The sequence below is a fragment of the Nitratireductor sp. B36 genome, from assembly GCF_020833685.1.
Lineage (GTDB): Bacteria > Pseudomonadota > Alphaproteobacteria > Rhizobiales > Rhizobiaceae > Nitratireductor.
Map to the genome: position 1 here is coordinate 508,578 of NZ_JACKZY010000001.1, position 56,302 is coordinate 564,879.

The following is a 56,302-nucleotide window of genomic DNA, read 5'->3' on the forward strand; positions in this document are numbered from 1 at the left end:
AGCGAGTAGCGAGTAGCGAGTAGCGAGTAGCGAGTAGCGAGTAGCGAGTAGCGAGTAGCGAGTAGCGAGTAGCGAGTAGCGAGTATGGATTGCCTCACGCGACGCAGGTGTCCAGCCCTTTTTCCCTATTCGCTATTCCCTATTCGCTACTCGCTCTGTTCCCTCACCGCATCACCTGCGCCAAGAACCGCTCGATCGTCAATGTCGCGGGATCGCCCGGTTCGCCCAGCTTGCGCGCGATCGAGCCATGGGTGTAGCGACCGCCGTCGAAAACCGCCGAACGCGCGCCCCGCGCCCTCAGGAGATTGGAATAGCCGTTGGTCAGTGCCTTGCGCCGCGCGCCATTGGAGCCCGAATGCAGGAAAAGATGCGGCGGGAAACCGGAACCGCGCCGGGCATAAGTGACGGGCGACCAGCGCACCCAGTCATTGGGGTCAGAGCCAAACGCATTGATATAGGGATAGCCGAGCGAGCCGCGCATGCCGGCATAGGCGACCATGTCATAGGCCTGCACATCGTTGGGTATGACCCCGCGCACGGAGCCCGCAACATTGCGCGCTGCCGCCATCGCCACCAGGTGCGCGCCGGCGGAATGCCCCATCAGCACGATGCGCGAGGGATCCCCGCCATAGCGCGAAATGTTGGAGCGCACCCAGGATATCGCCGCCGAAAGATCATTGACCTGGCCGTCGATCGTCGTCTGCGGAACCTTGCGGTAGTCGATGGCAACGAGAATGTAACCGAGAGACGTAAGCCACTCGGGAAGCGAATAGACCTTCTTGCGCGAGCCCTTCACCCAGCCGCCGCCGTGGGCGTAGATCACCACCGGTGCCTTGCGACCACCGAAAGAGAAGAGATTCATGCGCACCACGCCGGCCTGGGCGGTGCGGCCGGGGCGGTCTGGCGCGTGAATATCGAGCTTCAGTCCCTGACGGTAGGTGATGCCTTCGTGCAGCTCTACAGCCTGCGCGGCCAGCGAAAACAACATCGTCAGGAGAAATCCTGCCCACAGTTGCCCCAATGCCCTCATTCTCAGCCTCTCCCGCAGATTCCTTGGTGGTGCTTAAACCATGCGAACGCCCGCAAAATTGACACAGGAATGACCTCAGGTCATCCTCAGATCGCATTTTCAGCCGACGAACACGTTGGATGACCGTTACCTTACGCAATTTCAAGGAAATTCCCATGCTCAGCCACATGACCAAGCTGAAGTCTCTTTCGCTCGCTGCCCTTCTTTCGGCGACGGCGCTGCAGTCCGCCTGGGCCTGGGAGGCAGAGGAGGTCGCAGCCCGCTACAAAACCCTGCTCGGCGATCAAGGCGTGATGGCTGAATGGACCGGCGTGCGCCAGGATGGCGATTCGATCGTTCTCGAGAATGCCTCATTCGGTCTTTTGGACGTCGAGGCCAAAGTTCAGCTCGGCGATTTTCTCCTGCAAGACGTTACCGAGACCGGCGAGGTCTATGAGATCGGCCGAATTGCTGTCGACAGTTTCGAACAGTCGGAAGAAGGTTTCGACATTGCGTTGAACGGCCTTTCAATCGAAGGGCTCATCCTGCCCAAAGAGGGCGAAAACGCGCCCTATGGCGGCCTGATGCAGTACCGTCGTTTTGCTCTCGACAGCGCGCGTGTGGGAAAAGACGGGGCGCCGCTCTTTACGCTTGAATCGCTGCAGGCGAACACCACGCTGGGGGGTGGCACTGAGAGCATGAGCTTCGTCGGAGCCGTCGAGAATTTCTGGCTCGATGTTGCGACGCTTGCCGACAACAGCGATGCACGCAGCAAATTGAGCGAATACGGCTACGAAGAGTTGTCCGGCAGCGTTGATATGGCCGGCAGCTGGGCTCTGGCCGACGGTCGCATGAAGATCACGCGCTACGACGTCAAGGTCGAGAACGCCGGGACACTGGCGATCACGGCGGATATCAGCGGCTACACGCCCGAATTCATCCGCACCCTGCAGGATATGCAGAACAAGATGGACAGCGGAACCGAACAGCAGAAGCAGGCGCAGGGCCTTGCCATGCTCGGCCTCATGCAACAGCTCAGCCTCCATGGTGCCTCGATCCGCTTTTCCGATGCTTCACTGACCGGGAAGGTGCTTGCCTATGCGGCGGACCAGCAGGGGGTCAAGCCGGAAGACGTGGCCAATCAGGCCAAGGCCATCGTGCCCCTCATGGCCGGTCAGTATCTCGGCCCGGATCTGACACAGAGCCTCTCCAAGGCCGTGACCAGCTATCTGGACAATCCACGCAACCTCACGATCAGCGTTGCGCCAAAAGAAGGGATACCGCTCGCCGTTCTGATAGGCACTGCCATGGGCTCGCCGGAGGCGCTGGCAAAGCAGGTCGGGCTTTCGATCACGGCGAATGAGTGAGTGGCGAATAGTGAGTAGTGAATAGTGAAAAAGGGGTTGCAAGCTGTACAAGGCCTGCAACCCCTTTGAATTTGCGACCAGCTATTCGCTATTCGCTCATTCAATCCTTCTTGACCGGCGCAAGACGCAGGTTCAACTCACGAAGCTGTGCGGGGCTCGCCTCCGAGGGGGCGCCCATCAGGAGGTCCTGTGCCTGCTGGTTCATCGGGAACATGGTGATCTCGCGCAGGTTTTTCGCGCCAAGAAGCAGCATGACAATGCGATCAATGCCGGCCGCCATGCCGCCATGGGGCGGCGCGCCATACTGGAATGCGCGGTAAAGGCCGCCGAAACGCTCTTCAACGTCCTTTTGTGTGAAGCCGACCTTCTCGAACGCCTTGACCATCACCTCGGGCAGATGGTTGCGGATGCCGCCGGAAGCGATCTCGAAACCGTTGCAGACGAGGTCATACTGGTAGGCCTTCAGCTCCAGCGGGTCGCCGCTTTCCAGCCCTTCCAGACCGCCCTGCGGCATGGTGAAGGGGTTGTGGCCGAAGTCGATCTTCTTCTCGTCCTCGTTCCACTCGTAGAAGGGGAAATCGACGATCCAGGCGAGCTTGAACTGATCGCGGTCGACCAGATCGAGCTCCTCACCCGCCCGCGTGCGGGCAGCGCCGGCAAAGGCGGCGAACTTTTTCGGATCGCCTGCGGCGAAGAAGCAGGCGTCGCCGTCTTCAAGGCCAAGCTGGGTGCGGATCGCCTCAGTGCGCTCCGGGCCGATATTCTTGGCAATCGGGCCAGCGCCCTCTAGGCCCTCACCTTCCTTGCGCCAGAAGATATAGCCAAGGCCCGGCTGCCCCTCACCCTGCGCCCAGGAATTCATGCGGTCGCAGAAGGCTCTGGAGCCACCAGTCTTTGCCGGAATGGCCCAGACTTCGGCCTTCTCGTCATTGGCGAGAATGTTGGCGAAAACCTTGAAGCCCGAGCCACGGAAGTGCTCGGAGACATCTTCCATTTCGATCGGGTTTCTGAGATCCGGCTTGTCGGAACCGTATTTGCGCATCGCCTCGTCGTAGGGAATGCGCGGGAAGACGTCCGTCACCGGCTTGCCATTGGCAAACTTCTCAAAGATGCCGCGCATGACCGGTTCCATGGTCTGGAACACGTCTTCCTGCTCGACGAAACTCATTTCGAGGTCAAGCTGGTAGAATTCGCCGGGCAGACGGTCGGCGCGTGGATCCTCATCCCGGAAGCAGGGTGCGATCTGGAAATACCGGTCGAAGCCCGACACCATGATCAACTGCTTGTAGATCTGCGGCGCCTGCGGCAGCGCGTAGAACTTTCCTTCATGCAGACGCGACGGAACCAGAAAGTCGCGCGCGCCTTCTGGCGAGGAAGCCGTCAGGATGGGTGTCGAATATTCGGTGAAGCCCGCCTCGCCCATGGCCCGGCGCATCTCGGCGATGATCTTCGTGCGCTGAACGATGTTCTTGTGCAGCGTGTCACGACGCAGATCAAGGAACCGGTATTTGAGGCGAATATCCTCCGGATAGTCCGGCTCGCCGAACACCGGCAGCGGAAGCTCCTTCGCCTCGGAAAGCACTTCGATCTCGCGCGCGAAAATCTCCACCTCGCCCGTCGGCAGGTTCTTGTTGATGGTCTCGTCGGTGCGCGCCTTTACCTCACCATCGACACGGATCACCCATTCGCCACGCACGCTTTCGGCGGTCTTGAACGAAGGAGAATCAGGATCGGCCACGATCTGCGTCACGCCGTGATGATCGCGCAGATCGATGAACAGGAGGCCACCATGGTCGCGCACACGATGCACCCAGCCGGACAGGCGCACGTTCGCGCCCACATCGGATTTTCTGAGTTCGGCGCAGGAATGGCTGCGATAGCGATGCATGGTCATATCATCCGTGTCTTGGAATTCATACGCGGGACAGGTCGAAACCCTCCCGGAAGGTCGGCGCGAAAAGCGCATGAGAGGTACGATTTGTCAAGGTGTCGGGCCGGATGCCGCTTTATCGGTCTCCGGTCGAACAGCTGGAATCATCGCCCCGGCCTGCTGGCCCAAGAGAATTGGTACAGGGCGGCCTATAGCTCATTGTCGAACGGTGCGACCTGCCGCGCCTCCCAGCACGGGCCTCACACCATGTCCAGCCTTCGCCCGCTGATCCCGCTTCTCATTGCCGCTGGCATCCTTTTGGCCGGTAACGGGCTTCAGGGCACGCTGATCGCGCTGCGCGGTGCGGCGGAAGGGTTTTCCGAAACCACGATCGGCCTCATGGGCAGTGCGTATTTCGCAGGCTTCCTCATCGGCTGTCTTTACGTGCCGCGTCTTCTGCGCGCGGTCGGGCATATCCGTGCTTTTGCGGCACTTGCGGCGCTGGGTGCCGCCGGGGCGCTGCTCCTCGTCCTGTTCGTCGATCCGCTTTCCTGGATCGCGGTGCGTTTTCTCTCCGGCATCTGCTTTTCAAGTCTCTTCACCACCATCGAGAGCTGGCTCAACTCGGCTGCGCAGAACACCAACCGCGCCCGTGTTCTGGCCGTCTACCGCATCATCGACATCGCCGCGGTCACCGGGTCGCAATACATGCTGCCAGCACTCGGCATCGAAGGATTTGTCACCTTTGCCGTCATGGCGATGATGATCACCCTGTCATTGGTGCCGGTTTCCATGGCCGACCGTTCCAACCCACGCCCGCCGGCTGAACTGCGTCTCGACCTCGCCGCCGTCTGGCGCATCTCGCCGCTGGCGGCCTTCGGCTGTTTGGCGGTCGGCCTCACCAACAGCGCCTTCCGCATAGTCGGGCCGATCTACGGCCAATCCATCGGCCTCAGCGTATCCGAGATCGCCACCTTTATGAGCGCGGGCATTATCGGCGGAGCCGTGATGCAATATCCCCTGGGAGCCTTGTCTGACCGCCATGATCGCCGCGTCGTGCTTCTTGGCACCACGATTGGTGCGCTCGTCTCTGCGCTGATCATCGTCTGGTTTGCCGGCGAAAGCCCGAGAGCCAACATGCTGCTGGTGTTTCTGTTCGGTGCATTTGCCATGTCGCTTTATTCATTGTCGGTCGCCCACGCCAACGACCACGCCCAGAAGGATCAGTTCGTGCAGCTCGCCGCCGGCCTGCTGTTCTTCTATTCGCTCGGCGCCATGGTCGGCCCCCTGTTGGCTTCGCTCCTCATGCAGCGTTTTGGCCCGCATGCGCTCTTCTCCTACACCTCCCTTGTCTATGCGGTGCTCATCGGCGTGACATTCTACCGGATGAGTGTGCGCCCATCCGTTCCTGCAGCAAGGCGGCGGCGCTTTGCGGCGCTGTTGCGGACCTCGCCGGTTTTCGTTCGGATGGCACGGCGCAGCCGCAATCATCGATCCGTCGATGACCTCTAATCAAGGCAAGCGGTTTCTTTCCTTTTTCGCCAGCATGACCTAAAGAAGCAGAATGGATCTGATCACGAAGCAAAAAGACCTCGAAGCGGCGATTAACGCCTTCGAAAAATCCGATTTCGTCACTGTCGACACCGAGTTCATTCGAGAATCGACCTTCTGGCCGGAGCTCTGTCTCATCCAGATGGCGGCACCGGGTGTCACCGCGCTTATCGATCCGCTTGCCGATGGGATCGACCTCAAACCGTTCTTCGCGCTCATGGCCAATCAAAACATTGTAAAAGTGTTCCATGCGGCGCGTCAGGACGTTGAAATCGTCTACAATCTCGGAAAACTGATCCCCAGCCCTCTTTTCGACACGCAGGTGGCGGCATCCGTCTGCGGTTTCGGCGATAGTGTCTCCTATGACCAGCTTGTCGCAAAGATCACTGGCGCCCGCATCGACAAGTCATCGCGCTTCACCGACTGGCGGCGCCGTCCTCTCTCAGACAAGCAGCTCAGCTATGCGCTTGCAGACGTCACGCATCTCATTGATGTGTATCTGCATCTCAAGACTGAGTTGGAGCGCGAAGGACGTGCGCACTGGCTCAACGAGGAAATGGCTGTGCTGACAGCGCGCGAAACCTATGATCCGCATCCAGACGATGCCTGGAAGCGCCTCAAGCTTCGCGTAAAGAAACCCATCGATCTCGCTATCCTGCAGCACGTTGCAGCCTGGCGCGAGCGTGAGGCGCGCGAGCGCAATGTGCCGCGTGGGCGTGTCATAAAGGACGATGCGATCTACGAAGTGGCACAGCAGCATCCGCGCGACAGCGAGGCACTGGGGCGGCTTCGAACCATTCCCAAAGGCTGGGAGCGGTCCAGTGCGGCCACCGGGCTGCTTGGTGCCGTCGCCAAGGCCATGGCCCTGCCAAAAGAGGACCTGCCACGCTTGCCCAGACCGCCCCACGCTCCCGAGGGCGCCGCAGCGGCGGCCGAACTGCTGAAGGTGCTCTTGAAGCTGGTTGCCGACAAGCAGGGCGTTGCGCCGAAAATGCTTGCCTCCAGCGACGACATCGACCGCATCGCAGCCGACGGCGCGGAGGCGGACGTTCCTGCCATGTCAGGCTGGCGGCGAGAGGTTTTTGGCAAGGAAGCGGTGAAGCTGGTGCAGGGTGAGCTTGCGCTGCGTTTCAACAACCGGAAGATCGAGATTTTCGAACCGGCAGATACACGCAGCGAAGCTGCCGAATAAAAGGCGCGATCGACCGTCGAATTGCTCGCGATCGATCATCGCCACTGCAGCCTATTCTTTCGCCACTTCCAAGGCCAGATTGAGCCCGGTGACTTTGGCCAGATGTGCCATGCGGCCCACAGGGCGCTCTCCCATCAGGGCTTCATGTGATTTGGGAATGAGAAGCACCGTGGTGCCGTCGTCCCGCTTTTCCCATTTGAGCTTGGGAATGATGCCCGGCATTGAGGCCGTCAGCAGATAGACGACGCGCAGAAGCCCGCCCAGGATCCGCGCCCGTTCGACATACCGAGGCGTGGCGAGCTGGCGCATGCGCGGCGAGAGCGCATCGTTGAACAGGCCCTCATGCCGGAAAAGGTTCGCAAGCGCGATAAAGGCCCTGCCCGGATGGTCGATGCCGATGAAGGAGCCATGGGCGATGATGTTCAGCGATTGTGTGCCACGATATTCCGGGTGCGCGCGCCAGCCGATGTCGGCCAGAAGACAGGCCGCCTCGCGATAGCGCGCTTCTTCCTCCGTCTCTTCAATGCCGAGCGCTTGCAGCGCCGGCCCGCTCCATTCGGCCAATTCGCGCGCATGGGTCACCGAGCGTGACCGCAACACGGCGAGTTCCTGGGCAGCCGAAAGCAACGGGTCCCGCCGGCGGTCCTCTTCTTCCAGCAGTGAATAGAGATAGCCCTCACGCACACCGAGCGCCGAGAAGATGATCCTGGAGGGGTTCGACGCCTTGATGATCTCCTGCAGCACTGTCGCACCATAGGGCAGAAGCGTGCGGCGATTCTTGGAAATATGACTGATGCCAGCGAAACGATCGACGCCGCCCGCCACGCGTTTCAGGAAATCCACCGACTGCTCGATGTCCATTTCGTAGTGGTGCATCACCTCGAGCGGATAGCCGGTTTCAAGCATGTGCAGGCGGGCGAGGTTTCGCCATGTGCCGCCCACACAGTAGAAGGGGCGCCCGGCCCCGTCCTTCAGCCACGGGGCGCGGGCCAGCTCATCGCGGGCGATGCGCCCGGCCCTGGTGACAGAGTTTTTCGCCATCTCCTTAAGCCGCAAGCCGCCGAGCGGCAGGGTGATGCCGTCGCCCATCTCGTAGCCTTCAACCTCAACGAGTTCGAGACTACCGCCGCCAAGGTCTCCGACAATGCCATTCGGCTTGTGGAAGCCGGACATGATGCCAAAGGCGGAGTATTTCGCCTCCTCGCGTCCGGAGAGCACGCGAATGTTCGTGCCGAGAATGTCTTCTGCCCGATGAATGAAGTCCGGGCCGTTCTTCGCCTCGCGTGCTGCCGCCGTCGCAAGCACGTGCAGGGATTGCGCGCCGGCCTGCTCGGACAGCGCGCGGAACCGGCGGAACTCTTCGACCGCCCGCGTCACGCCTTCGGGATCGAGTTCGCCCGTCGTGACGATGCTCTTGCCGAGACCCGCCAGCATCTTTTCGTTGAACAACACGCTCGGAGAACGCGCGACCCCCTCGTAGATCACGAGGCGAATCGAGTTTGACCCGATATCGATGACCGAAACGGGACGCCGGTCCTGAAGCCGGCCTTGAGATTCAGCTATGCCCAAAAGATATGCCCGTTAGTCCGTTGATGAAACGGCTTCGACATCTACCTTCTTGCGCTTCTTGAAAGCGGCGATCCGCTTCGGCGCATGAGATTTCAAGGCATTGCCGCGACCGGAAAGGCTCGGATTCGTCATAAAGTATTCCTGAGCGTTGAACGGTTCTTCTCCCTCGTCGGGCATAATGCGCCGAGAGGTGCCGTCGGGCAATACTTCAAAGCTTTGCTGGTTGTCCATGATGTTTCCGAGCATAATCTGCCCGAGAACCTGTTCATGCACCGTGGGGTTGGTGATCGGCACCATGGTTTCCACGCGCCTGTCGAGATTGCGCGGCATGATGTCGGCGGATGAGATGTAGACCACCGCTTCGTCGGACGGCAGGCCGTGGCCGTTGCCGAAACAGTAGATCCGGCTGTGCTCCAGGAAACGGCCAACAATGGATTTCACCCGTATGCGCTCGGAAAGCCCAGGCACTTGCGGACGCAGACAACAGATGCCGCGCACCACCAGATCGATCTCGACGCCCGCCTGCCCTGCCTCATAAAGCGCGTCGATCACCAACGGATCGACCAGCGAATTCATCTTCATCCAGATCTGGCCCGGACGTCCCGCCTTTACATGCTCGATCTCCGCGCGGATATGGTCGAGCAGCCGGTTGCGCAGCGAGAATGGAGATACGGCAATGCGCATCTCACCGTCTGGCTCAGCATAGCCGGTGATGAAATTGAACACCTGAGCCACATCGCGCGCGATCTCCGGATCATCCGTGAAGTAGGACAGATCGGTGTAGATCCGTGCCGTGATCGGATGGTAGTTGCCCGTTCCCAGGTGGCAATAATTGCGCAGCTTGCCTTCCTCGCGGCGTACCACGAGCGACATTTTCGCATGCGTCTTCAATTCGATGAAGCCAAACACGACCTGAACGCCCGCCCGTTCCAGATCGCGCGCCCAGCGGATATTCGCTTCCTCGTCGAAGCGCGCTTTCAGCTCCACGAGGGCTGTTACCGACTTGCCCGCCTCGGACGCCTCGATCAGCGCCCGCACGATCGGGCTGTCGTTGGAGGTGCGATACAGCGTCTGCTTGATCGCCACCACTTCCGGGTCCTGCGAGGCCTGGCGCAAGAACTGTACCACCACATCGAAGGATTCATAAGGATGATGGACAATGATGTCTTTCTCGCGGATCGCCGCGAAACAGTCGCCATTGTGTTCGCGGATGCGTTCTGGAAAGCGCGGATTGTAGGGCTGGAACAGAAGGTCCTCGCGCGGCACCTTCACGATCTCGGAAATCTGGTTGATGGCCAGCGGTCGCTCCAGAACGGTGATGCGGTTTTCCGCCACCCCCAGCTCACTCGCGACGAAGTCCCTAAGGCCTTCGGGCATCTCATTGTCGAACTCGATGCGGATCACGGAGCCGCGACGGCGGCGCTTCAGGGCCGATTCGAACAGGCGCACCAGGTCCTCGGCCTCTTCCTCAACCTCGATATCGCTATCCCGGATGATGCGGAACGTGCCCGAGCCGATCACCTGATAGCGCGGAAAGAGCTTGCTGATGAACAGGCTGACGACATCTTCGAGCGTGATGAAACGGACCGTGCCGCTGCGGTCGGGCAACTGGATGAACCGCTTGAGCGCAACGGGCAGGCGCAGAAGCGCCGTCATGGGCTCCAGTTCCCCTTCGTGCTGCAGTTCAAGCGCGATGGAGAAACCGAGGTTCGGGATGAAGGGAAACGGATGCGCCGGGTCGATGGACAGTGGAGTCAGAACCGGAAAAATCGCTTCCATGAAATGATCTTCCAGCCATTTCATGTCAGATTGATTCAAGGCGTCGGCACGAACGAGTTCGATGCCTTCCCTGCTCAGTAGCTCCAGAAGCGCATTCAAGCTGTCATGCTGGTCGATCTGCAGCCGCGCAACCTCGCGCAGAACATGCTCAAGCTGTTCCTCGGGTGTGCGTCCGTCGGCGCTGCGTGTTGCAATGTGCTCACGCACCTGACCGGCCAGCCCGGCAACACGCACCATGAAAAACTCGTCCAGATTGTCGGCCGAGATGGACAGAAACCGCAGACGCTCAAGAAGCGGATGGTTCTGGTTCTGCGCCTCGTCCAGAACACGCCGATTGAACTGAAGCCACGAAAATTCGCGGTTGACGAAACGATCTGGGCTGGCGCCGGCGATTTCCCCCGCGGGTCCCGTCTCCAAAGAGAACTCGTTTCTGACTGGCTTCAGTTCGTTCATAACCTGCTCACGCCTTTTCCCAACATGTGTCGCGGCTTTTCTGCCGCCAGACTATCTGGTGACATGGTTTTGCGACAGTTTCATATCATAGGGTTGCAAAGATGGAGTTTATGCTACAAACGCAGGCAAGTTCCAACGCATTCCAAGCCGGAGACGATGATGGCCGGATCAGCCATTCCCCATTTCCAGAACACCAGCGGACATGAAGCAATCGAAATCGGCGTGAAGGAATTCATGTGCGTCGGCGCCAATCCGCCCTTCGATCATCCGCATGTCTTCATCGACATGGGCGACGAGAATGAACGCGTTTGCCCTTATTGCTCGACGCTTTACCGCTACAATCCGGCGCTCAAAGCGGCGGAGACCAAACCCGAAGGTTGCCAGTTCGAGGAAGCGGCCTGAACAGCTGACAGACCGGTGAGCAACGCTCCCGCAGCCATTGTTGTTGGCGCTGGCATTGCCGGGCTGACGACTGCGCTCGCCATGGCGCAGCATGGATTGCCGGTGCGCATCTACGAGCGCGCACCGGAACTTACCGAGGTTGGCGCGGGCCTTCAGCTTTCTCCCAACGCGACACGCCTTCTGGCCCGCCTGGATGTGCTCGATGCTCTTGGAGAACACGCCGTGCGCCCGCAGGCGGTCGCGCTTATGCAGGCTCGCAGCCTGTCTCTGCTTGCTTCCATGCCGTTGGGAGATGTCGGTGAGGCACGCTGGAACGCGCCCTATCTGGTGACACACCGCGCAGATCTGCAAAGCGCACTTCTTGAACGCGCGCGCAGCGAAGCGTTGATTGAGGTTGTCACCGGAGCCTTTGTCGAAAAATCCGAGTTGTCAAAAGATGGCGGTGCCCGGCTGCATATCCGGCGGAACGAGACCATTGAGGACATCTGCACTCCGCTTCTGATTGCCGCTGACGGCGTGTGGTCGCATTCCCGACGGCTGATCCGCTCCTCCGTGCGCAGCCGTTTCACCGGATACATCGCCTGGCGCACAACGCTGCCAATGACCGCGGCAAAGACCGCATTGGGCGATGCTCTTGCGGCCGACAGAGTGACAGCCTTTCTGGATCCCGCGTTTCATCTCGTCGCCTACCCGATCAGCAATGGGCGTGCGATCAATCTGGTCGCCATCCTGCCGGGCGAAGTCCCGCTCGATGCCTGGGCGCAGGACGCCGATGACGCCCCCCTGAAAAAGGTCCTAACCCGGGCCAATCCTTCCCTCGGCCGGTTGGCAGGTGCAGAAGGGGCACGCTGGACGGTCTGGCCGGTTCATGCAGTCACCCCCGCAGACGCCTGGACCAGTCCGCAGGGATTGGCGCTCGTGGGCGATGCGGCCCATGCGGTTCCTCCGTTCGCCGCTCAGGGGGCCGCCATGGCCATCGAGGATGCGGTCGTGCTCGCCAGACTTTTGGCCCGCACTCCAGGCGCCCCCGCCCCCGCCCTTGCCGCCTATGAAGCGGCCCGCAAGCCCCGGGTGGTCCGCGTCGCCCGCCGCGGCGCCTTCAACCGCTTTACGTGGCATGCGCGGGGCCCGGTCGCTTTTGCGCGAAACCTGGTTCTGCGACGGCGTAGCGAAGAGGCCCTGATGGCAGATTTCGACTGGCTTTATGGTTTCGACGCAGACGCTCCCCAGAACCTCTGAACAGCCAGCACCACCGTTTATTTCAGAAATGAAAGACGCCGCGCCTCCACAGGGAGACGCGGCGTTGATGTTTCCATGCTTCCTGCGTGATCAGTGCAGGATCTGCGACAGGAAGAGCTTGGTGCGTTCGTGCTGCGGATTGTCGAAGAAGGCTTCCGGCGTGTTCTGCTCCACGATCTGGCCCTGATCCATAAAGATCACACGGTTGGCCACCTGCCGTGCGAAACCCATTTCGTGGGTCACACAGATCATGGTCATCCCCTCTTCAGCGAGATCCACCATGGTATCGAGCACTTCCTTGATCATTTCCGGGTCAAGCGCCGAGGTCGGTTCGTCAAACAGCATGATGCGCGGGTTCATGCACAGAGCGCGGGCAATCGCCACGCGCTGCTGCTGACCGCCCGAAAGCTGGCCGGGATACTTGTTCGCCTGCTCCGGGATCTTCACCCGCTCGAGGAAATGCATCGCGGTTGCCTCTGCTTCCTTCTTGGGCGTCTTGCGCACCCAGATCGGGGCCAGCGTGCAGTTCTCAAGAATGGTCAAATGCGGGAACAGGTTGAAGTGCTGGAACACCATGCCCACTTCGCGCCGCACCTCGTCGATCTTTTTCAGATCGTTGGTCAGTTCGATGCCGTCGACGACGATCTTGCCCTTCTGGTGCTCCTCCAGCCGGTTGATGCAGCGGATCATGGTGGATTTGCCCGAGCCAGAAGGCCCGCAGACGACGATGCGCTCACCGCGCATCACCCTGAGATTGATGTCTTTCAGCACATGGAAGTCACCATACCATTTGTGCATGCCAACGATGTCGATCGCGACATCGGTGTCGGAGACCTGCATCTTGCTGCGGTCGGCGTGGAGCTCTTCGGCCCGGACGGCGTTTTCCTTTGCCATTTTTGTTTCCCCTTGGCCTTCGGCCTAGCGTTTGTGGCCGGTATCAAGCCGGCGTTCCATGAATATTGAATAGCGCGACATGCCGAAGCAGAACAGCCAGAACACGAAGCCTGCAAACACAAGGCCGGTGATTGGTGTCTGAGGCGATGCCCAGTTCGCGTCCGCGAAGTTCTGCCGCACGGCTCCCAGAAGGTCGAACATGCCAATGATGTAGACGAGGCTCGTATCCTTGAAGAGGCCGATGAAGGTGTTGACGATGCCGGGGATGACCAGCTTGATCGCCTGCGGAAGAACAACAAGGTTCATCTTCTTCCAGAAGCTCAGACCCAGCGCATCCGCACCCTCATATTGCCCTTTCGGGATTGCCTGGAGCCCGCCGCGGATCACCTCCGCCATATAGGCCGAGGCAAAGAGCGCCACGCCGACCAGCGCCCGCAGAAGCTTGTCGAACGAGGTGCCGGGTGGCAGGAAAAGCGGCAGCATAACGCTCGCCATGAACAGGATGGTGATCAGCGGCACACCGCGAATCGTCTCGATGAAGACAACGCACACCAGCTTCACCACCGGCATTTGCGACCGGCGGCCAAGCGCCAGAAGTATGCCGAGCGGAAACGAAACCGCGATGCCCACATAGGCAAGCACCAGCGTCACCAACAGACCGCCCCAGAGCGGGGTCGGGACCGGACGAAGCCCGAACGCGCCTCCCGACAGCAGGAAGAACCCCACGATCGGGAAAACGACGAACAGAAGGATCGCGTTCAATCCCTTGCGCGGAACACTGGGTATCAGGAGCGGCGTGAGAAGCGCCACAAACAGAAAGCCAGTCAGATAAACGCGCCAGCGTTCATCCATCGGATAACGTCCGAACATGAACTGCTGGAATTTCGCGTCCACGAAAGCCCAGCATGCTCCAGACCAGCCTTCCGGCTGTGTGCCGCCCTGTACAACGGTGGCACAGACGGAACGGTCTGCCCCGGTCCATTGGGCATCAATGAACGCCCACTGGATTATCGGCGGCACGATCATCACAATGAGGGCGATGCCCAATATTGTGAAAATCGAGTCTGTCACATTGGCGAAGAGATTCTTGCGCAGCCATGAAACAGGCCCGTGGTCGGAAACAGGCGGCGGCTGATTGGCCACCATTTCGGCACGGACGAAAGAGAGATCGTGTTCTTGCATCCTACCGCTCCACCAGCGCCATGCGCGCATTGTACCAGTTCATCAACCCGGCCGTTCCGAGACTAAGGCCCAGATAGACGACCAGCCAGATTGCGACCACTTCAATGGCCTGTCCGGTCTGGTTGAGCGTCGTCCCGCCCGTGGCAACAAGGTCTGGATATCCGATGGCCACGGCCAGTGAAGAGTTTTTGGTCAGGTTCAGATACTGGCTGGTCAGCGGCGGGATAATGATCCGAAGTGCCTGCGGTATGATCACCAGCCGCATGGACTGGCCCGAGCGAAGACCCAGCGCCTGCGCAGCCTCGCTTTGCCCGTGGCTGACACCGAGCACACCGGCACGCACGATCTCGGCGATGAACGCAGCCGTGTAGAACGAGAGAGCGAGATAGAGCGCCAGAAATTCGGGCCGCACCTGAATGCCGCCGCGCAAATTGAAAGTCGACAACTCCGGAAACTCGAAACTCAGTGGCAGCCCCGTCAGAAGAAAGGCCAGAAGCGGCAAGCCGCCAATCAACGCCACACTCGTCCAGAAAACCGGAAACTGCTCGCCCGTCGCCATCTGCCTGCGATGCGCCCAGCGGCGGACGAAAAAGGTGAAGACGATGCCGAGCACAAGTCCGACGAGAACAAGCCAGGCCCCCTCGCCCCAAAGGAAGCGCGGGAAATAGAGCCCGCGGCTGTTGAGGTACGAGCCGAGCGGCAGATCAATGCTCTCGCGCGGCAGCGGCAGCACGGAAAGGACGCCGAAATACCAGAAGAAGATGACCAGCAACGGCGGAATGTTGCGGAACACCTCCACATAAACGAGGCAGATACGATTGATCAGCCAGTTCTTCGACAAGCGGCCGATACCAATGATGAAGCCGATGATCGTGGCCGTAATGATACCGACGATCGCGACACGCAGCGTGTTCAGAAAGCCGACGAAGAGCGCGCGCCCATAGGTGGAATCGGAAGAATATTCGACAAGACTGTCGCCAATGTCGAAACCGGCCCGTCCCTGAAGGAAATCGAAACCGGATGCGATGTTGGCACGTTGAAGATTGGCGGTCGTGTTGCCGATGATCCAGTAGATCAGGGCAACGAGGCCGGCAAACACCAGCACTTGATAGGCAATTCCTCGAACGCGCGGATCATAGAAGAGCGGCACACGAGGCGCCGCGCCCTCCACAGTTGATTGCGGGGTGGCCATGGCTATCCTCACCAGGAATGGTGAGAGGCAGCGCGAACCGCCTCTCACGCATTGTTTTCACGGGACCCGATCAGCGGATCGGCATACCGTACTGAAGGCCACCCTTCGTCCAAAGGGCGTTGATCCCGCGCGAGATCTTCAGCGGGCTGTCGGCACCCACATTGCGCTCAAAGATCTCACCGTAGTTGCCCACATGCTTGATAGCACGGACGGCAAAATCATTGGTCAGACCGAGATCGGTACCAAGCTTGGTGCCTTCCTCGGTGCCGAGAAGACGACGCACTTCGGGGTTGTCCGAATTCATCTTCTCTTCAAGGTTGGCCTGGCTGATGCCCAGCTCTTCAGCATTCACGAGCGCGTAATAAACCCATTTGACAATGTCGAACCACTGGTCATCGCCATGGCGCACTGCCGGCCCGAGGGGCTCCTTGGAGATGATTTCGGGCAGAACGATGTGGTCGTCCGGGTTGGTGAGATTTAAGCGCACGGCATAAAGGCCGGACTGGTCCGTCGTGTAGACATCGCAGCGCCCTGCATCATAGGCCGCATTCACCTCTTCGAACTTCTCGAAAACAACAGGGCTGTACTCCATGTTGTTCGCCTTGAAGTAGTCGGCGAGGTTCAGCTCCGTCGTCGTGCCGGCCTGCACGCAGACCGCGGCACCCGAAAGCTGAAGCGCGGAGTTGATGCCTTCGAGCTTCTTCGCATTGATCATGAAGCCCTGGCCGTCATAGTAGGTCACGCCGGCGAAGTTCAGGCCGAGTGCCGTGTCGCGGCTGATCGTCCAAGTGGTGTTGCGGGAAAGCACGTCCACTTCGCCTGACTGAAGCGCGGTGAAACGGTCTTTTGCCGAAAGTGGCGTGAATTCCACGGCTTCGGGATCGTCAAAAATTGCGGCAGCCACGGCGCGGCAGAAGTCCACGTCGAGGCCTTTCCAGTTGCCCTGGTCGTCCGGTGCGCTGAAGCCGATGAGGCCGGTGTTGACGCCGCATTGGACGTGGCCTTTCGCCTTCACATCGTCCAGCGTGGCGGCAGAAGCCGGCGCGGCCATCATCGCGATCGCGGCCGAGCCGAGCAACGCTTTGACAATATTTTTCATGATTACGAACCCTTTTTTCTGTGTTCGGGCTTATCCCCTGACATTTTCAGTGCGGAAGCAGGCGAATGTCCCGTACACCCCGCTCGGAGTGCCGGCCCGCAAAGGGGCGGACACGCACTTCCTCTCCCACGCACTGGTCCCATCGAATGCCATAAATCTCTTTGGGTCAAGAGCGAAAGACCCTTGCTCCAGAGGCAAGAGCGCGGCCCGTGCCCGGTTGACGGGTCGCCGACAATGGCGTTCCATCCGGCATCTTGAACGCCCGGTTTCGAGGGTTTTCCTTACGCTCACGCTCCAGGGCGCGCCCGCAGTCAATCAAGCGACAGGTTCCATGAACGAAAAGAATAAGACTAAAGTCGGAGACAACACGCGCCTTGCCCATATGGGCAACAATCCGCGCGACTTTCACGGTTTCGTCAATCCGCCGGTGGTTCACGCCTCAACCGTGCTGTTTCCCGATGCCGGGACCATGGCCTCACGCAACCAGAAGTATACATACGGCACCCGCGGCACACCCACAACCGACGCGCTGGCCGCGGCGATGAACGAGTTGGAAGGGGCTGCCGGCACCATAATCGTGCCTTCTGGGCTTGCCGCTGTCACCGTTCCGCTGCTCGCCTTCCTGTCTTCGGGCGACCACGTGCTGATCGTCGATTCGGTCTATCATCCGACACGCCATTTCGCCGATACCATGCTCACCCGGCTTGGTGTCGAAGTGACCTACTACGACCCGGCTGCCGACAAAGGCATCGCCACACTTATGCAACCCAATACCAAAGTGGTCCTTACCGAGGCCCCGGGTTCCGGAACGTTCGAGATGCAGGACATCCCCGCCATTGTCGACGTCGCCCACCGGGGTGGCGCCATCGTGATGATGGACAACACCTGGGCGACACCGCTCTTCTTCCGCCCGCTCGACCATGGGGTCGATATCTCCATTCAGGCGGCCACCAAATATCCCGGCGGCCATTCGGATGTCCTACTGGGAACCGTTTCAGCCAATGAAGCGTGTTTCGAGCGCCTGCTCGACACCCACGGGGCACTCGGCATCTGTGCTGCGCCGGACGATGTCTACCAGGTGCTGCGCGGCCTGCGCACCATGGGCGTACGGCTCGAGCGCCACCAGCAGAGCGCCCTCAGCCTCGCGCGCTGGCTGGAGGGGCAAAAGGGCGTCGCCCGCGTTCTCCACCCGGCTCTCGAATCCCATCCAGGCCACGCGATCTGGAAACGTGACTTCACCGGATCCAGCGGTCTCTTCTCTATCGTGCTCGATGGCGGCGGCCAGGCGCAGGCCCATGCGTTTCTGGATGCCCTTGAATATTTTGGTCTCGGCTATTCCTGGGGCGGCTATGAGAGCCTTGCCGTGCACGTGCAGCTTAACGATCGAACGATCGCGCAACCGCCGAAAGAAGGCCCGGTTATCCGGTTGCAAATCGGCCTGGAAGACGTTGAGGATCTGAAGGCTGATCTTTCTGCTGCTCTGGCCGCTGCAGCAAAGGCCTGAAGGCAGGATTCATCATTCTGCGGCGCGCGTTTGAGTTCCATCTTCTGAACAGGCTGCGCGCGCCAGAGATGAGGCTGGGTTCTATCTTCCGTCTCTCATGATCCTTTCGAGCGCCCGTCGGTCTCTGCGGGATCGGATCTGCTCGGCCGTGAAATGGCGCGGGATCAGCCGTTTTCCGATCGTATCCTGTTTCACATCGAAACTGCGTCGGGCAGCCACCAGAAGGTCCTGTGCGCGGTAGGTCGCCACCACGATGACCGTCAGTTCGCGCAACCTGTCCAGAGCCGGCATCCGATCGACGGGAAAGGCTCCCTCAGCCGTGCGGTCCTGCTCGAGCACCTTTCCGATCAATTGCTGAAAAGTGCCGATATCGAGCCATTCGCTGCTGTCGAGCGGTCCCTGGAACCATTGCGGGCTGCTATCGCTGCCATTGAGAATATCCAGATCGAGGTCGCTTAGTGAATACCGACTGCGCGCGACGGCCTTCTCGCCATCCGCGAGATAGCCCACGTCCAGCAACACAGCTTCGATATAAATCGGCTCTGCGCTCATGTTTGCGATAAGACAGTGTGCCTGAAGGCGATGCCCGGCGCCCCGATTGATCAGGATTTTGGGGCGCAGTGTACGCCGGTAGTTCATCAGCAGCATCTGGAAATAGAGCGTCCAGACCACCAGTGTGGCGAGACTGGCCAACGCACTGACAGCGCCATGGTTTTCCCGCAGCCAGCTCCATAATGGTTCAACGATTGTATCCTGCATTGGCGGCCAACGCCCACTCGCCGGCTTCGTTCCCTAAAAGCGGAGTGCCACCATGGAACGCATTCCTCCCCTCCTCCGTTCAGGCTGCAGGAGTTGAACAGAGCCTGAAAGGAGCATTCCCATGAACGACCGGCAGAAGAAGGACCGTGCCTCCGACATCCAGAGCAGCGATCTGGCCGCCGACCGGATGGGCAACAATCAGTTGCAGGGCGACGACCAGGCGAAAGTTCGCAATCAGCGCCATGCCGTCCCTGACGTCAAACAGGAAGCAGACGGGGTCATCGAGAGTTTTGAGAAACTGGACAAGGATGAGCGCGCGCGCCGGGATCTCGGCAAAGGTGCCCGCTCAGGAAAAAGCTGATCTTATCCCACTCAGCGGCCCCGGTAGGACATAGGCGGACATAGGAAAACCTCGCAGCGGCATGACCCTCCCGCGCCATCAGGCATCAAAACGTCAAGGCCCGGAAAACGCCAAGGCCTGGCGCTTTGGCCTGCATGCCCACGGGGTTCCTTCTCGAGCCTTGGATCCGAAAACGCAAAGCCAGGCAATTCATCGCATTTCATCGTTGATGCAGGCAAAGGCTTCGGCTATGAAAGCGACGCGCTGCTGCTTCGTCTCCAGCGCATATCGGCCAGCACCCGTAGCTCAGCTGGATAGAGCGCTGCCCTCCGAAGGCAGAGGTCACAGGTTCGAATCCTGTCGGGTGCGCCATTTCAGAACAGAACTATGAACGCCGAACGCCGCCGTTTCTACGCTTGAAGCGGCGACCAACGTTCGCAGCAGTTCCGACTTCGATCCCATGATGCGAACCTCGTCGTCGGCAACCTCGACACGCTGCGCCAGCGCGCGTAGATGGTCGCGGCGGTAGCCGCCATCGTTGAGCCTGATCCGTTCACGGGCTTTGCGAGCAAACCCCTTGAGCATATCGGGGGTGACGCCCTGATTGCCTGAACTATCGAGCGCGAGCTGCGTGCGCTCCGCGTCGGCGGCGGCTTGATCCCGCAATGCCTTGAGGCTCACCATGCGTTCCTTTGCCATGGCGTCGTCCTTGTCCACCATGCCGGCTTCGATGGCGTCAAAGAGACGGCCGAGCCGCTGGTCGGCTTCCGTGATTCGCCTTTGAAGCTCGGCAAGATGCTCGCGGCGGCGTTCGGTGCGTTCCTGTCGGCGGTCGATGACGCTGGCAAGGACGGTTTCCAACCGCTTGGGCAGGAGCAGGCGGTCCCCGATATAATCGGCGACCGTATGGTCCAGCTTGTCCATGGGGATTGTGCGACCCTTGCAGCCGGTCTTGCCCTGCCGGGCCTTGGTCGAGCAGGTATAGTAGCGGTATGTCGCGCCCGTGCTGCCTTGGCCGGTGCGAAGGGTCATCGCTCCCCCGCACTTGGCGCAGAAGCAAATGCCGGTCAGGAGCGTCGGGCCGCTGGAGACACGTGCAGGCGTCACCATGGGATTGCGGGACTTGAGGCGGGCTTGCACCGCGTCGAACGTCTCGCGCTCGATTAGGGGCGGCACCGCCATGATGGCGACCTCGCTCTCCGGCTTCTTCTCCCGGTCCTTATGCGAGCGGGTGTTGAACCTGTGCTCGCCGATATAGGTGGTGCGGGTCAGGATGGCGTGGATTTGCGCCAATCCCCAACGCCCTCCGTCGCGGGTGAAGAAGCGGCGCTCGTTGAGATAGGTGGCGATGGCCTTTACGCCCATCGCGCCGGACGTGCCGTCTCCTTCGAGGAACAGGCGATAGATCAGCCGCACGGTGTCGGCGTGCAGCGGGTCGATCTCCAGCTTCTTCTTGATCTTCGATCCCCGCTGCTCGGCTGCGACGATGCGATAGCCGATAGGCGGCCGTGCGCCGTTCCAGAAGCCTTGCCGGGCGTTCTCATTCATGGCGCGCAGGACGTGCTTGGCGTTCTCCTTCGACTGGTATTCGTCGAACAGCGCCATGATCTGCCGCATCATCTGGTGCATGGGATCGTCGCCCATCTCCTGCGTGATGGACACCAGCTTGACGCCGTTCTTCGCCAGCTTTCTAACGTAGAACTCCATCTCGAAGTGATCGCGGAAGAACCGGCTGAACGAGTGGACCACGACAATATCGAAGGGGGCGGGCTTTGACGTGCCCGCTTCGATCATTCGTTGAAACTCGGGGCGTTTGTCGTTGGTGGCGGTTGCGCCTGCTTCGATGAACGTCTCCACCAGTTGCAGGCCGCGTTGCTCGCAATAGGCTTCGCCCTGCCGCTTCTGGTCGGGAATGGAAATGTCATGCTCGGCCTGCCGGGCAGTCGAGACGCGCAGATAGAGGGCGGCACGGGAGGTAGTGGTTGGGCTGTGCTTGTTCATGCTTGGCCTCCCATAGCTTTCTTCGCCTTGGGGCGGTCGATCAGGGGCAACGCCAGCTCCACCCGGTCATGCACCACCTTGGGCGCGAGTTTGCGTCCATGCCCCGGTTCAAACCGCACAAGGCCATAGCTCTCCATGGTTTTCAGGGTGCGTGACAGGTTGGAGCCGGCCCGGCCGGTGATTTCCGCCAGTTCCTCCAGCGATGCCGGGGCTTTCTCGGCGATGATGCGCAGCAGTTCGCGGTTGCCGGCCGACAGCACCTTGGCAAAGGATTCGGTCGAGGTGAACCACACCTTCGGATCGCTGGGCGCAGGTTTTTCCTCGCCGCGCGCGATCCGCATGGTGCGGGCCTTCATTTCTTCATAGTCGGCAATCCCGACTTTCAATGTGGTCATAGGGCACCTCGTTCCTTCAATACCGCGTCCACGGCCTGCCAGAAGTCGGCCAGCAGCGTGGCCGCATCCTCGTAGGCGTAAGGCTTCACGGTCTGAAAGCGGTGCCGATGGTCCATCGGCTCGCCGCGCCTGCCCCGGCCGACCGGATGGGCATTGTCGAAGCCGACCAGTCGTTCGCCCGAAGGCCCGTGAAGCGTGAGCGAATAATCGAGGCCGTGCGGCTTTTCCGGCGAGGCCGGAACGCGGGTGACGACGAACTTCACCCAATGGCCGCCCTCGGGATCGACAAAGAGCATCTGTCCGTCGAGGTCCAAAAGCGTGTCGAGGCCCGGATCACGATGCCCGCTCACGTCTTTTTCCTATCAGTTTGTGATAGGAATTGCAAGCTGTCATCCGGCTTTCTCGGGTCCAAGAGTTCGTCGAACACATCGCCGAACCAGCGCTCGAACACGTCAATCTCGGCCTCGGTAACGGGAATGTCCTCCGGCCAATCGTCGATAACGCGCATCCTCTGGCCGTCCGGGCCGAGAAGTGGCGTGTTGCCGGCTCGCGTCCGGTCGTCCGGCGTAGGATCGTCGGCGTAGTCGAACAGATCGTCGGGAAGTGGTTCGGGGATCGACTGTCGCGGTCGCCCTTTGCGGGCGCGGCGGCGCTCTGCGCACATGGAATCCTCCTTGGTTCTGGCGGATTCCGGGGCGCTATTGGCCCCGGAATTAGGCGAACCATGGAGGGCAGTCGGCGGCCTGTAGCGTGCCGCATTTGCGCCTATGCGCTGGCGGCACCCCTGCCGGAATGGGGTTAGCTGGAGGCTCGCCGCGCCTTGGCGAAACCGCGATCCGTGGCGATGAAGTGTTGAAGCATCGGAACGATGAGCTTGGCGGGATCGGCAACGGGCTGGCCGCTCTCTCGGGCCAGCACCTCGGCATAGGCGATCAGATCGCGGTGAAGCGGCGCGGGCAGTTCCACCGTCACCTTGACAGGCTTGTCGTCGGGCAGCGGGCCGAGTTTCAGTTTCGTCATGGTCAACCTCCTGCCGGCTCGAACACAAGATCGCGGGTGACGATGATCCTGACCGGAAAGCCCGGCCGGATGGTGAGCGTCGGCGCAACCTGCAACTGGCGCTGGACGATCTGCTGGCCGGCCTGATTGACGGTATCCTGCGCCCCGTCGCGGATGGCGCGGATCAGCCGGTCCTCGTCGCTCGTGGCCAGCTCCGAGCCGACTGCAAGCAGCGTGGATAGCCCTGCGGCCTTCATTAGATCCCACCAATGGTAATCAACACCATCCTCAAGGCCGGCATAGCCGCTGGCGTCCGCGCCCGGCAGGCGCTCCAGAACGATGGAGCGGCCGCCCGGCAGGATCAGGCGGTTCCACACCAAGAGCACCCTGCGCTGGCCGAAGGTCACGCCGTCATCGTATTGGCCTATGATGCGGGTGCCCTGCGGGATCAGGAGCAGCGAGCCGGTCGGGCTGTCATAGACGTTCTCCGTCACCTGCGCGGTGATCTGGCCCGGAAGGTCGGAACGGATGCCGGTGATGAGCGCGGCCGGGATCACGGCCCCGGCCTGAAGGATATAGGGCGATGCTGGCGGCACAACGCGATCCGGGGCGACGGTCTGCCGGTCCACCGGCCCGTTGAGAAACGCCGCGTGGCGATCCTGTGTCGCGGGCTGCCCGCCGAGGCCAAGACCGGCAAGGCCGGGCATGGCCGTGCCGGCTGGCGCTACCGTGCGCGGGCCGGACTGGAAAAAGACGTTGCTCAAGCGCGCGGCTTCTTCCTCGGCCCTGCGGCGTTCTTCCTCGGGATCGACGGCGGGCGTCGTCATGACGGGCGGCGCGACTGGCTGGCCCCTGTTCTGCGCGTCAAGGATCGGGCGGCCAAGGTCGCCCGGCAGCGCGGGACCGAGCACCGGGCCGCTATAGTCGCTCGGCAGGCCCGCCAGCCCATCGGCGGTTTGCCGGTTGTTGGTCGAGTAAAGTTCGCCGCCGTCCGGCCCTCCGTCGCGGGTCTGGAGCGCGTAAATCAGCGCCCCGCCGATGCCGAGAAGCGCGACGGCTCCGACGCCTGCCAGCATTTTGCGGGACAGGCGGGTGACGCGGGGCGATTCAGCGCGCAGGCGCATGGGTGCGGCGGTATCGGTATCGCTCATGAGGACGATCCTCCCGTGGTCGCGCTGGCCGGCTGGGCTGCGGCCTGCGTCGGGTTGGTGCGGACGATCCTGACCGTCTGCTGGCGGTTGCCAGAACCAAGGCGCAGTTCGGCCGTGCCGAACAGGCGGTCAACGATCAGGACGTTCTGGTGGATACGGCTGTTGACGATCTGCGGCTCGCCGTTCGCGCCAAGCACGAAGATCGGCGGCATCTCGCCCTGCACGATCCCAGCCGGGAAGACGATATAAACGCGCCTGCCGTCATCGAAGACGGAAACCGGCCGCCATGGCGGGCTATCGCCCTGCACCTGCAACCCATAACGATAGTTCCGCGCTGCCTCGGCGGGAATGATGGGTGCGGCCGGAACGGTGTGGCGCTGGCCGGCAGGCGGTGCGGGATAGGCCCATGCCACGGCCGGCATGTAGAGCGATTCCCGCGCGCGCAGCTCGAGCATGTAAGTGCGCCGGTCGGTGGTGACGACAAGGTTGGTGGAAATGTCGGGGCGCGTCGGCTTCACGAGGATATGGACACGGCGGTTTGCACCGCTGCCGCTCTCTGTGTCGCCGATAATCCACCTTGTCGTATCGCCGGCCGCGATCGGCCCCGCGCCTGTCAGGCTCTCGCCTGGCTCCAGCGCAATGGTCGTGATCTGCCCGACTGCGGCATAGACCTGATAGAGCGCGCCTTCCGACCACGGATAAATCTGGATGGCGTTGTAGTAGCCTTCCCGGCGCGGCTCGACGCGGGCGGCGGCATTTGCGTTCTCGACGCGGCCGGTCGGTGTGCCTGCGGCGGTGCCGCCGCGCGCCACGGTCCATGCCGGGGGCACATGCAGCGGCCGGGGCGTGTTGTCGGTTGCCGCCGCCTGCACGGTCGGCAGCGGCGGAACGCTGGCATCGTAGCTGAATTGCGGTGTCCGGTTAGTCGCGCAGCCTGCCAAAGTAATTGCAAACGCCGTCGCAAAAATCGCATAGGTTAGCGACTTCAGGATCAGTAAGGAGGAATCGACAGAATGGATTCTGTGCCGACGATTGTTGCCCGGTATATCGACGCCTACAACAGGATGAATGTTCAGGCGATGCTCGACTGCCTGTCGGGCGACGTTCGGTTTATCAACAGATCGAACGGAGAGACGACGAACGAAACGCACGGGATCGAGGCATTCCGCGCGCTGGCGGAACAGGGCGTCCAGTTGTTTGCTGAAAGAGAACAGACGATCCTCGACTGTATCGCGATAGACGACCGTGCAGCCGTGCGCATCGGCTATCGCGCCAAGGTCAAGACCGACCTGCCCAATGGCTGGAAGGCCGGGCAGGAGATCGAGATGACGGGCACCTCGTTTTTCATGATCTCCGAGGGAAAGATCAGCGAGGTGATTGATGCAAGCTGAAGTTTTCATTGGCTCATCTCCCGCGACCACGAAATTGCATTGATATAGATTCCCAACGGGTTGGCGCGCAGGCGCTTGGCGTCGCGCGGTGGCTGGATGACGATGGTGAGGATGGCCGTCCATCGTTCGGTAGTCGAAAGCTGGCCGTTCTCGAAATGGCGTTCGGTCCACGCCACGCGGAAGCTGTTCGGGGATGCCCGGATGACGCTCGAGACTTCGACGGCGACCTGTTGACGGCCGACCTTGCTGAACGGGTCGTTTGCGCGGGCATAGTCGTTGAGCGCCGCCGCACCCCGGTCGGTCGTCCACTCATACGCCCGAAGCCAGTTCTGGCGGACAATGATCGCGTCGGCCGGGATCGCGCGCACCTGCTCGATGAAGCGGCCAAGATGGAAAGCGATCTGTGGGTCGGTCGGGCGATAATCGGCGGCGGCCGGCGCGACGGTCTGCGCTTGTCCGAGATTATCGACCTGCACCACCCACGGCACCACGGTCCCGCGCGCCGATTGCCACACGAGCGCGGATGCGAATCCGGCCGACAGGATCAGCGAACCGAACGCCATGAGCCGCCAGTTTTTCGCCTGCACGCGGGCCGAGCCGATACGCTCGTCCCATGCCTGCGCCGCCTTCTGATAGGGCGTCTCGGGTTCGGGCGATTTGCCGTAATGGGTGGCTGGTCGTTTGAAGATGCTCATGAGCGGTCACTTTCGGAAAGGTTGATGGAGGAACCAGAACCGTGGCCGTCGCCGGAACGCACCGCATGGGCGGTCATGGTGGTGCCGTGGTTGAGGGCCTGCGAGCGGCGCATCTGCTGCGCCCATGCGGGCGGGCTGCCGACCGGGCCGGACGCTGCTGCGGCGGGATTGGCGTTCGTGCCGCCGACCGTGCCCATGGTCGAGCTGCCGCCCGACGCGCCGAAACCGGCTTTCGCACCAGCGGAGTAGCTGGATTTGACGGATTCGCTGGCGCGCGCGGCGGCGCGTTTGAGGGGCGAGATGGCCGCCGATCCTGCGGCTCGCGCGACGCCGCCGAGGCCGGAGGCGACACCGGCCGCACCGGACTGGCCGAGCGCGCCGACGCTATAGGCTGCGGTTGCTGCGCCCGCGGCCGTCGCGCCGCCGCGGACGGCCGCGGTCCCACCGGAGAGGGCGGCAGCACCACCTTTGGCGGCGAGCATGGCCCCGCCGCCAGCGGCGACGCCTGCACCTGCGACCGCAAGGCCGGTTCCCACGGCTGCGCCCGCGCCGAGTTGCGGGCCGCCAGAGACGATGCCGTTGGCGATACCGGGACCGAAGATGCCGAGGCCGAGCAGCGACAGCGCGGCGAGCACAATCGCCATGGCGTCGTCGATGGTCGGGGTTGCCCCGCCGAAACCGGCCGTGAATTGCGAAAACAAGGTGCTGCCGATGCCGATGATGACAGCGAGCACCAGAACCTTGATGCCGGACGACACCACGTTGCCGAGCACCTTTTCGGCCATGAAGGCGGTCTTGCCGAACAAGCCGAAGGGGATCAGCACGAAGCCGGCGAGCGTGGTCAGCTTGAACTCGATCAGGGTCACGAAAAGCTGGATGGCGAGGATGAAGAAGGCCAGCACCACCAGCGCCCATGCGAACAGCAGGCACGCGATCTGGATGAAGTTCTCGAAGAACGCGATCCAGCCCATGAGGTCGGAAATGGAGTCGAGCAGCGGGCGGCCGGCGTCGAGGCCGGTCTGCGCCACGCGGCCCGGACGCATAAGATCGGCAACCGAAAAGCTGGTGCCGGACGCCATGAGGCCGAGGCCGGCGAAGCTCTCGAAGACGATGCGCGCGAGGTTGTTCCAGTTGGAAATGATGTAGGCGAACACCCCGACGAACAGCGTCTTTTTGACCAGCCGCGCGATGATGTCGTCATCCGCGCCCCATGCCCAAAACAGCGCCGCGAGCGTCACGTCAATGACGATCAAGGTGGTGGCGATGAAGGCGACCTCGCCGCCGAGCAGCCCGAACCCCGAGTCGATGTAGGAGGTGAATACGCTTAGAAACGAGTCGATGACGCCCGTGTTGCCCATGGTCAGCGCGCCTCGCTGCGGTCACGGCCGAGGAAGCGGTCGCGGGATTCTGCCCATGCGGCGAGGCAATCGGTGTCGCTCGCCGCCGCCTCGCCAAGCTGCTGGCAACGGCGCAGGGTTTCGCGCAACGGGTCGGCCGGGGGCTGGAGGACCGATGCGGGTCGTGGCGCGGAAGGCTCGTCCTTCCGCGCCATGTCGATTGCGGTCACTGTCAAGGCAATCGCAACGAACACCACCGTCCCGAGCCGGGCCAGCATCTTGCCGTCCATGGCGAGTCTCCCGGTTAGTTGTTGCCGTTGTTGAACATCTGCGCATTGCCCGGCTGGTAGCCGGTGCCGGGCGTCAGAAACCGCTCGCGCTGGATGCGGCCCTGTTCGGCGGCAGTCGCGCGCTCGGCCTCGGTCAGCGCGTCGGCGCGGCCGTTCGCCGAGATGACCGCGATCAGGTCGGAAAGCTGCTGCGACTGGAGCGCAAGAAGCTGGTTGCCGGCCTGCGTGGCTTGAAGCGCGCCGGTCGCGCCCTGACTCTGGCCGACCAGCGCGGCCATTTCGGCGCGGTTGCTGTCGATATTGCCGACCGCTCCCGCCTGCACGCGCATGGCGTCCTGCAAACCGCCGACCGTATTCTCCCATCGGCTGCGCGCATCGGCGACAAGCTGGGCGTCGGTCGCCGAAAGCGACACATTGCCATAATGCTTCTGGAAGGCTTGGTCGATCTGGCCGACCTCGAACGCGATGTTCTGTGCCTGCCCGAGAAGCTGCTGCGTGCGCTGGACGCTCTGCTGGAGCTGCTGGAGCGAGGAATATGGCAGGCTCGCAAGGTTGCGGGCCTGATTGATGAGCATCTGCGCTTCGTTCTGGAGGCTGGTGATCTGGTTATTGATCTGTTCGAGCGTGCGCGCTGCCGTGAGGACGTTCTGCGCGTAGTTGCTCGGGTCATAGACGATGCGGCCGAAGCCGAATTGCGCATGGGCCGGGCTTGCCAGCATGGGCGAAAGCGCGACAGGCACGGCGAGAACCGCCGCCGCGATCAGAGCGGCGCGAGGGGTCGGGAAGCGGATAGTCATTATGTGGACTCCTTTTCAGGCTGGGGGATGAGATTGGTGAGGTTCGGGATCAGCTCGGCCGCCCAATCGACGCCTCGCGCGCGCAGCCATGCGGCGAGGAAGCCGTCGCGGCCGGCCTCAGTGACGATCTGTGCAATGAGGGTCTGGTCGGATTTGGCGGATGCGGCGCAGAGCGCGAGGCCGACTTCGGACAGGTCCAGCTCGAACAGGCGATTGCCCCTGCGGCTTTGGCAGTAATAATCCCGCTTGGGCGTGGCCCGTGCGAGGATTTCGATCTGCCTGTCATTGAGGCCGAAGCGGCGATAGATGGCCGTGATCTGCGGTTCTATGGCCCGTTCGTTCGGCAGCAAGAGCCGCGTCGGACAGCTCTCGATGATCGCGGGCGCGATGTTGCTGCCGTCAATGTCGGACAGGCTTTGCGTGGCGAAGATGACGCTGGCGTTTTTCTTGCGCAGCGTTTTCAGCCATTCGCGGAGTTGGCCGGCGAAACCCTCGTCGTCGAGCGCAAGCCAACCCTCGTCGATGATGAGCAGCGTCGGCCGCCCGTCGAGCCGGTCGCCGATACGATGGAACAGATAGGCGAGCACGGCCGGGGCCGCACCGGTCCCGACCAGCCCCTCGATCTCGAACGCCTGCACATCGGCCGAGCCGAGATGTTCGGCCTCGGCGTCGAGCAGCCGGCCATAGGCACCGCCGACGCAGAACGGCCGAAGCGCCTGTTTCAGATCGTTGGATTGCAGCAGCACCGCAAGGCCGGTGATCGTGCGCTCATCGACCGGCGCGGACGCCAGCGAAGTCAGCGCCGTCCAAAGATACTCTTTGATCTCGGGCGTGATGGCGATGCCTTCGCGCATGAGGATGGCGGCGATCCAGTCCGCCGCCCATGCGCGTTCATAGGTGTCGTGGATGCGGGCAAGTGGCTGGAGCGAAACGGACGCCTCGTCCCCTTCCGTGAGGCCACCGCCCAAATCGTGCCAATCTCCGCCCATGGCGAGCGCGGCGGCGCGGATCGAGCCGCCGAAGTCGAAGGCGAAGACTTGGCTGGCCTCATAGCGCCGGAACTGCAAGGCCATGAGGGCGAGCAACACGGATTTGCCCGCGCCCGTGGGGCCGACGACAAGGGTGTGGCCTACGTCGCCGACATGGAGACTTAGCCGGAACGGGGTTGAGCCTTCGGTCTTTCCAAAGAGCAAAGGGGGCGCACCGAAATGCTCGTCCCGTTCCGGCCCCGCCCACACCGCCGAAAGCGGGATCATGTGGGCGAGATTCAAAGTGCTGATGGGCGGCTGGCGGACATTCGCGTAGGCGTGTCCGGGCAGGCTGCCGAGCCATGCGTCAACCGCGTTGACGCTCTCGGGCATGGCGGTGAAGTCGCGGCCCTGAACGATCTTCTCGACCAGGCGCAGCTTCTCGTCGGCAATGCGCGGGTCGGCATCCCATACGGTGACGGTCGCCGTGACGTAAGCCATGCCCGCCACGTCTGCCCCAAGCTCCTGCAACGCCATGTCGGCGTCGAGCGCCTTGTTGGCGGCGTCGGTGTCCACAAGCGCGGACGCCTCGTTGGTCATCACCTCTTTCAGAATCGCGGCGACGCTCTTGCGCTTGGCGAACCATTGGCGACGGATGCGGGTCAGCAGCCGGGTCGCATCGGTCTTGTCGAGCAGGATCGCGCGCGTGCTCCACCTGTAGGGGAACGGCAGGCGGTTCATCTCGTCGAGCAGGCCCGGCGTCGTTGCGGTCGGGAAGCCCACGATGGTCAGGACGCGCAGATGTGCATCACCAAGGCGCGGCTCCAGCCCGCCGGTCAACGGCTGGTCGGCAAGCAGCGCGTCGAGGTGCATGGGCACCTCGGGCACGCGGACGCGGTGCCGGTTGGTCGAGATGGTGGAATGGAGATAGGTCAGCGTCGCGCCGTCATCCATCCAACGGCACTCGGGCATGAAGCCGTCGAGCAAGGCCAGCACGCGGTCGGTGCGGTCGATGAAGGCGCGCAGCAGCTCCCACGGGTCCACGCCGGTTTTCTCGCGGCCCTCGTAGAGCCATGTTTCCGCGCGGGCGGCTTCCTCGGCCGGAGGCAGCCAGAGGAAGGTCAGGAAGTAGCCCGATACAAAATGCGCGTCCGCTTCCTCGAAACCGGCTTTGCGCTCTGCGTCGACCAGCGCCGACGCGGGATCGGGAAACATGCTGTCGGGATAGGTCGAGGCTTCGCTGCGCTGCGCTTCGACGAAGATGCTCCAGCCGGAGCCGAGACGGCGCACGGCGTTGTTGATGCGGCCGGCGACGGCGACCAGTTCGGCGGCGACGGCGGAATCCAGATCGGGACCGCGAAACTTGGCCGTCCTCTGAAAACTCCCGTCCTTGTTCAAGACGACGCCGGAGCCGACCAGTGCTGCCCATGGCAGATAGTCGGCGAGCCGGGTGGCGGTGCGGCGGTATTCTGCAAGGTTCATCATCGACGCCCTCCCTCAAACCGCCAGATGGCCGGGGATGCGGAGATGCCGCCGCCCGACCTCGACAAAGAGGGGATCGCGCTTTGCCGCCCATACGGCCGCGAAATGGCCGATTGCCCAGATGGCGATGCCGACCAGCCAGAGGCGCAGGCCGAGGCCCACGGCCCCGGCCAGCGTGCCGTTCAGAATCGCGATGGAGCGCGGTGCGCCGCCGAGCAGGATATGTTCGGTCAGCGCCCGGTGAACCGGGACCGTGAAGCCCGGCACGGCGTCCAGTTGCTCGAACGCGACGGCCATCAAACGAGCGCCCCGCCGCCGAACGAGAAGAACGACAGGAAGAAGCTCGACGCGGCGAAAGCAATCGACAGGCCGAACACGATCTGGATCAGACGGCGAAAGCCGCCGCTGGTGTCCCCGAACGCGAGGGTCAGGCCGGTGGCGATGATAATTATCACCGCGATAATTTTTGCGACGGGTCCCTCAATGGACTGAAGGATTTGCTGAAGCGGTTGCTCCCACGGCATCGACGATCCCGACGCATGGGCGGCCGGGGCGAGCATGAAGCTGATAGCAAGGGTGGATGCGGCGGTCGCGGCGAAGCGATAGCCGCGCGAAATCGTGCGGATCATGAAGATTCTCCTGTGCTGGTTTGGATTGCGGGGGTGATGCGATAGTCGCCGTCCGGCCCCAGCCCATCGACGCGGGCAAGCTCGGCAAGTCGGCGCGCGGAACCGCGCCCGGAAAGGACAGCAACAAGGTCGATGGTTTCGGCGATCAGCGCGCGCGGGACGGTGACGACAGCCTCTTGGATGAGCTGTTCAAGACGACGGAGCGCACCGATGCCTGTGCCGGCGTGGATGGTTCCGATCCCGCCGGGGTGCCCCGTGCCCCATGCTTTGAGCAAGTCGAGGGCTTCCGGTCCGCGCACCTCGCCGATGGGGATGCGGTCGGGGCGCAGGCGCAGCGAGGAACGGACCAGATCGGAAAGTGTCGCCACGCCGTCTTTCGTCCGCATGGCGACAAGGTTGGGCGCGGCGCATTGCAGTTCGCGCGTATCCTCGATGATGACGACGCGATCCGCCGTCTTCGCCACCTCGGCGAGCAGCGCGTTGGTCAGTGTGGTCTTGCCGGTGCTGGTGCCGCCCGCCACGAGGATGTTGGCGCGGGAAGCAACGGCTGCGCGTAGCGTCGCGGCCTGATCGTCGGACATGATGCCGGCCGCCACATAGTCGTCGAGCGTAAAGACGGCGATGGCCGGCTTCCTGATCGCAAATGCGGGCGCGGCGACCACGGGCGGCAACAGGCCCTCGAACCGCTCCCCGCTCTCGGGCAGTTCGGCCGAGACGCGGGGGCTGCGGGCATGAACCTCCGCGCCGACATGATGCGCGACCAGCCGCACGATGCGTTCGCCATCGGCGGCGGACAGGCGCTCGCCCGTGTCGGCCAGTCCTTCGGACAGGCGGTCGATCCACAACCGACCGTCCGGGTTTAGCATCACCTCGACGACGGCCGGGTCTTCGAGCAGCCGGCCGATTGCCGGGCCGAGCGCGGTGCGCAACATGCGCGCGCCGCGCGCAATGGCTTCCGATTTTTGGTGGTTGGTGGTCATGTCGGCCCCGTTTCTTCATGGGGCGCGACAGCGCGATCCCCGGATCGGGGTCGATTAAGAAAGCCCGGAATTGGGCCGGTTCAACAAGTATCTAGCTGCGTGCGGTGATCGGCGGCGAACGGCGGTAAATAGGATGGGTCCGAATACTTACTCTTGATCGCCGTTGCTCTCGGACCCGTCCGGCAACGGATCGTCGGGAAGTGAGTCGAGGTCGCGCGACAGCTCTTTGAGGAACCTGTCGCCGGTCGCCAGACGCCGGCCGAGATTCTGCATGAAGCCCTCGAACCGCTCCGCGCCTTTGGCGCGTGCAGCGGATTGCGCGGCTCCCGTGAGTGGCGGCGTGATGGTCATCCAGAAATGGATGAACTGCGCGACCGTCTCGCCGAGGACGGCGAGATCTAGGTCGAGCGTGTCGATCTGGCGGCCGAGCTTGTCCAAGCGACGCGACATGGCGGCTTCAAGCTGGTCGTCAGCATCACCGGACAGGTAGGACATGACCGCCGCCTCCACGATGGCGGATTTCGAGACATTGCGGCGCAGCGCCACCGAGCGGCGCAGCGCCATCGCCTCGATCTGCGGGATGAGCGCGGGGTCGAAATAGATATTCAGGCGGGTTCTGGTTGCCATGGGCGTATCCTCAAAGATCGATTCCGTCATCGGGGTTCAGCGCCACCTGCCGCGCGACCATCCTCATGCGCTGGCGCATGGCGCGGGCCTTGGCCGCGTCAACGTCCGGCTCGTCGTCCAGAAACTCGAACTCCTGTTCGGGCGATGGCGGCGGGGCGACGATTTCCTCTTGGCTTGGCAGCTCCGGCTCGCGGCGGATGCCGGCATTGGCCGGATCGCCCTCGGTCCCGTCTGCGGCGTCGGTCGCGGAACGACTTTCCGCCGCGACCACACGACCGGACCAGTCATCGGTGGATGGGCTGGGCGCCAGCGGAGCGGCGACCAGATCGGGCGGGGTCAAGATGCGTTCCTGAAACCGTGCATCCTCGTAGTAGCGGGCCTTGGTCGCCCGGATCGGCGGAGTGCCCGCGACCATGACGATTTCATCGGTGGGCGGAAGCTGCATGATTTCGCCGGGCGTGAGCAGCGGCCGGGCCGTCTCCTGCCGTGACACCATCAAATGCCCCAGCCATGGCGCAAGGCGATGGCCGGCATAGTTGGTGGAATCGCGCAGCTCGGTCGCGGTGCCGAGCGCGTCGCTCACCCGCTTGGCGGTGCGCTCGTCGTTCGTGGCAAAGCTGACGCGGACATGGCAGTTGTCGAGGATCGCGTTGTTCGGCCCATAGGCGCGCTCGATCTGATTGAGGCTCTGCGCAATCAGGAAGCCTTTGATTCCATACCCCGCCATGAAGGCGAGCGCCGATTCAAAGAAATCGAGCCGGCCGAGCGCCGGAAACTCGTCCAGCATCAATAGCAGCCGATGGCGCTTGCCGGAGGTGGTCAATTCCTCGGTCAACCGCCTCCCGATCTGGTTGAGGATCAGGCGGATGAGCGGCTTGGTGCGGTTTATGTCGGATGGCGGCACGACGAGGTAGAGGCTGACGGGCTGGCGGCTGCCGACCAGATCGGCAATGCGCCAGTCGCAGCGAGCCGTCACCCGCGCCACCACGGGATCGCGGTAGAGGCCGAGAAACGACATGGCGGTGCTCAACACGCCGCTGCGCTCGTTCTCGCTCTTGTTCAGCAGCTCGCGGGCCGACGACGCGATGACGGGATGAACGCCGGCCTCGGCGAGATGCGGCGTGTCCATCATCGCGCGCAACGTCGCCTCGACCGGGCGGCGCGGGTCGGACAGGAAGTTGGCGACGCCTGCCAGCGTCTTGTCCTTCTCCGCATAGAGAACATGCAGGATCGCGCCGACCAGCAGGCTATGGCTGGTCTTTTCCCAATGGTTGCGCTTGTCGAGGCTGCCTTCGGGGTCGACCAGAATATCCGCGATATTCTGAACGTCGCGGACTTCCCATTCTCCTTGCCGGACCTCCAGCAGCGGGTTGTAGGCCGACGATCTGGCGTTGGTCGGATCGAACAGCAGCACGCGGCCATGCTTCGCGCGGAAGCCCGCTGTCAGCGTCCAGTTCTCGCCCTTTATGTCGTGGACGATACAGCTTCCCGGCCAGGTCAACAGTGTGGGAACGACAAGCCCGACGCCCTTGCCGCTGCGGGTCGGCGCGAAGCAAAGGACATGCTCGGGGCCGTCATGGCGCAGATAGTCGCGTCCGCGCCGGCCGAGCACGACGCCATCCGGGCCGAGCAATCCGGCCGTGCGGATTTCCTTGTCCTCGGCCCATCGTGCCGATCCATAGGTGGCGACGTTGCGCGCCTCCCGTGCCCGGATGACCGACATGAGGATGGCGGCGGCAATGGCGAGGAAGCCGCCCGATACGGCGATGATGCCGCCCTCGACGAAGATCGCGGGCGCGTAAGCGTCGAACGAAAACCACCACCAGAAGAAGGCCGGCGGGTAGTAGATCGGCAGGCCCGCCAGCTCGAACCATGGATTGCCAAGCTGGGGCTGGAAGCCGAGGCGCAACGCTACCCATTGCGTCGCCGCCCACGTCATCACCAGAACGATGGTGAAGACTACGGCGATCTGACGCCAAAGGATTCGGCCTCCGCGCAATGCAGGCTCCAGTCGGCAAAAGAGACGGAGCCGATCAGAGAGTAGGCAAAAACCGGGCGGGCAACAGGAAAGAGGATGCCGGAGGGCTACCGGATACTATCGGCGGCAAATAGGATGGGTTGCCTCGGGACCGTCCCCTATGCTGGTGCCTATACCGTCTGGTTGAAACGAATCGGGGCTGAAAGTCAGTCGGGGCGGGCGATCCGGCCCATGTCGTTGGCGAGGGTGAGCAGGTTGCGAAGCGCGGCGCTGCGGTTGGACGGCGACCAGATCGCCGAGAACGTGATCGGCTCCGGCTCGTCCGCGAAGGGTAGGAAAAATATGCCGGACGTGGGCAGCAGCGCCGTAGCTACTCCGACGATGGTGATGCCGAAGCCCTGTCCGACCATGGACAGCAGCGCGCCACGCCCCACGTCGAAGCGCAGGATTGACGGCGCGGGCCAGCGCCCGGCATGGCGCAGCACGATATGGCTATGAACCTGCGGACCTGTGCCGCCATGCCGGACAAGAAACGTCTCGCCTGCCAGATCGGCCCATGTGACGGCCGACTGCCCGGCGAGTGGATGCCGCTCCGGTAGCACCGCTAAGAGCGGTTCAGTCCATATGCGCCGGGAATGGCAGTCGGGCAGTTCGGGCGTGCCCGCGACAAACACCACGTCCAGCCGGTCGGCGCGAAGCTGCATCACCGCTTCGCGAGCTGTCCCTTCCGTCATCTCGACTTCAACGCCGGGATGGTCCTCGCGGTATTGGCCGATCAGCTTTGCGAGGAAGCTGTGCGGGATCAGGGCATGGATACCGATACGAAGCCGGCCGCTTTCTCCCGCTGCCGCCATGCCGGCGGTCTTCACTGCATGGTCCAGTTGATCGACGCCGGCCGCTATCCGCTCGACGAAGTGGTGTCCGGCCTCGGTCAGTCGGACGCCGCGCGCGTGACGCTCGAACAGAAGGATGCCAAGGTCTTCTTCCAGCGCCTTCACGCGGGCGCTGACGCTGGATTGCGCCACGCCGAGCGCATTGGCGGCGTGGCGGAAGTTCAGATATTCGGCGACGGCGAGTGTCTGGATCAGCGATGCGAGGGGGATACGCGATCCGAGCGTGGTCGGCATACCCCATGGGCAACCATCCATCGGTGCTGATCGCCGCCGCATCGCTCAAATGCCACTACAGTGCTTTGTTCCACGCCGTAGCAGACGCAGGTGCTTGGCTCCCTTAGAATGACGCATTGGATTACCCCTCCTACTTGTCGCCTACTGCGCATAAGTGACTTGCATGATGGAAGTTACACCATTATAGATGTGTCATGCAACGAACAAGCTTTCTGTCATTCGAGTGTCCCGCAGCCCGAGCGCTGGAAAGCGTCGGTGACTGGTGGAGCATCCTGATCCTGCGAGACGCCTTCCAAGGGCTTAGCAAATTCGATGAATTCGAGAAGAATCTCGGTATTTCCGCGAACATTTTGGCGAGGCGATTGAAGCATCTCACGGCGGAAGGACTGTTTGAAAGGCAACGATACAATGATCATCCGCCTCGATTTGAATACGTCCTTACCGACAAGGGGCGAGATTTCTATCCGGTAGCAATCGCCCTGTTCGCATGGGGGAACCGGAACCTTGCGCCCAATGAAATAGCCATGCGCCTTGGTGACAAGAAAACCGGACAGGAGAGGACCGCCGTTATCATCGACGCGAATACAGGAGAAGCAATCACTCCCGAAAACACCGTTCTTCTGGCAGGCCCCGCCGCAACAGAGGAAACGATGCGCGTCATAAATCGCATGAAGCGAATAAGCTCAGAAAAAGAAACGGAATAATCCAATGCGCCGAATTGTTGTAACCGGCATGGGTTTAGTTGGCCCCCTTGGTTCTGGCACTGAAATAAGCTGGAAAAGACTCCTCGACGGGAAATCGGGAATCAGGAATTTGCCTGATGAAATCTCCAATGATCTACCGGTGAAAATCGGGGGAATCGTTCCCAGCCTGATTGAAGATTCCGAAGCCGGTTTTGATCCAGATTTAATCGTTGACACAAAGGATCAACGAAAAATGGATCGCTTCATTCTGTTTGCACTTGCGGCCGCGAAGGAGGCTCTTGAAACGGCAGGATGGCATCCCACGAGCGACTACGAACGTGAGCGCACGGCGACAATTATCGCCTCTGGTATAGGCGGGTTTCCTGCTATCGCTTCGGCAGTTCGCATAACGGATACACGGGGAGCACGGAGGCTCTCACCGTTTACCGTGCCGTCGTTTCTTGCCAACCTTGCAGCAGGACACGTTACCATCAGGCATGGATTTACAGGCCCAATTGGCACGCCTGTAACCGCCTGCGCTGCGAGCGTTCAGGCCATCGGGGACGCCGCGCGGCTGATACGCTCCAACGAAGCCGATATCGCTCTGTGCGGTGGAGCAGAAGCGTGCATTGACAAGGTTAGTCTCGGGGCATTTGCTGCCGCGCGAGCACTATCTACCGGCTACAATACTACACCGGAAATGGCGTCAAGGCCGTTCGACACCGAGCGCGATGGTTTCGTAATGTCCGAAGGGGCGGGTCTGATCGTCATAGAAGAATTGGAACATGCCCTTGCTCGGGGTGCCAAACCCATAGCCGAATTGGTAGGATACGGCACAAGCGCTGATGCATACCATGTGACTGCCGGTCCAGAGGACGGTCGAGGCGCGGCCCGTGCAATGAAAATCGCGCTACAAAGTGCCGGTTTGAAGCCCAACGATGTTCAACATCTGAACGCTCATTCAACCTCCACCCCCGTAGGGGATCGAGGAGAAATAGCCGCGATAAAATCCGTTTTTGGCGATCATGATGTAGCTGTAAGCGCCACGAAGTCAGCGACGGGACACTTACTCGGTGCCGCTGGCGGCATTGAGGCGATCTTCACGATACTCGCCTTACGGGATCAAATCGCTCCCCCAACGAGAAATTTGGAGAGCCCCGATCCTATTGCCGTAGGTATCGATCTGGTTCGCCAATCTGCACGGCCTGTTCTCATGGAACATGCCATTTCCAACGGATTCGGCTTTGGCGGCGTTAATGCAAGTGTCGCTTTCCGGCGATGGCAATAACAGTCCCGGACGGTGCTTCCGCGACCACTTCGGCTCACGCCCTCGCTATCCGTGGCAGTACTGAATTCGTGCAGACCTGCCGGCCCATGTCGTTGGCGAGGCTGAGCAGGTTACGAAGCGCCGCGCTGCGGTTGGACGGCGACCAGACAGCCGAGAAGGCGACCGGCTCCGGCTCGTCGGCGAAGGGCAAGAAGACAATGCCGGTTGACGGCAACAGCGCCGTGGCCGCACTGACGATGGTGATACCGAAGCCCTGTCCGACCATGGACAGCAGCGCGCCGCGCCCCACGTCGAAGCGCAGGATCGACGGCGCGGGCCAGAGTCTGGCATGGCGCAGCACGATATGGCTATGAACTTGCGGGCCAGTGCCGCCATGCCGAACAAGGAACGCCTCGCCCGCCAGATCGGCCCATGTAACGGCCGACCGCTCGGCGAGCGGATGCCGTTCCGGTAGCACCGCCAAGAGCGGTTCGGTCCATGTGCGACGGGAATGGCAGTCGGGTGGTTGGGGCGTGCCCGCGACGAACGCCACGTCCAACCTGCCGGCGCGAAGCTGCACCACCGCTTCACGGGCCGGGCCTTCGGCGATCTCGACTTCAACATCGGGGTGATCCTTGCGGTATTGGCCGATCAGCTTTGCGAGGAAGCTATGCGGAATAAGGGCATGGATACCGATACGAAGCCGGCCGCTTTCTCCGGCTGCCGCCATGCCGGCGGTTTTCACCGCGTGGTCGAGTTGGTCAATACCTACGGCTATCCGCTCGACGAAATGGCGTCCGGCCTCGGTCAGCCGAACGCCGCGCGCATGACGCTCGAACAAGAGGATGCCGAGGTCTTCTTCCAGTGCCTTCACGCGGGCGCTGACGCTGGACTGTGCAACGCCGAGCGCATTGGCGGCGTGACGGAAGTTGAGATATTCGGCGACAGCGAGAGTGTGAACTAAGGTCATCATTGGCACTCGCCCCGAAAGGAGATGATTGCTCAACGGATTTAATCCGTCATTTCTCGTAAGTCTACGCATACCAATTCGCCATGACTCAATCACAATGAAGTTGCGAAAGGTCTGCGTAGTATTGGCAGACATATTAAATAGAGGATCGCGCCGACAATCCAAACCCAACCGTTCCATGCTCCTACGGTGGCAGAATAGAGTGCCGTGAAGCCAAGCGGTCCCGCGATAGAGCTTAGATTGGTGAGGCTTGTAAGCGTTCCCTGTAAAGCTCCTTGCTTGTTACTGCTGACAATATTTGAAAGCATTGCCTGCAAGGCCGGCATGCCAACACCTCCGGCGGCAAGCAGCAACAAAATCGGGAACACCATCCATCCCTGCGTGGCAAAAGCCAGAAGAATGAAGCCAGTCGCATCCGCAGCCATGCCAAACAGTAGCGTGCGCCGTTCTCCAAGCCGGCTTGAAAGAGGGCCGGTAACAAACGCCTGAAAAATCGCGTGTGTTGCTCCAAACGCCGCGAGCGACAAGCCAACGGTCGTGGTGTTCCACTGAAAACGATCCTCGCCATATATGACCCATAGGGCCGCAGGGACCTGGCCGATCAGTTGAATAATGAAGAAAACTGCGAAAAGGGCCACTAGCCCGCGCAATGCATCATCCAGCCGGACCAGAACGAATGGTTTGATGCGAACCGGCTTTCCGGTCTCGCCATCGCCGCGACGAGTCTCCCTGAGGAAAATGCAGGCTAGCAGGAACGCGAAGCCGTTGAGAAGGGCAGCGGCGATAAACGGAGCATGGGCAGAAATACCACCGAGCATACCACCAAGTGCTGGCCCGGCAATCATGCCTGCCCCATAACAGGCCCCCATGTAGCCGAACCAGCGTGCGCGAGAACCTTCCCCCGTCGAATCCGCAATGGTTGAGGCAGCTACAGCTCCGGTTGCGCCCGTGATGCCGGAGACGAGCCGGCCGATATAGAGCACCCATAAGACCGGCGCTGATGCCATAATCGTGTAATCGACTGCGGCTCCCGCAAGGGAAGCCAGAAGCATCGGACGCCGACCGTAAGCATCTGAAAATTGTCCAAGCACGGGCGCGAAGATGACCTGCATCAACGCATAGAGTGACAGCAAGGCACCATAGTGACCAGCGACCTGCTCCGCCGGCACAAGCTCGCGCAGAAGCGTCGGAAGGACCGGCATGATGAGGCCGAGTCCCATGGCGTCGAGACTGACGATCAGCAGGGCGATGATGGCAGAGCTGCGCACCTGAAACTCCAGCGCCGCTCAATGCGAGCGACTTTATCAATGATAAGGACATGGACATAGAACTTATCGGTGATAAATTGTCAAGCGTTGGCGAAGGAACGTGAATGACCAAACTGGACAAGGGCACCGTGATCGCAGCGGCGCTGGAGCTGCTGAACGAGGTTGGCATGGACAACCTGACGACGCGAAAGCTCGCTGAACGCCTCAAGGTTCAGCAGCCTGCGCTTTACTGGCATTTCCAGAACAAGCGCGCGCTGCTTGACGCACTGGCCGAGGCAATGCTGACGGAACGCCACACCCGCTCGCTACCCGAAGAGAACGAAGACTGGCGGCTATTCCTGAAAGAGAACGCCCAGAGTTTCAGAACGGCGTTGCTCTATTATCGCGACGGGGCGCGCATCCATGCCGGCACTCGACCGACAGAACCGAATTTTGGCGCTGCCGAGACACAAATACGCTTTCTCTGCGCGGCGGGCTTTGGTCCGAAGCACGCTGTTTGGGCGCTCCGGGCGGTCAGTCACTATGTGGTCGGTTCCGTTCTCGAGCAGCAGGCATCTGATGCCGATGAGAGAGTTCCGGACAGGCCAGATGTGTCCGAGCAAGCACCGTCGTCCTTCCTGCACGATCTGTTTCACGAGTTGGAAACAGACGGCATGGATGCTGCGTTCAATTTCGGACTCGACAGCCTCATCGCTGGTTTCGAGCGGCTGCGTTCATCTACAACAGATTAGAGGCTTATGCCCCTTTGCCGCCCCAACTGCCACGACACCGATCCGCTTTGCACGACGCCTATGACCTCACGGCCGAGCTGGCGGTCGATGACCGGCCGCCACGGGACAAGGGAAATGAGCGGTATCTTGCCGGACAGGATACCGCCATTCACAAGGTTTCGATGATTATTGCGCCGCATCGGAGCGGGCTTGCTTCCAGTCGTCTGCTAGACGACTGGCGACTTCTCGGTGGCAGCATCACGGGATCGAAGGAGCGCCAGCCCCAACGACACCAGCACTGCCATTGCCGTGGCGTAACAAATCACGGGCCACGCTGTATCGCCGTTTAACAGCGTCACCGCCAATGTCCCGACGATACTGACTATCAGGCTTTGGATGCAGAAGTAGAACGCAACCGCTGATCCAGCGATGTCGTCGAACTGCGCAAGTGCGCCGTTGGCGGTAACGGACACCGTGAAGACAATGCCGATCGCGACAACCCACATCGGCAGGATGAAGCTGAAAAATGACGGCGATCCGAAAAGTTGGCCGATCCCCAACAGGATCGCGCCGGAAACGAGCAACGCCATCCCGCGCGCTACGCATCCCGCGATACCCCATTTGGCAACGAAGGACTTTGCGAAGCGGGTTGTCGTGACCATGACCAGCGCGACAGTCGCGAAGGCCAAGCTAAATCCGATCTCGGAATAGCCGGCTTGGCCTATGAGAACACGGGGGGCTGTCGAGAAGAAAACGAAGAATGTGCCCATGCCGGCACTAAATCCGACTGTGTAAACCCAAAAGGCCGGACTCGCGAAGATCGGCAAAACAGATCGTTGCGTTCTGGCCTGATCCAACGGTCGGGTTTCATGCCACCTGAAACTGGCGTTCAAGAGTGCGAGCGAAGCCAGTGCAGCCAGTGTGATGAAGATCGCCTGCCATCCCCAAAACTCGCCGATCAGCGCACCGGCTATAGGGCCGAGCGCAGGCACGAACGCCAGCATCGAACTGAAAAGGCCGTAGATGACGGCACCTTCGGGACGATTGGCATATACGTCGCGCACGGTCGCGAAGGTGGCCACCAGCATGGCCGATGCTCCAACTGCCTGAACCAGACGAAACGCAACAAAGGCTAATGCAGTTGAAGAACAAGCCGCTCCCAGAGACGCAGCAACGAAAGCCGTTGCGCCTACAAGCAGGATCGGCCGTCGCCCGACGCGATCGGAGAGTGGCCCAAAGATCACTTGGCCCACACCGAGCATCACCATGTAGAGGCTCAACGTGAGTTGGATTATGGATGGAGTCGTGTTCAGGACGCCCGGCATCGCCGGAACGACTGGAAGATAAATATCCATCGCCAGCGAGGCGAGGATGTCGAAGGGAGCCATAAGCAGCAAGGCTGCCGGCAGCGTATAGGCCCACGCGGGGCGTGTGGTGGTCATGACGAATCAACCGCTCGATTAAGGATACCGGGCAGCGTCTGCTCGTCAGCAATCAGATGGGATTGGTCTTACAGAGCGCCGCAACAACAATTCTGATGTTGCGGCTTACTTGTCTGCTGACTTGGAATTTCCCATGCTGATGGCTCCACGATTACGAAATTGAATAGCAGCTCTTATCGAATTAGTTGTTGCGTTGCAATGCGGTATCGTTGGCTCCTATAGCCCCACCCCCCGCTGCCGCCCTAACTGCCACGACACCGAACCGCCCTGCATGATACCCGCGACCTCGCGGCCGAGCTGGCGGTCGATGATCGGCCGCCACGGGACAAGGGTGAACTCGTGGCTCTTTTCCACGATGGCGAACTTGCCGCTCGTTAGCTGGACAGTCCCGGTGAACTTGCCGCTGACACTCTCACCATCCTTGGCGGCGCGGAACGGCAGCGCCTTGCCCTCGGCCATCTCCGCACCGGCGCGCGCAACTTCCCGCTCGCGCAGGGTGGCGAGAAGATTGCGCCGGTAGAAGATTCGGCCGTCCCTGTTGCGCGTGGCGTCGCGCTGTTCGATATGATGCTCGCGGCGCTGGTCCATGGCTTCGCGCACCTGCTGGCCGAAACCGGCCGGCGCAAGGTCGGCCGTTTCCCCATGGACCAATCGCCGGTCCAGCCATGTTGCGCCGTCCGAACGTATCTGCCTTTCCAGATTGACAGGGGACAGGACGCGCACGCTGGCCTGCCGGTCGCGGCCGGCGTCATGGGCGGCGGCGCGGCTGACCAGATCATCGGGGATGCGCCATTGGTCGGCGTCGATCCGTTCGACGATCTCGGCGCGGCGCAGCGCCTCCAGCCGGCGGACATGGGCATCGACATAGCCCTCATAGTCGCCGCCCGGAACGCGGCCCTCGAATTTCGCCTGCTCCAGATGGCGGCTCGGCCGATAGATGCCGTCCTCGGCGATGGCAGTGATAGTGCGGTCTGACGGCCGGGCCGTCGCCTCGGCCGGGCCGATCTGGACGACGCTGCCGATGCGGGCGTCTCCCAGCCGCTCGGGCGCAATGTCGGCGATGTGATGCGTCCGCCCGTCGATCCCGTCCACCACGATTGTCAGGTTCTCGCCCAACTCATCGGACAGATGCTTGTCCACGACGCGGCCGACGATGGGCGTCTCGGGCGCTCCGTCATGGATTTGGAAACTCATGGGATCGCGTTCGCCGCCCTGCGGGCCGAGTGCCTTCTGCATGGTGCGGATAATGTCGCCGCGCTCGCCCAGCTCGCGCAGGGCCGGCTCCATGTCCTTGCTCAACTCCCAAACGCCGGGCGCGTGCTCGGTCGCCAGCCCCATCTTCTCCAGCTTGGCAAGACGGCGCAGACGCAGCGTCCGCTCGAACTGCCGTTTCGACTCTGCCGGTTCATGGCGCAGGTCGAGGAAACGGGCATCGGCTTCCTCGGCCATGGCGCGGTCGATCCGGGTGAAACGGTCTTGGTCGATTTCGGCGGACAGCTTGCGGGTCTGCTCGATCTCGGTCACGGGGCCGAGTTCCAGACTGGCAAGCTCGCTGGCGCGCTCGCGCAGGCCGGCCGAAAGATAGTCGCCGTTGATGACTAGATCCCCGCCGGTATCGTCGCGGCCGTTGACGACGATATGCACATGGGGATGGCCGGTGTTGTAGTGACTGACGGCAACCCAATCGAGTTTCGTGCCGAGGTCGGCTTCCACCTGTTTCATGAAATCGCGGGTATAGGCGGTCAGGTCCGACAGCTCCGCGCCGTCCTCCGGCGAGACGATGAACCTGAATTGATGGCGGTCGTCCTTGCCGCGATCAAGGAAGGCGTCAGCATCGGCGCGGTCCTCGGTCGCCGAATAGAGCTGGCCGCGCTCGCCGTCGCGTGACGTGCCGTCGCGCTGGACATATCGCAGATGCGCGCGGGCGCGTCCGCCCTTCCACGCGGCTCGGACGCTGCGCTGCTTGACGATCACGCGGCGGCTGCCGGGCTGGCGATGATGCCATTGGCCGGAGATGTTGCGGGCGCGCACGAAGCTCGCGCCCCGGCCGCGCTTCACGCCCTTGCCGCTGGCGACCACGGCGCGGGACCGCCCCGGCAGTGACGGGCGGGCGGATGACAGCATGAAAGGGTCGCGGGAGGCCGCTGCCTGATGCTGCCGGGTGATCTTCTTGACCTGCGTGAAAAAGCTCTTGGTCTTGCCGGCCTTCGGCGTGTCGGATCGGATGCGGCCGGGCTTCGGGCGGAAGCGGTTTTCGTCGTCGGCGCTCAAGGGCGCGACTCCTGCCAAAACCGCCGGAAAACGGCCGATATGGGCCTATGGTGCCGCTCGAAACCCTGCAAAGCCAAGGCTTTGCGCGAAATCGCGGCACGCGGCCCCTCAAAACCATGGTGCCGGAACCGGCAACCTAACCAGTGTGCAGACAACAATAATTTCCAGAAGCGGCCCGATATGGTGCCGTCTTCTTTAATCTTGCCCTCCGCCCTTTCTGCCTTTTCTGCCCCTCCTGCCGGGAATCCAGCCGGGCGCAAACCTGCCCGACTGGATGCCGAAACTAGCGCCGCCGAGTGCGGGAACGCCGTCCTCATGGCGTTCCTCCGTCGCTCGCGCTTGCCACGAAAATGCTGCCGCCCTGCGACTCCGCATCGGCGGGATCGCGCGCCGGAACATTCGCGCGGGCCGCGCCAGATTGCGCCTCGGACGGCGGCGCGGCGGCAGCCCGCGTGTCGTCCGGGCGCATGACGAATAGCGGTGCCTCGCGCCAATCGGGCGGCGGTGCCGGTGGTTGCAACGGCGCATCCGATGGAGCCGCGCCGCCAAGGATCGGGGCGAGCGCGGCGACATAGGCGCGTGTCTCGGCGGGAAGCGGGCGGCCCGTCGCGCGGTGCTCGTCGTAGCGGCCGGGGCCGGCGTTATAGGCCGCAAGCATCGCGCCGACATTGCCGTAGCGGTCGAACATCTCGCGCAGATAGGCCGTGCCTGCGAGGATGTTGTCGCGCGGGTCGTAGGGATCGCGGCCGAGGCCGTAGCGGACGCGCAGGCCCGCCCATGTGTCGGGCATCACCTGCATCAATCCCATCGCGCCGGCCGACGAAACCGCGCGCACATCGCCCGCGCTCTCGGCGCGTAGCACCGCGACGATCCAATGCTCCGGTATGCCGAAACGCTGCGACGCCTCGGCGATGTGAGCCGCATAGGGATGGGCGGCGGCCGGGCGCTCGACGGGCGCGGATTGCGCGACCGCGACGCCCGATCCGGCGCAGACGGAAAGCGCGCCGGCCACTATCAGGACGGCATAATGCCATGCAGTCCTGTCTCCGCTTCGACACCAGCTTGCCAGCGTGCTCGCTGCGGTCAAGGGCAAGGCGCACGCGCGGGCCGTCTGGTCACCGAGCGGGACGAATGGGGTGAGCGGTGACGGCGGCAGCGCCGCCGGCAAAATGCTCCGGTGGAGCATTTTGAACCGCGAACACGGCTTCGCGAACAAAGGGATGCCGATCCTTGACCGGATGACGGGCCGGACGCGCGCGGCCGTCATTCCTCATCCTCGATCTTCCGGGCGTGCTTCCAACGCAGGGTCCAGACCGAAGGATCGTCGTTGGACTGGAACAGCTTGGCGCGGATCGGGAACGGAAAGATCGGTCCCTCCAGCCGCACCGACACGAAGTCGCCGGCATTTTCGCTGGAGTCTTTCCATGCCGGGCCGGCGTCCGGGCCGTCCTCGCTATCGAGGCGCACGCGATAGTCGGGCGCGTTCTTCACGTCGCTCGGCTTGGCCGGGACGATGAACAGTTTTTCGTGGAGGCCGAGCGAATGAAGCTCTCCGGCATAGCCGGTTTCGGTGCAGGTGAAGGTGCCTATTTCTGCCATGGGAAATCTCCTGTGGTTCGGCTTTCGGGGAATGGTTTCAGTGCGTCGGCGCGCGCCACTCGTAGCGGCCGACGCCTTCCTCATCGGTCCAGAGTGGGACCGCTCGGCCGATAACGGAAGTTGTGGGGATGGGTCCGAAATAGCGGCCGTCGAGGCTGTCGCGGACTTCCCAATTCATGAGGAAAAGCTGATCGTCGCCGATGACGCGGCAGCCCTGCCAGACGGGCAGATCGCGGCCGAGGCTGTCGCGCTCCAGCGCCTCGCCCATCTCGATCCCATTCACCGTGATTGTGCGGCCGGTGCGGCAAACCCGCTGTTCCGGCAGGCCCAAGACACGCTTCAACAGCGGGACGCCGCGCGCGACATAGCCGCCCTCGGCCATGAAGGCGGCGAGCGGTTCGGGCGGCATGACGGCGACCAACTCGGGCACGTCGATCCGCTCGGCCGGCTCGACGGTGTAGAAGCCGATGGGCGCGCTGGCCGTCGCGTTCCAGATGAGTTTCACGGGCCAATCGACGGCGCTGGCGGCGGCGATGCCGATGGCGGCGAGCGCCGTCACCGTGAGGGTGCGGCGGCGCGTCATGGCTCGATCCTTCGGCGGTGAAGCCACGCGGCATGTCGCTCGGGCGTGTAGGCGTGCGGCTCCAGATTGGCGGTCAAACGGTTGTGGACATGCCGCCAGTGCTCCGGTGCGGCGTCGGCCGGATCGAGGCCGAGCGATTCCACGGCGTCGATGGCGGCAAGCCCGCGCTGCACCTTCGGCCAACCGTCGAGCCGCAACAGGATTTCGCCGCCGGGGCGGACGAAGGGCAATGTCTGAAACGGTTCACCACGCCCGATGGCCCGCACAATGTCGATGCGCGAAATGATCGTGCCATGCTCGCCCTTCGCCCATCGGACGAAGGCAAAGACGCTGCCCGGCGCGAAGCCGACGACGCTGCGGCGGCGGTCGATGATCTGCTCGTAGCTCTTGCGGCCGAAGCGTATCCAGTGCTCGACCTTGCGTTTCTCGAAGGTCAGCTCGACCAATGTTGTGAAGGGCGCAGGCCCGTCCGGCAGCGGACGGCCGTGCGCGCTGCGGTGGGCGCGACGGGTCATTGTTCGTCTCCGGGGATATGCTGGGAGCTGCACGGGCGCAGCGCGTTGGGCGCGGCCGTCATGGCTCACCCTTCCGGGCAGAACCGGCACCACGCCTCGCCTGCGCGCGCGTCAAAGAAAAAGAGTTAGATTCTCTGTTAGATAAGTTAGCGGTCGGATTCCGCGTTTCAGGCCAAAGCGTTAGCTGCGGTTCGTGCGCCTGATGTGCCGATAGTGATGCGCCTGATGTGCCGATACCCCGTGCGCCCGATGTGCCGATGGTATTAACAGGGTTATCAACAGTGCCTGTGGACAGGATTTCGGGGCGGATGCGCAGCAGCTCGCGGCCTTCCTCCCGCTCGATCTGGAGACGGTAGCCGGGGAGTTGTTGGCGGGCCGCGATCCGGCGCAGGTCGAGCGCGAAGTCGGACGGCCGGGCGAGGCTGCCGGATTTCTGATGAAGGTGCGCGACCTCGAAAATCCAGCCGTGGTGCTGGTGCCCGGCGTGCTTTCTGGCGACGCGGTAAAGCCATCGCTCGATGCCGCCAGTCAGTCGGAAATAGGCCGGGTCGATGGTCAGGACCAGCGAACGGTCGATAACGCTGTTGTAGAACCATTCGGGCAGGACGAACTCCATGCCCTCGACGCGGCCGGCGCGCGTCGTCATTTCCTCCCACTCATTGATCCATGAGAATTGCCGGCGACGCCAATGCGGGCCGTTGCGGATGGTGGTGGCAATGACGGTCGATTGCAGGCGCGCGAGCGCGGCTTTCAGGAGCAGATATTGCCGGTTGCCGGTAGGCCGCCCGATGGCGCGCAACAGATGGTAGGGCGTGAAGCGGAAGAAGCGCGACGTGGTGAGGCCGTTGTTCTCGGCCGCGACGATCTGCGACGCGGCCCATATCAGCACATCGGCATCCCATATCGTCGCCATGCCGTGTTCGGGCATGGCGAGCACCTGCACCTCTACATCGGCGGCCTTGTAGAGAATCGGCTTGGTGCGCAGCGTCTTCGCCAGCGAGAAGAACGGCCGTTCCATCAAATCGCGCTGGTCGCGCGGCGCGGCATCGCCGGTTGCAACCACGAAGGGGGCGAGGCGGCTGCGCTCGCTGGCGTCGGCAGGCTGCGCGGGTCTATGGTCGTCGTCGCGCAACATTCAGCAATCGCCCCGTTCTTCGGGCGTGAGCGGACGCGCGGGAAAGACGGTGCCGGCGGTCTTGTCGCGGGTGGATTTGCGCTCGCCCGCCGCGCTCCAGTTCTCCAGATCGCGGACGGTGTAGAGGACGCGCCCGCCGACCTTGCGATAGGTTGGGCCGGTGCCGTAGGTGCGATGTTTCTCAAGGGTGCGGATGGATATGCCGAGGAAGCGCGCGGCTTCCTTAGTGCGCAACAGGCGCGGGGGCAGGCCCGCGAGCGGGTTGGACATGGATCACCTCCGGTTCGTCAGGATTCCGGCTGTCGGGGGCGACAGCGGACTGTGGCGAACCATGGAGAGGGATCGGCGGCGCGTAGCGTGCCGCATTTGCGCCTATGCGCTGGCGGCACCCCCTGCGGGCGGTGCGCGGCCAATAGATGACGGATTTCAGCGGCTCATCGCCTGCCGCGCTGAATAGGCGAAGACATTCGCACGCGGTTCGGCTAAGAATGTGGGTGGAGCAGACGCGCTGCTCTGGGGCGTCGAAACCCCTCTGTTACCGGTTGGTGCCGGCCGTGACGGCACCAAACTCCTTGACCTTATGGTCGGGGAGCCTGTGGCGTATACAACAGGCTTTCCGAGCTAAAGGCCATGGGGCCGTGTAACAGCGGTTTCGAACTCCCCGATCACCAAGAGTCAGAGAGAATCGTTTGCGGGGGCGCACCGCAGACAAAGCCTGTCGGATGCGGGGGAATGACTATGCGGGTTCCCGTCGAACTCGATCCCGATGTAGATGATGAAGCGCCGACCGGCGACACAATAACCGTTTATGACGAACGGCATTTCGTGACTTATCTGCGACTGCTGGATGCGAAGGCCGAGGGCGCGGACTGGAAGGAAGTCGCGCGGATCGTGCTGCACCGCGATCCGGCTGCCGAGGAACTTCGGACCTATCGTTGCTGGCAAAGTCATCTCGAACGCGCGCAATGGCTATCGCGTGAGGGCTATCGCAAGATTCTGGAGCAGGCGGCAGCCAACAAGGCGTGAGGGCCATGTCTCCCGGTTAACGCTTGCCGGGCTTGATCGGGTAGTGAAGCAGCAAGCGATAGCCGCCGCGCATCATCTTGATACCGTGCGCGACCAGGCGGCGGGCCTTGTTCTTGCGCGGATCGTTCTCAAAGTCTTCCTTGGTGCCCCGAAAGCCGAGCAGGACTTCGGCGATGGTGCGATAGCTCTCGCCGCGCAGCCGGGCGTCGAGCGCGCGCAGGGACAGGATATGCCATTGCCGGAGCTGCGCGGGAACGGCCCGGAAGTTGGGACCGGGCGCGCGACCGTTGAGGGATCGCCACAAGCGGCGTGCCGCATGCGTTCGTAGCTCCAGAAATGAATCCATCTGCAGCGTGACGGCATAAAACGCGGCGGCGTCGGGCGTTGCCTCGGGCAGCCAGAATTGATGCGCGACGCCATCCACCTGCCAGATGCCGTGCCAGCCATCGGCCGCGCGGCGCAGGTCGAGGCCGTCGAGATGCGCCAGCGTCAATATTGGTTCGGTGTCGCCGTCCCTATGCTCGACCGGCGAAAGCATCACCGCTTGCGGATGAAGGCTAGGACTCCAGATTGGTGGCGGCCCGTCATGCGGCGCGTCGGGATCGCACGGGAAATCGCAAACCCCAGCGATGCGCGAACGCTTCAAGGTCGCGGGCAGCCGCCCCTCCGGTCGATGCGATGGTCTGGCAGTCCCGACGATATTCGTCGTTGCGGCGCAAATATTCCCAAGCGAAACCAGCGGCAGGGATGTGCTTTGTGTGCCCGTATGCCGCCGGAGATCGCCAATCGATGCTGAGCATGGCGTCACCTCCCCAAGCCGGGATGCTAGGCAGCGCCCGGCAAAAAGAGGTTCAAGGATCACTGGAAATATAGAACCCGCTCAAAGCAGATACCTTGAGCGGCTAACCCGATCATTATTTGGTGTTTTTAGCTTGGCGGCAGCCGGTGCTTTCGAGATGCCTGCCCGTATGAGCACGGACAGGCAGTCATGTTTTCACCTGTTGGAAAACACATGCACCTCCCCGTGTGCGGTTTCGATGGTGAACAGGTCGCCGCTCATTTCTGCGTCGCGCGCCATCGCGTCCCAATCGACATAGTAGCGCAGCGCCTCGAGGATCGTGACGCTTTGAGTGGTCAACTCCTCCATATAGTCGGCAAGGCTGGCGAACTGGCCGTGATAGCAGTCCTCCAAGGTGGATTCGGCTTGGCCCATGTCGCCGCTGAACTGCTCCAGCAGGCCCGCGCCAAGTGCGCCATGTTCTGCGATGAAAGCGCCCATGCGTGCTACGGTGTCGATGCCCGCATATTCGCTGATCGCGACGCCCTCGAAGCCCTCATAATCATGGATGGCATATTCCTCCGCGTGCTCGATGGGAGACCGTGCGAGCATGGCCGCGATCTCGTCCCTGATTTCGTCCACGTCCTGATCCGCGTCGATCCACGCTCCATGCAAATAGCCGTTATTATAGGCGGCAAGGCACGCAACATAGATGCGAGGATTGCTGTCGGCTGCGCTGGTCATGTCTCTGTTCCTTCGGGTTTGGGGTTCAGAGCAGCGAAGCGCCGCTCCTGAACTCTTGCCCGTCGGCGAGACCGGGGTAGTAAGATGCCAGACAACCCTTTGGCACCGTGGAATAAATAGAGGGGACCCGCTTGCGGGGAGCGGGCCGTTTATGCCGCGAAAGGCCGGAGAGTTTTCTTGCGCCGCGCGAGGGCAGCGCCCTTAGAAATAGCTATCAGATGGGACGCGGCGAAAGCCGCGCGGGCCCGCAGGCGAACGCGCTCACAGATTGCGTGGTAGAGAGCTGGACGGCCGCTAGACGAATTCACCGTGTTTGCTGGCGGCAAGCATACCCTCAGGGCTGGTTTTTGTGTATCCGCCGGATACACTACGAATTATGAAAAAAGACGCCGGTATGCGAATCAGGATCGAGCGCGAGCTGCGGGATGAATTCCTTGCAACCTGTCAGGTTCTGGATCGGCCTGCCGCGCAGGTCATACGGGAGTTCATGCGCGATTTTGTCCGTAGGAACAGCGCGCCGTCGGACGCGCAACCCGCAACGAAACCGAACGTGACGATGCGCTAATGGAACAGGCACGAATGCCGGTTCCGGCGCTACAGGTGAATGCCCGAACAGGGGCTTGGGGGAAGACATGGCCGAACAGACGCTGCAATCGCTTTTGCAGACCTACCGTGATGCAGCGCGTACCGAGCGGGAAAAGGGAACATATTTCGAGCGTTTCGCCATCGCCTACCTCACCCATGATCCGATCCAGCTTGAACAGTATGAGCAGGTTCAGACCTTCAAGGATTGGGCCGACGCCAACGGCTGGGATGCCCGCGACACCGGAATCGACCTTGTAGCCAAGCTTCGCGACGAAGACGGCTTCGCCGCGATCCAGTGCAAATTCTATGATGCTGCCTACCGCATCAGGAAAGAGGACATCGACAGCTTCATATCGGCATCGGGCAAGGCCCCGTTCAAACGGCGCGTCATTATTGACAGCACCGAAAAGGCTTGGAGCGAGAACGCCGAAACCATGATCCGTGGGCAGGCCATCCCCGTCCTTCGGATCAGCCTTTCGGAAATGCAGGAAAGCCCGATCCGCTGGGAAACCTTCGCGGCCAAGGGCGAAGTGGTGCTGGCAGACAAAAAGAAGCTGCGCGAACACCAGCAGGACGCCTTGCGTGAGGTGCGCGCCGGACTGGCCGAAGCCGATCGCGGCAAGCTCATCATGGCCTGCGGAACAGGCAAGACCTTTACCAGCCTCAAGATCGCCGAAGACCTGGCCGGCGAAGGAAAGCTTGTCCTGTTCCTTGTGCCGTCCCTTGCCCTGATGTCGCAGACGGTACGCGAGTGGACAGCGGACACCGAAACCCCGTTGCGATCCTTCGCGGTATGTTCCGATACGCAGGTGGGCAAGCGCCGTCAGAGCAATGATGACATTGCCGAAATCGACGTGCTGGACCTCGCATTCCCTGCCACGACCAATGCCGCCAAGCTTTCCGAAAGCGCGGGCGAGGCCGTGCCGGACAAGATGACCGTGGTGTTTGCAACCTACCAATCCATTCAGGTTGTCGCAGACGCGCAGCAGAAGCACGGCCTGCCGGAATTCGACCTCATCGTTTGCGACGAGGCGCACCGTACCACGGGCGCAACTCTGGCGGGCGAGGACGAATCCAATTTCGTCAAAGTCCATTCCAACGACATCATTCGCGGCAGGAAGCGCCTCTATATGACGGCCACGCCGCGCATCTTCGGCGACAACGTGAAGAGCCGTGCCGATGAAGCCGATGCTGTTCTGACTTCCATGGATGACGAGAAGCTGTTCGGCAAAACACTGTTTTACCGTGGCTTCTCATGGGCGGTGCAGAACAACCTTTTGACCGACTACAAGGTTGTCGTGCTGGCAATGGATGAAGGGCTTGTCAGCTCGGCGATCCAGAAGCGCCTTGGTGACGGCAGTTCCGAGCTTGTCCTTGATGACGCGACCAAGATCATCGGCTGTTACAAAGCCCTGACCAAAGCCGACATGAAAGCCGATGTTGCCACCGATCCACATCCCATGCGCCGGGCATTGGCGTTCTGCAAAGACATCCGCAGCTCCAAGCTGATCCGTGACGAGTTCGGCACGGTTGTCGATGAATATCTCGACTACACCGACGAAGACGGCGCCGAAAGCAGATTGTCCCTGCGGTGCGAGATCGAACACGTTGATGGCACGTTCAACGCCAAGTCCCGTGGCGCATTACTCGACTGGCTGAAAGCCGATGCAGGCGACGATATCTGCCGTATCCTGACCAATGCGCGCTGCCTGTCCGAAGGCGTGGACGTTCCGGCGCTCGACGCCATCATGTTCCTTCATCCGCGCAAGAGTCAGATTGATGTTGTCCAATCGGTCGGGCGCGTGATGCGCCGCGCCGAGGGTAAGAAGATGGGATATGTCATCCTACCCGTTGGCGTCCCCGCAGGCGTTCCGGCGGAACAGGCGTTGAACGACAACGAGAAGTATCGCGTTGTCTGGCAAATCCTCAACGCCTTGCGCGCCCATGATGATCGGTTTGATGCGACCATCAACAAGGCATCGCTTGGGCAGGATGTTAGCAACGCGATCGAGATCATCGGCGTCACCCAGAATGCCGAATTGCAGGCAGTCACTGCCGTTGTGGAAGACCTGCCGACGCGCTCGAAACCCGAACGGTCGGGCATCGGCACACCGGGGCGCGATCCGATCGTCACCGGCGAGGTGCAGGGCGAGCTTGCCTTCTCCGTTGACGAATTCTCCCGCGCCATCATGGCGAAGATCGTCAAGAAGTGCGGCACCCGTGATTATTGGGAAGATTGGGCGACCAACATCGCCGAAATCGCCAAGAACCATATCAGTCGTCTGAAAGGCATCCTTGCCGATCCGGACACCGAAGCCCGCCGTGCCTTCGATGAATTCCACGGCGAGCTGAAAGACGACCTCAATGACAGCATCACCGAAGATGATGCCGTCGAAATGCTGGCGCAGCACATCATCACCCGTCCGGTGTTCGAGGTGCTGTTTGAAGGCCATCAGTTCACCAGCGAAAACCCAGTCTCCCGCGCCATGCAACGTGTTCTGGACGTGCTGGACGAAGCCAATCTCGACAAGGAATCCAAAGACCTCGAAAAATTCTATGCCAGTGTGCGATTGCGCGCGTCGGGCATCACCGATCCGCAGGCCAAGCAGCGGCTGATTGTCGAGCTTTACGACAAGTTCTTCCGCAAAGCCTTCCCGCGCACGACCGAGAAATTGGGCATCGTCTATACGCCGGTCGAAATCGTGGACTTCATCATCCATTCAGTGAATGAGGTTTTGCAGCAGGAATTCGGGCAGACACTTGGCTCGGAAGGCGTCCACATCATCGACCCGTTCACGGGGACCGGCACGTTTATCACGCGCTTGCTGCAATCCGGCCTGATCGCGCCGGAGGAAATGGAACATAAGTTCCGGCATGAAATCCACGCCAACGAGATTATTTTGCTGGCCTACTACATCGCCGCCATCAACATCGAAGCGGTCTATCACGGCATCATGGGTGGCGACTATGTGCCGTTCGAGGGCATCTGCCTGACCGACACTTTCCAGATGTACGAGAGCGATGACCTGATATCGCGTTACATGCCGGATAACTCGGAACGGCGGAAGCGACAGAAGGCCACGGATATTCGCGTGATCGTGGGGAACCCGCCGTATTCCGGACAGCAAGGTAGCGAAAACGAGAATAATAAGAATACCGTCTATCCCGGTTTGGATGCGCGAATTCGGGACACCTACGCCAAGGCTTCCAGTTCGAAGCTCGCGAAGAGCAATTACGATTCCTATGTTCGCGCCATTCGATGGGCTTCGGATAGGATCAAGGACAAGGGTGTCGTTGCATTTGTCACCAACGGCTCTTTTATCGACGCCAAGAACATGGACGGTCTGCGTAAATCTTTGACCGACGAGTTCGGCAATATCTATGTCTTTGACCTGCGCGGCGACCAGAGAACTTCCGGAGAAGCGTCCCGTCGTGAGGGTGGAAAAGTCTTTGGATCAGGTTCACGCACGCCTGTTGCTATCACGCTGATGATTAAAAGCCCTGAGATGCCACCGGCTGGCGAACTTAAATACTATGATATAGGCGACTATCTAAGCCGGGAGGAAAAGCTAAAAGTCATCGATGGCTTAGGCTCGATCGCCAGTATCAACTGGAAGCGGATTGTTCCCAACGAAAATGCGGATTGGATCAATCAGCGAGACCCGGCCTTCCAGAGCTTCCTGCCGTTGGCCGAACGCGATGGTCAAAGCGGTCAGTCTGTTTTCGTGTCAAACTCCTATGGGGTCGTCACCAACCGCGATCCATGGGTGTACAACAGTTCTATTCCTGCCCTTGAAGCGTCGGTTGGCCGTCTCGTCGTAGCGTTCAACGAAGAGAGCGAAAAGTACCGAGAAGCATGCGACGGTCTTGCCAAAGAGAGCTGGCCCGCGCTCGCGGATGTGGTGTCAAACGATCCAAAGCGCATCAGTTGGTCGCGCGCGCTTAAGAAGGATGCTGAACGAGGTAAGCTTATCGAGTTCAATGCCGGAAGCGTCATCGCCGCTGCACACAGGCCGTTCGGACGGCAGTTTATGTATTTTGATCGCCGCCTCAATGAGATGGTCAATCTGACCAAACGGATGTTCCCGACCGCCGCCCATCAGAATGTTGTCATTTCTTGTACCGGCGTAACTGACCGTAAGGGTTTTTCCTGCCTCGTCACCGACCAAGTGCCAAGCATGCACCTGACTGACACGGGCATGTGTTATCCGCTTTACTATTATGAAGAGCGAAACAAGGCGAACGGCGATCTCTTCGAAGGTAACGCGGACGAAGCCTATGGGCGTCGTGATGGAATTTCCGACTGGTCGCTCGACCTGTTCCAGAGCTACTTTCGCGATCAGTCGATCCGCAAAGAGGATATATTCTGGTACACGTATGGCATACTTCATTCGCCGGAATATCGGCAGAATTTCCAATCCGATCTTCAAAAGGTCCATCCGCGCCTGCCTATGGCCGGTGACTTTTACGCTTTCAGG

Annotated in this window: 53 protein-coding genes, 1 tRNA gene and 2 pseudogenes (1 of these 56 running past the window's edge); 14 read left to right on the forward strand and 42 right to left on the reverse strand. The window is 61.8% G+C overall.

All coding sequences use genetic code 11. The features are described from left to right. Positions 1–163 precede the first annotated feature (163 nt). Positions 164–1,030, reverse strand: coding sequence for an alpha/beta hydrolase (locus H7H48_RS02615; RefSeq protein WP_229447254.1), 867 nt, complete (start codon positions 1,028–1,030; stop codon positions 164–166). A gap of 119 nt (positions 1,031–1,149) precedes the next feature. Between H7H48_RS02615 and H7H48_RS02620 the strand changes: the two genes are divergently transcribed. Then, on the forward strand, positions 1,150–2,376 hold the full coding sequence (locus H7H48_RS02620) for a hypothetical protein (RefSeq protein ID WP_229447255.1): 1,227 nt from the start codon (positions 1,150–1,152) through the stop codon (positions 2,374–2,376). 100 nt (positions 2,377–2,476) lie between these two features. Here H7H48_RS02620 and aspS read toward each other — a convergent pair whose 3' ends face one another. Further along, complete coding sequence (gene aspS / locus H7H48_RS02625) at positions 2,477–4,264, reverse strand: aspartate--tRNA ligase (protein ID WP_229447256.1); 1,788 nt, start codon at positions 4,262–4,264, stop codon at positions 2,477–2,479. Positions 4,265–4,513: 249 nt separating this feature from the next. On the opposite strand from aspS, the gene H7H48_RS02630 reads away from it, so the two are divergent. Then, on the forward strand, positions 4,514–5,758 hold the full coding sequence (locus H7H48_RS02630; RefSeq protein WP_229447257.1) for an MFS transporter: 1,245 nt from the start codon (positions 4,514–4,516) through the stop codon (positions 5,756–5,758). A gap of 52 nt (positions 5,759–5,810) precedes the next feature. Beyond that, a complete protein-coding gene (gene rnd, locus H7H48_RS02635) occupies positions 5,811–6,989 on the forward strand; it encodes a ribonuclease D (protein WP_229447258.1) in 1,179 nt (392 codons plus the stop codon). 51 nt (positions 6,990–7,040) lie between these two features. Here rnd and ppx read toward each other — a convergent pair whose 3' ends face one another. Then, positions 7,041–8,558 carry an exopolyphosphatase gene (gene ppx, locus H7H48_RS02640; protein ID WP_229447259.1) on the reverse strand — a complete coding sequence of 506 codons (1,518 nt, stop codon included), beginning with the start codon at positions 8,556–8,558 and terminating at the stop codon, positions 7,041–7,043. Between the two features lie 12 nt (positions 8,559–8,570). Further along, positions 8,571–10,790, reverse strand: coding sequence for an RNA degradosome polyphosphate kinase (locus tag H7H48_RS02645; RefSeq protein ID WP_229447260.1), 2,220 nt, complete (start codon positions 10,788–10,790; stop codon positions 8,571–8,573). A gap of 159 nt (positions 10,791–10,949) precedes the next feature. Here H7H48_RS02645 and H7H48_RS02650 point away from each other — a divergent pair, with 159 nt between their 5' ends. After that, positions 10,950–11,192: a zinc-finger domain-containing protein gene (locus H7H48_RS02650; RefSeq protein ID WP_229447261.1), complete on the forward strand. Its 243-nt coding sequence runs from the start codon at positions 10,950–10,952 to the stop codon at positions 11,190–11,192. 15 nt (positions 11,193–11,207) lie between these two features. After that, positions 11,208–12,431, forward strand: coding sequence for an FAD-dependent monooxygenase (locus H7H48_RS02655; protein ID WP_229447262.1), 1,224 nt, complete (start codon positions 11,208–11,210; stop codon positions 12,429–12,431). Between the two features lie 90 nt (positions 12,432–12,521). Here the strand turns inward: H7H48_RS02655 and H7H48_RS02660 are convergent, their stop codons facing one another. The 4 genes from H7H48_RS02660 to H7H48_RS02675 form a co-directional block, all read right to left on the reverse strand. Continuing rightward, complete coding sequence (locus H7H48_RS02660) at positions 12,522–13,325, reverse strand: amino acid ABC transporter ATP-binding protein (protein ID WP_025030807.1); 804 nt, start codon at positions 13,323–13,325, stop codon at positions 12,522–12,524. A 24-nt stretch (positions 13,326–13,349) separates the two neighbouring features. Then, entirely contained in the window at positions 13,350–14,507 is a 1,158-nt protein-coding gene (locus H7H48_RS02665) for an amino acid ABC transporter permease (RefSeq protein ID WP_229447263.1), read from the reverse strand. A 1-nt stretch (position 14,508) separates the two neighbouring features. Then, on the reverse strand, positions 14,509–15,699 hold the full coding sequence (locus tag H7H48_RS02670) for an amino acid ABC transporter permease (RefSeq protein WP_229447264.1): 1,191 nt from the start codon (positions 15,697–15,699) through the stop codon (positions 14,509–14,511). A gap of 70 nt (positions 15,700–15,769) precedes the next feature. After that, positions 15,770–16,798, reverse strand: a complete 1,029-nt coding sequence (locus H7H48_RS02675; RefSeq protein WP_229447265.1) for an amino acid ABC transporter substrate-binding protein — start codon at positions 16,796–16,798, stop codon at positions 15,770–15,772. 331 nt (positions 16,799–17,129) lie between these two features. On the opposite strand from H7H48_RS02675, the gene H7H48_RS02680 reads away from it, so the two are divergent. Continuing rightward, positions 17,130–18,302, forward strand: coding sequence for a cystathionine beta-lyase (locus H7H48_RS02680; protein WP_229447266.1), 1,173 nt, complete (start codon positions 17,130–17,132; stop codon positions 18,300–18,302). 81 nt (positions 18,303–18,383) lie between these two features. Here the strand turns inward: H7H48_RS02680 and H7H48_RS02685 are convergent, their stop codons facing one another. Further along, a complete protein-coding gene (locus tag H7H48_RS02685; protein ID WP_229447267.1) occupies positions 18,384–19,061 on the reverse strand; it encodes a hypothetical protein in 678 nt (225 codons plus the stop codon). A gap of 121 nt (positions 19,062–19,182) precedes the next feature. On the opposite strand from H7H48_RS02685, the gene H7H48_RS02690 reads away from it, so the two are divergent. Both H7H48_RS02690 and H7H48_RS02695 read left to right on the forward strand, forming a co-directional pair. Continuing rightward, positions 19,183–19,422 carry a hypothetical protein gene (locus H7H48_RS02690; RefSeq protein WP_229447268.1) on the forward strand — a complete coding sequence of 80 codons (240 nt, stop codon included), beginning with the start codon at positions 19,183–19,185 and terminating at the stop codon, positions 19,420–19,422. A 274-nt stretch (positions 19,423–19,696) separates the two neighbouring features. Further along, a tRNA-Arg gene (locus tag H7H48_RS02695) sits at positions 19,697–19,773 on the forward strand. Here the strand turns inward: H7H48_RS02695 and H7H48_RS02700 are convergent. From H7H48_RS02700 to trbG, 7 genes are all read right to left on the reverse strand, one after another. Beyond that, positions 19,744–21,402, reverse strand: a complete 1,659-nt coding sequence (locus H7H48_RS02700; RefSeq protein WP_229447269.1) for a recombinase family protein — start codon at positions 21,400–21,402, stop codon at positions 19,744–19,746. The genes H7H48_RS02695 and H7H48_RS02700 overlap by 30 nt on opposite strands. Further along, a complete protein-coding gene (locus tag H7H48_RS02705) occupies positions 21,399–21,797 on the reverse strand; it encodes a helix-turn-helix domain-containing protein (RefSeq protein ID WP_024353510.1) in 399 nt (132 codons plus the stop codon). The genes H7H48_RS02700 and H7H48_RS02705 overlap by 4 nt, the downstream gene beginning before the upstream one ends. Then, positions 21,794–22,147: a DUF6516 family protein gene (locus H7H48_RS02710; protein WP_229447270.1), complete on the reverse strand. Its 354-nt coding sequence runs from the start codon at positions 22,145–22,147 to the stop codon at positions 21,794–21,796. Before H7H48_RS02710 ends, H7H48_RS02705 begins: the two co-directional genes overlap by 4 nt. Next, positions 22,144–22,461, reverse strand: coding sequence for a hypothetical protein (locus tag H7H48_RS02715; protein WP_229447271.1), 318 nt, complete (start codon positions 22,459–22,461; stop codon positions 22,144–22,146). The genes H7H48_RS02710 and H7H48_RS02715 overlap by 4 nt, the downstream gene beginning before the upstream one ends. Positions 22,462–22,595: 134 nt before the next feature. Further along, positions 22,596–22,817: a DUF2274 domain-containing protein gene (locus tag H7H48_RS02720; RefSeq protein ID WP_024353507.1), complete on the reverse strand. Its 222-nt coding sequence runs from the start codon at positions 22,815–22,817 to the stop codon at positions 22,596–22,598. A gap of 2 nt (positions 22,818–22,819) precedes the next feature. Next, positions 22,820–23,947: a TrbI/VirB10 family protein gene (locus H7H48_RS02725; protein ID WP_229447272.1), complete on the reverse strand. Its 1,128-nt coding sequence runs from the start codon at positions 23,945–23,947 to the stop codon at positions 22,820–22,822. Further along, entirely contained in the window at positions 23,944–24,942 is a 999-nt protein-coding gene (gene trbG, locus H7H48_RS02730; RefSeq protein WP_370633322.1) for a P-type conjugative transfer protein TrbG, read from the reverse strand. Before trbG ends, H7H48_RS02725 begins: the two co-directional genes overlap by 4 nt. Before the next feature lie 18 nt (positions 24,943–24,960). On the opposite strand from trbG, the gene H7H48_RS02735 reads away from it, so the two are divergent. Next, the gene (locus H7H48_RS02735; RefSeq protein ID WP_024353836.1) at positions 24,961–25,338 is read left to right on the forward strand and encodes a nuclear transport factor 2 family protein; all 378 of its coding nucleotides are present in this window, start codon (positions 24,961–24,963) and stop codon (positions 25,336–25,338) included. Positions 25,339–25,343: 5 nt separating this feature from the next. On the opposite strand, the gene trbF is transcribed toward H7H48_RS02735, so the two are convergent. The 11 genes from trbF to H7H48_RS02790 form a co-directional block, all read right to left on the reverse strand. Then, a complete protein-coding gene (gene trbF / locus H7H48_RS02740) occupies positions 25,344–26,033 on the reverse strand; it encodes a conjugal transfer protein TrbF (protein ID WP_229447274.1) in 690 nt (229 codons plus the stop codon). Beyond that, on the reverse strand, positions 26,030–27,391 hold the full coding sequence (gene trbL / locus H7H48_RS02745; protein WP_229447275.1) for a P-type conjugative transfer protein TrbL: 1,362 nt from the start codon (positions 27,389–27,391) through the stop codon (positions 26,030–26,032). The genes trbF and trbL overlap by 4 nt, the downstream gene beginning before the upstream one ends. 2 nt (positions 27,392–27,393) lie before the next feature. Further along, positions 27,394–27,660: a putative entry exclusion protein TrbK-alt gene (gene trbK-alt, locus H7H48_RS02750; protein ID WP_229447276.1), complete on the reverse strand. Its 267-nt coding sequence runs from the start codon at positions 27,658–27,660 to the stop codon at positions 27,394–27,396. Positions 27,661–27,674: 14 nt separating this feature from the next. Further along, positions 27,675–28,457 carry a P-type conjugative transfer protein TrbJ gene (gene trbJ, locus H7H48_RS02755; RefSeq protein WP_229447277.1) on the reverse strand — a complete coding sequence of 261 codons (783 nt, stop codon included), beginning with the start codon at positions 28,455–28,457 and terminating at the stop codon, positions 27,675–27,677. Then, positions 28,457–30,910: a conjugal transfer protein TrbE gene (trbE, locus tag H7H48_RS02760; RefSeq protein ID WP_229447278.1), complete on the reverse strand. Its 2,454-nt coding sequence runs from the start codon at positions 30,908–30,910 to the stop codon at positions 28,457–28,459. Before trbE ends, trbJ begins: the two co-directional genes overlap by 1 nt. Positions 30,911–30,922: 12 nt before the next feature. Next, positions 30,923–31,204 (reverse strand): VirB3 family type IV secretion system protein, encoded by a 282-nt coding sequence (locus tag H7H48_RS02765; protein ID WP_229447279.1) that lies wholly within the window; start codon positions 31,202–31,204, stop codon positions 30,923–30,925. Beyond that, positions 31,204–31,536, reverse strand: coding sequence for a TrbC/VirB2 family protein (locus H7H48_RS02770; RefSeq protein ID WP_024353498.1), 333 nt, complete (start codon positions 31,534–31,536; stop codon positions 31,204–31,206). Before H7H48_RS02770 ends, H7H48_RS02765 begins: the two co-directional genes overlap by 1 nt. Beyond that, on the reverse strand, positions 31,533–32,516 hold the full coding sequence (trbB, locus tag H7H48_RS02775) for a P-type conjugative transfer ATPase TrbB (protein ID WP_229447280.1): 984 nt from the start codon (positions 32,514–32,516) through the stop codon (positions 31,533–31,535). The genes H7H48_RS02770 and trbB overlap by 4 nt, the downstream gene beginning before the upstream one ends. Positions 32,517–32,663: 147 nt before the next feature. Then, the gene (locus H7H48_RS02780) at positions 32,664–33,143 is read right to left on the reverse strand and encodes a CopG family transcriptional regulator (protein WP_229447281.1); all 480 of its coding nucleotides are present in this window, start codon (positions 33,141–33,143) and stop codon (positions 32,664–32,666) included. A 10-nt stretch (positions 33,144–33,153) separates the two neighbouring features. Next, positions 33,154–35,142, reverse strand: a complete 1,989-nt coding sequence (locus tag H7H48_RS02785) for a conjugal transfer protein TraG (RefSeq protein WP_229447282.1) — start codon at positions 35,140–35,142, stop codon at positions 33,154–33,156. A 185-nt stretch (positions 35,143–35,327) separates the two neighbouring features. After that, positions 35,328–36,248 (reverse strand): LysR family transcriptional regulator, encoded by a 921-nt coding sequence (locus H7H48_RS02790; RefSeq protein ID WP_229447283.1) that lies wholly within the window; start codon positions 36,246–36,248, stop codon positions 35,328–35,330. A gap of 194 nt (positions 36,249–36,442) precedes the next feature. On the opposite strand from H7H48_RS02790, the gene H7H48_RS02795 reads away from it, so the two are divergent. Together H7H48_RS02795 and fabF are read left to right on the forward strand one after the other, a co-directional pair. Beyond that, positions 36,443–36,952 (forward strand): helix-turn-helix domain-containing protein, encoded by a 510-nt coding sequence (locus tag H7H48_RS02795; protein WP_042061242.1) that lies wholly within the window; start codon positions 36,443–36,445, stop codon positions 36,950–36,952. A 4-nt stretch (positions 36,953–36,956) separates the two neighbouring features. After that, positions 36,957–38,219, forward strand: coding sequence for a beta-ketoacyl-ACP synthase II (gene fabF, locus H7H48_RS02800; protein ID WP_229447284.1), 1,263 nt, complete (start codon positions 36,957–36,959; stop codon positions 38,217–38,219). A gap of 34 nt (positions 38,220–38,253) precedes the next feature. Here fabF and H7H48_RS02805 read toward each other — a convergent pair whose 3' ends face one another. Both H7H48_RS02805 and tet(G) read right to left on the reverse strand, forming a co-directional pair. Further along, positions 38,254–39,171 carry a LysR family transcriptional regulator gene (locus tag H7H48_RS02805; RefSeq protein WP_229447285.1) on the reverse strand — a complete coding sequence of 306 codons (918 nt, stop codon included), beginning with the start codon at positions 39,169–39,171 and terminating at the stop codon, positions 38,254–38,256. A gap of 89 nt (positions 39,172–39,260) precedes the next feature. Beyond that, complete coding sequence (tet(G), locus tag H7H48_RS02810) at positions 39,261–40,436, reverse strand: tetracycline efflux MFS transporter Tet(G) (RefSeq protein WP_229447286.1); 1,176 nt, start codon at positions 40,434–40,436, stop codon at positions 39,261–39,263. A 104-nt stretch (positions 40,437–40,540) separates the two neighbouring features. Between tet(G) and tetR(G) the strand changes: the two genes are divergently transcribed. Further along, on the forward strand, positions 40,541–41,167 hold the full coding sequence (tetR(G), locus tag H7H48_RS02815) for a tetracycline resistance transcriptional repressor TetR(G) (protein WP_024353490.1): 627 nt from the start codon (positions 40,541–40,543) through the stop codon (positions 41,165–41,167). Here tetR(G) and H7H48_RS02820 read toward each other — a convergent pair. From H7H48_RS02820 to H7H48_RS02860, 10 genes and pseudogenes are all read right to left on the reverse strand, one after another. Next, positions 41,164–41,280, reverse strand: a pseudogene (locus H7H48_RS02820) (DUF3363 domain-containing protein); the annotation flags it as partial. The gene tetR(G) and the pseudogene H7H48_RS02820 overlap by 4 nt on opposite strands. Before the next feature lie 93 nt (positions 41,281–41,373). Continuing rightward, on the reverse strand, positions 41,374–42,588 hold the full coding sequence (gene floR / locus H7H48_RS02825) for a chloramphenicol/florfenicol efflux MFS transporter FloR (protein ID WP_229447287.1): 1,215 nt from the start codon (positions 42,586–42,588) through the stop codon (positions 41,374–41,376). Between the two features lie 216 nt (positions 42,589–42,804). Then, a complete protein-coding gene (locus H7H48_RS02830; protein WP_255663358.1) occupies positions 42,805–44,037 on the reverse strand; it encodes a DUF3363 domain-containing protein in 1,233 nt (410 codons plus the stop codon). Positions 44,038–44,112: 75 nt separating this feature from the next. After that, positions 44,113–44,712 (reverse strand): annotated as a pseudogene (locus H7H48_RS20130) (relaxase/mobilization nuclease domain-containing protein); the annotation flags it as partial. Positions 44,713–45,172: 460 nt separating this feature from the next. After that, a complete protein-coding gene (locus H7H48_RS02835) occupies positions 45,173–46,126 on the reverse strand; it encodes a lytic transglycosylase domain-containing protein (protein WP_370633300.1) in 954 nt (317 codons plus the stop codon). Beyond that, on the reverse strand, positions 46,123–46,458 hold the full coding sequence (locus H7H48_RS02840) for a DUF736 domain-containing protein (protein WP_229447288.1): 336 nt from the start codon (positions 46,456–46,458) through the stop codon (positions 46,123–46,125). Before H7H48_RS02840 ends, H7H48_RS02835 begins: the two co-directional genes overlap by 4 nt. A gap of 37 nt (positions 46,459–46,495) precedes the next feature. Then, entirely contained in the window at positions 46,496–47,041 is a 546-nt protein-coding gene (locus H7H48_RS02845) for a S26 family signal peptidase (protein WP_229447289.1), read from the reverse strand. Beyond that, the gene (locus tag H7H48_RS02850; RefSeq protein ID WP_229447290.1) at positions 47,038–47,556 is read right to left on the reverse strand and encodes a DUF2840 domain-containing protein; all 519 of its coding nucleotides are present in this window, start codon (positions 47,554–47,556) and stop codon (positions 47,038–47,040) included. The genes H7H48_RS02845 and H7H48_RS02850 overlap by 4 nt, the downstream gene beginning before the upstream one ends. A 58-nt stretch (positions 47,557–47,614) precedes the next feature. Beyond that, positions 47,615–48,691 carry a replication initiator protein A gene (locus H7H48_RS02855; RefSeq protein ID WP_229447291.1) on the reverse strand — a complete coding sequence of 359 codons (1,077 nt, stop codon included), beginning with the start codon at positions 48,689–48,691 and terminating at the stop codon, positions 47,615–47,617. After that, positions 48,692–48,961 carry an AlpA family transcriptional regulator gene (locus H7H48_RS02860; protein ID WP_229447292.1) on the reverse strand — a complete coding sequence of 90 codons (270 nt, stop codon included), beginning with the start codon at positions 48,959–48,961 and terminating at the stop codon, positions 48,692–48,694. A 468-nt stretch (positions 48,962–49,429) separates the two neighbouring features. On the opposite strand from H7H48_RS02860, the gene H7H48_RS02865 reads away from it, so the two are divergent. Next, positions 49,430–49,717, forward strand: a complete 288-nt coding sequence (locus H7H48_RS02865) for a DNA -binding domain-containing protein (protein WP_229448072.1) — start codon at positions 49,430–49,432, stop codon at positions 49,715–49,717. 16 nt (positions 49,718–49,733) lie between these two features. Here the strand turns inward: H7H48_RS02865 and H7H48_RS02870 are convergent, their stop codons facing one another. The 3 genes from H7H48_RS02870 to H7H48_RS02880 form a co-directional block, all read right to left on the reverse strand. Continuing rightward, a complete protein-coding gene (locus H7H48_RS02870; RefSeq protein ID WP_229447293.1) occupies positions 49,734–50,255 on the reverse strand; it encodes a DUF2285 domain-containing protein in 522 nt (173 codons plus the stop codon). A gap of 46 nt (positions 50,256–50,301) precedes the next feature. Continuing rightward, positions 50,302–50,517 (reverse strand): transcriptional regulator domain-containing protein, encoded by a 216-nt coding sequence (locus H7H48_RS02875; RefSeq protein WP_229447294.1) that lies wholly within the window; start codon positions 50,515–50,517, stop codon positions 50,302–50,304. Between the two features lie 194 nt (positions 50,518–50,711). Continuing rightward, entirely contained in the window at positions 50,712–51,239 is a 528-nt protein-coding gene (locus tag H7H48_RS02880; RefSeq protein ID WP_229447295.1) for an antirestriction protein ArdA, read from the reverse strand. Positions 51,240–51,871: 632 nt separating this feature from the next. Here H7H48_RS02880 and H7H48_RS02885 point away from each other — a divergent pair. Beyond that, positions 51,872–56,302 carry the 5' portion of a type ISP restriction/modification enzyme gene (locus tag H7H48_RS02885; protein WP_229447296.1) on the forward strand. The gene runs 447 nt beyond the window's last position, so only the first 4,431 of its 4,878 coding nucleotides appear in the window; it begins with the start codon at positions 51,872–51,874; the stop codon falls past the right edge of the window.

What these genes read in the sequence shown, in the direction of transcription:
- H7H48_RS02615 (WP_229447254.1), bottom strand. Translation starts at nt 1,030, where the DNA reads ATGAGGGCATTGGGGCAACTGTGGGCAGGATTTCTCCTGACGATGTTG.
- H7H48_RS02620 (WP_229447255.1), top strand. Translation starts at nt 1,150, where the DNA reads ATGACCGTTACCTTACGCAATTTCAAGGAAATTCCCATGCTCAGCCAC.
- aspS (WP_229447256.1), bottom strand. Translation starts at nt 4,264, where the DNA reads ATGCATCGCTATCGCAGCCATTCCTGCGCCGAACTCAGAAAATCCGAT.
- H7H48_RS02630 (WP_229447257.1), top strand. Translation starts at nt 4,514, where the DNA reads ATGTCCAGCCTTCGCCCGCTGATCCCGCTTCTCATTGCCGCTGGCATC.
- rnd (WP_229447258.1), top strand. Translation starts at nt 5,811, where the DNA reads ATGGATCTGATCACGAAGCAAAAAGACCTCGAAGCGGCGATTAACGCC.
- H7H48_RS02645 (WP_229447260.1), bottom strand. Translation starts at nt 10,790, where the DNA reads ATGAACGAACTGAAGCCAGTCAGAAACGAGTTCTCTTTGGAGACGGGA.
- H7H48_RS02650 (WP_229447261.1), top strand. Translation starts at nt 10,950, where the DNA reads ATGGCCGGATCAGCCATTCCCCATTTCCAGAACACCAGCGGACATGAA.
- H7H48_RS02660 (WP_025030807.1), bottom strand. Translation starts at nt 13,325, where the DNA reads ATGGCAAAGGAAAACGCCGTCCGGGCCGAAGAGCTCCACGCCGACCGC.
- H7H48_RS02665 (WP_229447263.1), bottom strand. Translation starts at nt 14,507, where the DNA reads ATGCAAGAACACGATCTCTCTTTCGTCCGTGCCGAAATGGTGGCCAAT.
- H7H48_RS02670 (WP_229447264.1), bottom strand. Translation starts at nt 15,699, where the DNA reads ATGGCCACCCCGCAATCAACTGTGGAGGGCGCGGCGCCTCGTGTGCCG.
- H7H48_RS02675 (WP_229447265.1), bottom strand. Translation starts at nt 16,798, where the DNA reads ATGAAAAATATTGTCAAAGCGTTGCTCGGCTCGGCCGCGATCGCGATG.
- H7H48_RS02680 (WP_229447266.1), top strand. Translation starts at nt 17,130, where the DNA reads ATGAACGAAAAGAATAAGACTAAAGTCGGAGACAACACGCGCCTTGCC.
- H7H48_RS02685 (WP_229447267.1), bottom strand. Translation starts at nt 19,061, where the DNA reads ATGCAGGATACAATCGTTGAACCATTATGGAGCTGGCTGCGGGAAAAC.
- H7H48_RS02690 (WP_229447268.1), top strand. Translation starts at nt 19,183, where the DNA reads ATGAACGACCGGCAGAAGAAGGACCGTGCCTCCGACATCCAGAGCAGC.
- H7H48_RS02700 (WP_229447269.1), bottom strand. Translation starts at nt 21,402, where the DNA reads ATGAACAAGCACAGCCCAACCACTACCTCCCGTGCCGCCCTCTATCTG.
- H7H48_RS02705 (WP_024353510.1), bottom strand. Translation starts at nt 21,797, where the DNA reads ATGACCACATTGAAAGTCGGGATTGCCGACTATGAAGAAATGAAGGCC.
- H7H48_RS02715 (WP_229447271.1), bottom strand. Translation starts at nt 22,461, where the DNA reads ATGTGCGCAGAGCGCCGCCGCGCCCGCAAAGGGCGACCGCGACAGTCG.
- H7H48_RS02720 (WP_024353507.1), bottom strand. Translation starts at nt 22,817, where the DNA reads ATGACGAAACTGAAACTCGGCCCGCTGCCCGACGACAAGCCTGTCAAG.
- H7H48_RS02725 (WP_229447272.1), bottom strand. Translation starts at nt 23,947, where the DNA reads ATGAGCGATACCGATACCGCCGCACCCATGCGCCTGCGCGCTGAATCG.
- H7H48_RS02735 (WP_024353836.1), top strand. Translation starts at nt 24,961, where the DNA reads ATGGATTCTGTGCCGACGATTGTTGCCCGGTATATCGACGCCTACAAC.
- trbF (WP_229447274.1), bottom strand. Translation starts at nt 26,033, where the DNA reads ATGAGCATCTTCAAACGACCAGCCACCCATTACGGCAAATCGCCCGAA.
- trbL (WP_229447275.1), bottom strand. Translation starts at nt 27,391, where the DNA reads ATGGGCAACACGGGCGTCATCGACTCGTTTCTAAGCGTATTCACCTCC.
- trbK-alt (WP_229447276.1), bottom strand. Translation starts at nt 27,660, where the DNA reads ATGGACGGCAAGATGCTGGCCCGGCTCGGGACGGTGGTGTTCGTTGCG.
- trbJ (WP_229447277.1), bottom strand. Translation starts at nt 28,457, where the DNA reads ATGACTATCCGCTTCCCGACCCCTCGCGCCGCTCTGATCGCGGCGGCG.
- trbE (WP_229447278.1), bottom strand. Translation starts at nt 30,910, where the DNA reads ATGATGAACCTTGCAGAATACCGCCGCACCGCCACCCGGCTCGCCGAC.
- H7H48_RS02765 (WP_229447279.1), bottom strand. Translation starts at nt 31,204, where the DNA reads ATGGCCGTCGCGTTCGAGCAACTGGACGCCGTGCCGGGCTTCACGGTC.
- H7H48_RS02770 (WP_024353498.1), bottom strand. Translation starts at nt 31,536, where the DNA reads ATGATCCGCACGATTTCGCGCGGCTATCGCTTCGCCGCGACCGCCGCA.
- trbB (WP_229447280.1), bottom strand. Translation starts at nt 32,516, where the DNA reads ATGACCACCAACCACCAAAAATCGGAAGCCATTGCGCGCGGCGCGCGC.
- H7H48_RS02780 (WP_229447281.1), bottom strand. Translation starts at nt 33,143, where the DNA reads ATGGCAACCAGAACCCGCCTGAATATCTATTTCGACCCCGCGCTCATC.
- H7H48_RS02790 (WP_229447283.1), bottom strand. Translation starts at nt 36,248, where the DNA reads ATGCCGACCACGCTCGGATCGCGTATCCCCCTCGCATCGCTGATCCAG.
- H7H48_RS02795 (WP_042061242.1), top strand. Translation starts at nt 36,443, where the DNA reads ATGCAACGAACAAGCTTTCTGTCATTCGAGTGTCCCGCAGCCCGAGCG.
- fabF (WP_229447284.1), top strand. Translation starts at nt 36,957, where the DNA reads ATGCGCCGAATTGTTGTAACCGGCATGGGTTTAGTTGGCCCCCTTGGT.
- H7H48_RS02805 (WP_229447285.1), bottom strand. Translation starts at nt 39,171, where the DNA reads ATGATGACCTTAGTTCACACTCTCGCTGTCGCCGAATATCTCAACTTC.
- floR (WP_229447287.1), bottom strand. Translation starts at nt 42,588, where the DNA reads ATGACCACCACACGCCCCGCGTGGGCCTATACGCTGCCGGCAGCCTTG.
- H7H48_RS02830 (WP_255663358.1), bottom strand. Translation starts at nt 44,037, where the DNA reads ATGGCCGAGGAAGCCGATGCCCGTTTCCTCGACCTGCGCCATGAACCG.
- H7H48_RS02835 (WP_370633300.1), bottom strand. Translation starts at nt 46,126, where the DNA reads ATGACGGCCGCGCGCGTCCGGCCCGTCATCCGGTCAAGGATCGGCATC.
- H7H48_RS02840 (WP_229447288.1), bottom strand. Translation starts at nt 46,458, where the DNA reads ATGGCAGAAATAGGCACCTTCACCTGCACCGAAACCGGCTATGCCGGA.
- H7H48_RS02845 (WP_229447289.1), bottom strand. Translation starts at nt 47,041, where the DNA reads ATGACGCGCCGCCGCACCCTCACGGTGACGGCGCTCGCCGCCATCGGC.
- H7H48_RS02850 (WP_229447290.1), bottom strand. Translation starts at nt 47,556, where the DNA reads ATGACCCGTCGCGCCCACCGCAGCGCGCACGGCCGTCCGCTGCCGGAC.
- H7H48_RS02855 (WP_229447291.1), bottom strand. Translation starts at nt 48,691, where the DNA reads ATGTTGCGCGACGACGACCATAGACCCGCGCAGCCTGCCGACGCCAGC.
- H7H48_RS02860 (WP_229447292.1), bottom strand. Translation starts at nt 48,961, where the DNA reads ATGTCCAACCCGCTCGCGGGCCTGCCCCCGCGCCTGTTGCGCACTAAG.
- H7H48_RS02865 (WP_229448072.1), top strand. Translation starts at nt 49,430, where the DNA reads ATGCGGGTTCCCGTCGAACTCGATCCCGATGTAGATGATGAAGCGCCG.
- H7H48_RS02870 (WP_229447293.1), bottom strand. Translation starts at nt 50,255, where the DNA reads ATGCTTTCGCCGGTCGAGCATAGGGACGGCGACACCGAACCAATATTG.
- H7H48_RS02875 (WP_229447294.1), bottom strand. Translation starts at nt 50,517, where the DNA reads ATGCTCAGCATCGATTGGCGATCTCCGGCGGCATACGGGCACACAAAG.
- H7H48_RS02880 (WP_229447295.1), bottom strand. Translation starts at nt 51,239, where the DNA reads ATGACCAGCGCAGCCGACAGCAATCCTCGCATCTATGTTGCGTGCCTT.